The organism is Rhizobium sp. RM, assembly GCF_013390595.1.
In the GTDB taxonomy this organism is placed as follows: domain Bacteria; phylum Pseudomonadota; class Alphaproteobacteria; order Rhizobiales; family Rhizobiaceae; genus Agrobacterium.
Window position 1 is genome coordinate 115,343 of the sequence record NZ_JACAWV010000012.1, and the last position, 40,702, is coordinate 156,044.

General features: G+C 54.9%; 43 protein-coding genes (1 of these 43 only partly in view). 20 read left to right on the plus strand and 23 right to left on the minus strand.

Features of this window, described 5'->3' with window-relative positions; translation table 11 throughout:
- From HWX89_RS13815 to HWX89_RS13840, 5 genes are all read right to left on the minus strand, one after another.
- A protein-coding gene (locus HWX89_RS13815; RefSeq protein WP_138793970.1) for a thermonuclease family protein crosses the window boundary here: on the minus strand, positions 1-44 show its 5' end (the start). Its footprint begins 490 nt before the window's first position; only the first 44 of its 534 coding nucleotides appear in the window; its start codon is at positions 42-44; its stop codon lies beyond the left edge, outside the window.
- Positions 41-1,513, minus strand: coding sequence for a plasmid replication protein RepC (gene repC / locus HWX89_RS13820; protein WP_246705167.1), 1,473 nt, complete (start codon positions 1,511-1,513; stop codon positions 41-43). The genes HWX89_RS13815 and repC overlap by 4 nt, the downstream gene beginning before the upstream one ends.
- Positions 1,514-3,078: 1,565 nt before the next feature.
- Positions 3,079-3,360, minus strand: coding sequence for a hypothetical protein (locus HWX89_RS13830; protein ID WP_138793969.1), 282 nt, complete (start codon positions 3,358-3,360; stop codon positions 3,079-3,081).
- Between the two features lie 395 nt (positions 3,361-3,755).
- Positions 3,756-4,064: a hypothetical protein gene (locus HWX89_RS13835; RefSeq protein ID WP_138793968.1), complete on the minus strand. Its 309-nt coding sequence runs from the start codon at positions 4,062-4,064 to the stop codon at positions 3,756-3,758.
- Positions 4,064-4,918, minus strand: coding sequence for a DUF932 domain-containing protein (locus HWX89_RS13840; RefSeq protein ID WP_138793967.1), 855 nt, complete (start codon positions 4,916-4,918; stop codon positions 4,064-4,066). Before HWX89_RS13840 ends, HWX89_RS13835 begins: the two co-directional genes overlap by 1 nt.
- A 600-nt stretch (positions 4,919-5,518) precedes the next feature.
- Between HWX89_RS13840 and HWX89_RS13845 the strand changes: the two genes are divergently transcribed.
- A complete protein-coding gene (locus HWX89_RS13845) occupies positions 5,519-5,815 on the plus strand; it encodes a hypothetical protein (RefSeq protein WP_138793966.1) in 297 nt (98 codons plus the stop codon).
- Positions 5,816-5,867: 52 nt separating this feature from the next.
- On the opposite strand, the gene ligD is transcribed toward HWX89_RS13845, so the two are convergent.
- Positions 5,868-6,935 carry a non-homologous end-joining DNA ligase gene (gene ligD, locus HWX89_RS13850; protein ID WP_138793965.1) on the minus strand — a complete coding sequence of 356 codons (1,068 nt, stop codon included), beginning with the start codon at positions 6,933-6,935 and terminating at the stop codon, positions 5,868-5,870.
- Between the two features lie 79 nt (positions 6,936-7,014).
- Between ligD and HWX89_RS13855 the strand changes: the two genes are divergently transcribed.
- On the plus strand, positions 7,015-7,296 hold the full coding sequence (locus HWX89_RS13855; protein WP_138793964.1) for a hypothetical protein: 282 nt from the start codon (positions 7,015-7,017) through the stop codon (positions 7,294-7,296).
- Positions 7,297-7,417: 121 nt separating this feature from the next.
- Here HWX89_RS13855 and HWX89_RS13860 read toward each other — a convergent pair whose 3' ends face one another.
- From HWX89_RS13860 to HWX89_RS13870, 3 genes are all read right to left on the minus strand, one after another.
- Positions 7,418-7,801, minus strand: coding sequence for a hypothetical protein (locus HWX89_RS13860; RefSeq protein WP_138793963.1), 384 nt, complete (start codon positions 7,799-7,801; stop codon positions 7,418-7,420).
- Positions 7,802-7,893: 92 nt separating this feature from the next.
- Entirely contained in the window at positions 7,894-9,213 is a 1,320-nt protein-coding gene (locus HWX89_RS13865; protein WP_138793962.1) for a hypothetical protein, read from the minus strand.
- Positions 9,210-9,827, minus strand: coding sequence for a ParB/RepB/Spo0J family partition protein (locus tag HWX89_RS13870; RefSeq protein WP_138793961.1), 618 nt, complete (start codon positions 9,825-9,827; stop codon positions 9,210-9,212). The genes HWX89_RS13865 and HWX89_RS13870 overlap by 4 nt, the downstream gene beginning before the upstream one ends.
- A 593-nt stretch (positions 9,828-10,420) precedes the next feature.
- Between HWX89_RS13870 and HWX89_RS13875 the strand changes: the two genes are divergently transcribed.
- Positions 10,421-10,681 carry a hypothetical protein gene (locus HWX89_RS13875; protein WP_138793960.1) on the plus strand — a complete coding sequence of 87 codons (261 nt, stop codon included), beginning with the start codon at positions 10,421-10,423 and terminating at the stop codon, positions 10,679-10,681.
- 230 nt (positions 10,682-10,911) lie between these two features.
- Here HWX89_RS13875 and HWX89_RS13880 read toward each other — a convergent pair whose 3' ends face one another.
- Positions 10,912-11,334 (minus strand): hypothetical protein, encoded by a 423-nt coding sequence (locus tag HWX89_RS13880; RefSeq protein ID WP_138793959.1) that lies wholly within the window; start codon positions 11,332-11,334, stop codon positions 10,912-10,914.
- 186 nt (positions 11,335-11,520) lie between these two features.
- On the opposite strand from HWX89_RS13880, the gene HWX89_RS13885 reads away from it, so the two are divergent.
- Complete coding sequence (locus tag HWX89_RS13885; protein ID WP_138793958.1) at positions 11,521-12,183, plus strand: SOS response-associated peptidase; 663 nt, start codon at positions 11,521-11,523, stop codon at positions 12,181-12,183.
- Between the two features lie 327 nt (positions 12,184-12,510).
- On the opposite strand, the gene HWX89_RS13890 is transcribed toward HWX89_RS13885, so the two are convergent.
- Together HWX89_RS13890 and HWX89_RS13895 are read right to left on the minus strand one after the other, a co-directional pair.
- Positions 12,511-13,521 carry a porin gene (locus HWX89_RS13890; RefSeq protein WP_138793957.1) on the minus strand — a complete coding sequence of 337 codons (1,011 nt, stop codon included), beginning with the start codon at positions 13,519-13,521 and terminating at the stop codon, positions 12,511-12,513.
- A 991-nt stretch (positions 13,522-14,512) separates the two neighbouring features.
- The gene (locus tag HWX89_RS13895; protein ID WP_138793957.1) at positions 14,513-15,523 is read right to left on the minus strand and encodes a porin; all 1,011 of its coding nucleotides are present in this window, start codon (positions 15,521-15,523) and stop codon (positions 14,513-14,515) included.
- Positions 15,524-16,324: 801 nt separating this feature from the next.
- On the opposite strand from HWX89_RS13895, the gene HWX89_RS13900 reads away from it, so the two are divergent.
- From HWX89_RS13900 to HWX89_RS13910, 3 genes are all read left to right on the plus strand, one after another.
- Positions 16,325-17,353, plus strand: a complete 1,029-nt coding sequence (locus HWX89_RS13900) for a YadA-like family protein (RefSeq protein ID WP_353505680.1) — start codon at positions 16,325-16,327, stop codon at positions 17,351-17,353.
- 37 nt (positions 17,354-17,390) lie between these two features.
- Positions 17,391-18,191 carry an invasion associated locus B family protein gene (locus HWX89_RS13905; protein ID WP_138793954.1) on the plus strand — a complete coding sequence of 267 codons (801 nt, stop codon included), beginning with the start codon at positions 17,391-17,393 and terminating at the stop codon, positions 18,189-18,191.
- Between the two features lie 1,559 nt (positions 18,192-19,750).
- Positions 19,751-20,065 carry a hypothetical protein gene (locus HWX89_RS13910; protein ID WP_138793953.1) on the plus strand — a complete coding sequence of 105 codons (315 nt, stop codon included), beginning with the start codon at positions 19,751-19,753 and terminating at the stop codon, positions 20,063-20,065.
- Between the two features lie 34 nt (positions 20,066-20,099).
- Here the strand turns inward: HWX89_RS13910 and HWX89_RS13915 are convergent, their stop codons facing one another.
- From HWX89_RS13915 to HWX89_RS13955, 9 genes are read right to left on the minus strand one after another with little or no spacing between them, the layout of a single operon-like run.
- On the minus strand, positions 20,100-20,564 hold the full coding sequence (locus HWX89_RS13915; protein ID WP_246705168.1) for a hypothetical protein: 465 nt from the start codon (positions 20,562-20,564) through the stop codon (positions 20,100-20,102).
- Between the two features lie 19 nt (positions 20,565-20,583).
- Positions 20,584-21,264, minus strand: coding sequence for a thermonuclease family protein (locus HWX89_RS13920; protein WP_138794062.1), 681 nt, complete (start codon positions 21,262-21,264; stop codon positions 20,584-20,586).
- Positions 21,264-21,806 carry a thermonuclease family protein gene (locus HWX89_RS13925; protein ID WP_138793951.1) on the minus strand — a complete coding sequence of 181 codons (543 nt, stop codon included), beginning with the start codon at positions 21,804-21,806 and terminating at the stop codon, positions 21,264-21,266. The genes HWX89_RS13920 and HWX89_RS13925 overlap by 1 nt, the downstream gene beginning before the upstream one ends.
- A gap of 2 nt (positions 21,807-21,808) precedes the next feature.
- A complete protein-coding gene (locus HWX89_RS13930; protein ID WP_246705169.1) occupies positions 21,809-22,525 on the minus strand; it encodes a type IV secretion system protein in 717 nt (238 codons plus the stop codon).
- An 11-nt stretch (positions 22,526-22,536) separates the two neighbouring features.
- Complete coding sequence (locus HWX89_RS13935; protein WP_138793949.1) at positions 22,537-23,616, minus strand: lytic transglycosylase domain-containing protein; 1,080 nt, start codon at positions 23,614-23,616, stop codon at positions 22,537-22,539.
- Positions 23,613-26,021, minus strand: a complete 2,409-nt coding sequence (locus HWX89_RS13940; protein WP_138794061.1) for a VirB4 family type IV secretion/conjugal transfer ATPase — start codon at positions 26,019-26,021, stop codon at positions 23,613-23,615. Before HWX89_RS13940 ends, HWX89_RS13935 begins: the two co-directional genes overlap by 4 nt.
- A gap of 4 nt (positions 26,022-26,025) precedes the next feature.
- Positions 26,026-26,325, minus strand: coding sequence for a VirB3 family type IV secretion system protein (locus HWX89_RS13945; RefSeq protein WP_138793948.1), 300 nt, complete (start codon positions 26,323-26,325; stop codon positions 26,026-26,028).
- Positions 26,326-26,328: 3 nt separating this feature from the next.
- Positions 26,329-26,649, minus strand: coding sequence for a TrbC/VirB2 family type IV secretion system protein (locus HWX89_RS13950; RefSeq protein WP_138793947.1), 321 nt, complete (start codon positions 26,647-26,649; stop codon positions 26,329-26,331).
- Positions 26,650-26,666: 17 nt separating this feature from the next.
- Complete coding sequence (locus HWX89_RS13955; RefSeq protein WP_138793946.1) at positions 26,667-27,548, minus strand: lytic transglycosylase domain-containing protein; 882 nt, start codon at positions 27,546-27,548, stop codon at positions 26,667-26,669.
- A 162-nt stretch (positions 27,549-27,710) separates the two neighbouring features.
- Between HWX89_RS13955 and HWX89_RS13960 the strand changes: the two genes are divergently transcribed.
- The 12 genes from HWX89_RS13960 to HWX89_RS14015 all read left to right on the plus strand — a co-directional run bounded on the left by HWX89_RS13960 (position 27,711) and on the right by HWX89_RS14015 (position 37,885).
- Complete coding sequence (locus tag HWX89_RS13960) at positions 27,711-28,322, plus strand: hypothetical protein (RefSeq protein WP_138793945.1); 612 nt, start codon at positions 27,711-27,713, stop codon at positions 28,320-28,322.
- Positions 28,319-28,528: a hypothetical protein gene (locus HWX89_RS13965; RefSeq protein WP_138793944.1), complete on the plus strand. Its 210-nt coding sequence runs from the start codon at positions 28,319-28,321 to the stop codon at positions 28,526-28,528. Before HWX89_RS13960 ends, HWX89_RS13965 begins: the two co-directional genes overlap by 4 nt.
- 18 nt (positions 28,529-28,546) lie before the next feature.
- Positions 28,547-29,563: a TrbL/VirB6 family protein gene (locus HWX89_RS13970; RefSeq protein ID WP_138793943.1), complete on the plus strand. Its 1,017-nt coding sequence runs from the start codon at positions 28,547-28,549 to the stop codon at positions 29,561-29,563.
- A gap of 26 nt (positions 29,564-29,589) precedes the next feature.
- Positions 29,590-30,294, plus strand: coding sequence for a VirB8 family type IV secretion system protein (locus HWX89_RS13975; protein ID WP_138793942.1), 705 nt, complete (start codon positions 29,590-29,592; stop codon positions 30,292-30,294).
- On the plus strand, positions 30,294-31,103 hold the full coding sequence (virB9, locus tag HWX89_RS13980; RefSeq protein ID WP_138793941.1) for a P-type conjugative transfer protein VirB9: 810 nt from the start codon (positions 30,294-30,296) through the stop codon (positions 31,101-31,103). The genes HWX89_RS13975 and virB9 overlap by 1 nt, the downstream gene beginning before the upstream one ends.
- Before the next feature lie 23 nt (positions 31,104-31,126).
- Entirely contained in the window at positions 31,127-32,341 is a 1,215-nt protein-coding gene (gene virB10, locus HWX89_RS13985) for a type IV secretion system protein VirB10 (protein WP_138794060.1), read from the plus strand.
- The gene (gene virB11, locus HWX89_RS13990; protein ID WP_138793940.1) at positions 32,322-33,347 is read left to right on the plus strand and encodes a P-type DNA transfer ATPase VirB11; all 1,026 of its coding nucleotides are present in this window, start codon (positions 32,322-32,324) and stop codon (positions 33,345-33,347) included. Before virB10 ends, virB11 begins: the two co-directional genes overlap by 20 nt.
- Positions 33,344-35,503, plus strand: a complete 2,160-nt coding sequence (locus tag HWX89_RS13995; protein ID WP_138793939.1) for a type IV secretory system conjugative DNA transfer family protein — start codon at positions 33,344-33,346, stop codon at positions 35,501-35,503. Before virB11 ends, HWX89_RS13995 begins: the two co-directional genes overlap by 4 nt.
- 41 nt (positions 35,504-35,544) lie before the next feature.
- Positions 35,545-35,778 (plus strand): hypothetical protein, encoded by a 234-nt coding sequence (locus tag HWX89_RS14000; protein ID WP_138793938.1) that lies wholly within the window; start codon positions 35,545-35,547, stop codon positions 35,776-35,778.
- A 59-nt stretch (positions 35,779-35,837) separates the two neighbouring features.
- Positions 35,838-36,593: an ImuA family protein gene (locus HWX89_RS14005; protein ID WP_178340765.1), complete on the plus strand. Its 756-nt coding sequence runs from the start codon at positions 35,838-35,840 to the stop codon at positions 36,591-36,593.
- A 315-nt stretch (positions 36,594-36,908) separates the two neighbouring features.
- Positions 36,909-37,391 (plus strand): hypothetical protein, encoded by a 483-nt coding sequence (locus HWX89_RS14010; protein ID WP_138793937.1) that lies wholly within the window; start codon positions 36,909-36,911, stop codon positions 37,389-37,391.
- 158 nt (positions 37,392-37,549) lie between these two features.
- Positions 37,550-37,885 carry a response regulator gene (locus HWX89_RS14015; RefSeq protein WP_138793936.1) on the plus strand — a complete coding sequence of 112 codons (336 nt, stop codon included), beginning with the start codon at positions 37,550-37,552 and terminating at the stop codon, positions 37,883-37,885.
- Here the strand turns inward: HWX89_RS14015 and HWX89_RS14020 are convergent.
- Both HWX89_RS14020 and HWX89_RS14025 read right to left on the minus strand, forming a co-directional pair.
- Positions 37,882-38,148, minus strand: coding sequence for a hypothetical protein (locus tag HWX89_RS14020; RefSeq protein ID WP_138793935.1), 267 nt, complete (start codon positions 38,146-38,148; stop codon positions 37,882-37,884). The genes HWX89_RS14015 and HWX89_RS14020 overlap by 4 nt on opposite strands.
- Before the next feature lie 316 nt (positions 38,149-38,464).
- Complete coding sequence (locus HWX89_RS14025; RefSeq protein WP_138793934.1) at positions 38,465-38,920, minus strand: RidA family protein; 456 nt, start codon at positions 38,918-38,920, stop codon at positions 38,465-38,467.
- Positions 38,921-39,080: 160 nt separating this feature from the next.
- Between HWX89_RS14025 and HWX89_RS14030 the strand changes: the two genes are divergently transcribed.
- Positions 39,081-39,980, plus strand: a complete 900-nt coding sequence (locus tag HWX89_RS14030) for a LysR family transcriptional regulator (protein WP_138793933.1) — start codon at positions 39,081-39,083, stop codon at positions 39,978-39,980.
- The last annotated feature ends 722 nt before the right edge of the window (positions 39,981-40,702 follow it).

Consider the following 40,702-nt stretch of genomic DNA (forward strand, 5'->3'; position numbering starts at 1 on the left):
TGTGCTAGCAAGGCTGTTGCCAGCGCGATCAAAACTAGTCTCATGTCAGGCCGCCGCCCATGTTTCGAGTAACGAGCGCATGAACGGATCGAGAAAGATGCAGCGTACCTGCAGCAGCTCGCTCGGTCATGGCACGCAAATAACCGCCCGGTGATGTCACTTCCTGCATATCCTGTTTCTGAAGTGTGATGGCGATCGCCACGGCGGCCGCCTGTTTACCCATCTGATTGATGGCCCGATCGCGAGCATCCGGGGAGATGCCGGCAATCACAGCCATCTCAGGTACGGCCCGCATCAGATCTGACCAACACGTGACGCGCAGGCCCCAAGTTTGGGTAATTACTGGCGTGGCACGCAGCAAATCTTGAAGTGCGACATGGCCATCCGTGCTCTGCACCTGCCGCTTGCCTGGCTCGGCCTCGCTGCTCAGGCTTTCTTCCAAAGCCCATTTGCTGGCGGAGCCAGCCCTATGCAGGTTGGGTAGTTCGGCGGAAGCCGAACTCCGTTCCTCCTTACCGTGTACATTGGGATAGGGGTTTGTATTCTGTATGTGCTTATTGTTTTCGCGGTACACGCATCTTGTTTTTTCATCACTAAGGGCCTGTTTCTGGTGTTTCGCGAGGCCGCTGATTCGCTTTGCAATCCACTCCAAAAGAGCGGTCGCGCGCTTTAGGCGGATGCTTGGTGCACAAGTCGGCTTGCCCACACTTCCGATTATTCGCTGCAGGCGACGTTGGACTGAAGATGCTACTGTCGCCTCGGCACCTTCAGCTTCTTCAATGAGATTACGCACCATGCGCAAGCTCCCGCGATATCGACGCACTGCCGCGTTTGTCGCCGCTTCCTCAAGCTGCGCCGTTCTCACCAACTCTGTAAGTTCGCTGTAACGGGCAACCAGGATGCGAAGGTCAACACCGCATGCGTCAGTCGTGCCGCCGTCCAGGGAACGTTCAGAGTACCGCTTGTAATTACCGCTATCTTTCATCGTGATTAAACCGGCATCGAAAAGCCGCGACAGAATCGCGCTTACGCGGCTCTCGGAACGACCGATCTCGAAGGATAGTTGCCGGTTGGATTTGAACACCACGGGCTGGCCGTTTTTCTCAAACGCGATTTTAGGAGCCGTGTTGATGAGGCACCTCAGCAAAGCAGTCTCGGTCGTGTTGATAAGGCCTGTACATACGAGTTTCTCGACAAGTATCGTCAGCTCGGACCGTTGAACGGTTCCGAGTTCGGCTTGCTCGGCGATCGCGACGTAGCGCACACGATCAGGCGTGATCCTGCGACCGCTTGGCCGTGGTGAGTTGATAGGTGTCCCCATTGTCGTCCCGCTTTCTAAAAGCTGTGACAAGGCAAAGAAATACCGTTCGCCGAACCGGCGTTTTATGTTTGACTTAGGGGCGGAAGGATGCGAAAAAGACTTTGCTATTAGATTTTCTACATCCAGCCGCTTCCGGACTCGTTCGGGAGCGGTTTTTCTTTTGTGCCTGTCTGTGATCTCCATCGTGGTCATGATCAAGCATCGGACAGCGATTCCGCCCGAGCGCAGCGCACCATATTAAACCATAATAGCGTTATCAAATCTTTCTTCGATTTTGCCTGTAAAAACCGCGGTGAGGGCGAAAAGGCCCGCATTATCATGGATACCGCGGAAACATAGTCACTCCAGCGATCTCAAACGCCGTTCTCAATTGCCAACGTCAGTAAAAAGCAAATGTTTTTTAATCGCCTTTTATGTTTATTTCCGCATGTGACGCATGGTGGAGCATACTAGAAAGCCAAAAAAGGTTTCTGCGCGAGACGTTTGAAAGACTTGGAAAGGGAGATGAAACTGATTATATTGAGTTCAGGAGTGAAGCGCCGGGTTTCCCCGACGCTCCGTTTCCTAGGATATGAATTGAACCCGGATCGTGAGTGACCAGCTCTTCCGGGTTCTTTTCATTTCTAGGGTAACGCTAATGGGCATAAGCCACATTTTGCTACCTCCTTTTGAGAACGAGGCCATTGCCTCGGCCAGAGTGGCCAATCCTCTCTGGTTGCGCGGGCTGGCTCCGCGCTTGCTGCTTCCGCTCTCAAAACTCGTTGCCTAGGGCTATACCGCCCTTGCTCTCAAATCAATGCTCAACCTATCGCTTGAAACAGCGCCAAATGTTGGGCGCGCGCCATTACACGAACGAGTTCGACTGGCCGACATACTGACTCTCCTACAGGCGCCTCAAGCCTCGATAAATAGGAACGCGCGAGTTCCGTGGTGCTCGCTCCGAATTCCAAGATTCCGACCCATATGTGAGCGGAGGCAACCAGAGTCCAGCAGCGGAAGAGGGAACCATCCTTTTCCTTCTGGGAGGGGAGAGTAATGCATACGAATGGAACGCATTCCATGGGACGAGCATGAGACTTATTGCACCTCGTCAATTTAAGAAGAACCAGAATTAGCCAAGGCGGAACTAAACAAAGCACAGATGCTTTGTTATAGAACTGACCTATTAACTAGCGACACTACTTAGTTCGGATTCAGGTATTCATTTTTTAATTGAGGGTGGAGAAATCATTTGAGATACGCAGTCGTCAGGAAAGGCGCCGACAAAGAAGAAATCGTCTTTGAAGAAGACAACATCACTTTGTGCTTCGGCTGGATCAGGAAACAACTCAAAACACTAGATCAGGAAGCCGGCGACGACTTCATTGTGATAGACCGGGATTTCGAAAAAACCTGACGAAGCGCCCGCGCGGAAAGAAGCTTCCTCTTTGGCCGCTACTCTAGCCGGCTAGGTCGTCGATTTTGATGCCGAAAGGGTGCGAAGGAAAGAAAACTAGGAGCAGTTTGTGTAAGATTGCTACCTTTCGGGGGACGCTTTCGTTCCTTCGCAGCGCACTCGTAGCGCGCTTCTCCGCAGTCTACAAGAAATTCGCGTACCGCGAGCGGGGCTTTGCCCCGCCCCTTCAGTTCGGCCGCGGTCGCGTCCGGAGCCTCCGCCGTCACTTCGGCGCTTTGGTGAGCACGTTCTGGCTCCGGCTCAAACCAAGGGCATGGAGGGAAGACGATGATCAATGAAATTCAGATGCTCTCTGACAGAACTAGTCGACCACCAGGCCGATGAGTTTGCGGTCCACGGCGCACGCTTCGATGATGGTGAGCTCGCCGTTCAGAACCCCAACCATTTCCGCAGCCGTCAGCGCACGAAAATTATAGCGGTAAAGCGCCATAGCCGTCATTTCAGGTTGGTCGTCGGCCTCGAGCCGCTTGACCTCAGCACGCTGGTCCAAGGCAGCTTGCCGGCATGCTTCTTCCGTATATGCGAAATAGAGGCTTTCGTCAGAACCTGGCGTGATCTGATATGCCCAAAGCTCAAATTCCATTCAGCTGCCCTCCATGAATCGACGCATCAGATCGCGCTCATCATGCAAACTGAACATTATGGAAATTCAACAAAGCGGGCGGGTGGGGAGTTCGAGGGGCGGGGCTTCAGGGGAGCCCTTCGAAGGTGGCCGGGTTCCTCGTAAACCCGGCCGGTGGTCCCGCCGTATCTCCTGCAGTTCCACTGCCTCTCACCTAAGCGAAAATTTTCGCGGGGCAAGTGCCTGATGTTGCAGAACACGAGTAATTGGCGCACTGTAGAGCTAGAAGGGAACGTGGGTGCCAGCCCAAACGCCTTTTGGCGATTGCAGTCATCTGCAGACGCGTACCAAAGGCCGAACGCGACCCAAGTGTTTGTGAGACACGTCGCGTTCGGCCTTCGCTTTTCTAATGGTCTCTAGCAGTAGATTTCAGCGGTCAATCCGCTGAGTTGCGACAGATGCGCTCCAACCTTCCGCGCCAATTCTAGCGTGTCGCAATCGGTTATGGCCTCGCATCCGCCTGCGGTCAAATGGCCGTAAACCGTGAAAAACTCCGCCTCGTCACGTGACATGCCGCCAACAATCGATGTTTCGTTGGTGCCTTCTTCCGCGACGTTGACGCAATCGCTAATTTCGAGACCATTGAACAAGCGCCAATCCGGCTCCGCATAACCCGTACAGCAGTTGAAAAGCTCGGAAAGGGTGAATGGAGAGGTGGGGCGCATCAACGTGCGCCCTTCAATTCAGCCATCTTGGCTCCAAGATGCCACAGGGCTTTGTTCAGCTTGATATCCTGATCGATACCCGTCACGGCGCGAGACTTCACCTTGCGAGGCCGTCCAAGGTCATCGCGACCATAAGCCCTGATGCCGCCCTTAATGGCGTTTTCTTGGACAACATTCCATGTCGTCCAGAGGTCATCGCCAAGGTCTCCGGTGCGGCGCTGCGTCAAAAGCTGCGCTGGCTTGATCGGTGTTGTCGTGTCGCCACCGGCATCACCAAACCGGAGCATGTGGGCGCTCTGCGCGAGAATTTCTTTCTCTTCGCTGTTAAGACGCAGGCTAGACCAGTCTTGCGGGGCCACCAGCGCGGTTTCAGCGGCTTTTAGAACCGTGTAGGTCGCATCGATGACTTTACCCTGTACGTCGCCAGAATGACGGACTTTGGTCTCTTCAATCGTGCCGGTCTGCGTGACAAGCGAGTTGAGGCAACGGATGCGGAACAATCCGGCCATCAATTCATAGGCGCTGGTGCCGTCGTTGGCGTTCTTCAGGAGGATTTCGCAAACAGTATCGCCGACATGATAGGTTTTGCCATCATCGACGCGGCGAAGGCGGATGAGGTGCTTTGTGAAGTCTGCCTTGCCTTCAGTACGGGTGGCAGATTGCTTTGCGCCAACTGGTACGAAGCCTTCAGCCGTCAACGCCCGCAGGATCTCAATCGTCGGGATTGGCTGGAAGCGCTCGGAGCGGCTTTCATGTGCGGACGTCGCAAAGATAGACGGTGCGATGTTGCGCATTTCGTCCTCGGTCATAGCGCGGCCTGTGTCGAAACGTGCAGTGTGCGTGTAAACGGTCATAACAAATTCTCCAACGGTTCCCGAAATCCGAGAAGCAAGCCCCGCAGTGGGCGAAGCCTTCGCCCACCGTTCCGGTGGATGTGCCCCTCACATCCACCGGAACGAAGGGGGAAGGGCGAAGCCCGCTCCCCGTTGGTGCGCGGGGCTAGTCATGGGTCCGGCTGGCTGAAAAACGGAAGGTTCGCCGCCCTGGCGGTGAAAGCCGTTTTTCTGACAGACGGACAGGCGATAGCCTGCCTGCCCATTGGCGAGACCTGCGAACCATCGTAGAGCGGGAAATCAGACAGGGAGAAACGGCATTAAGCGCAGCGTATGCTCATTGCGAATGAGACCGCTCACGCGGTCGCTTTATTCCTTCGGGACAAGTGATCGTAACCGGAACGGCGGAGACGGCCGAACGGGCGGCTCCGGAGCGAAGCCATAGAGCGCGGTCGCGAAGCGATGGCCCCTCGCTGCCACAAGTCGTCGGTGTTAAGGCACAATTCCCATTCGTGTCAGAAAGTGGTACACAACAATCATTGGCACCAATCGATTGTGTAGGCGGTGGCAACTGAGGGTTAGTATGTGCTCCCGCCTGCTGAATGGAGGGGGCTGCGCTTCATGTCTAACCCATCAGAAATTGACGTTCCGCCGTTTCAGGACCCACTCGAAGATTGGGCTTCCCTGTTTTCATCGTCCCCAGAGATCCAGCGCAAACTGATCGACCTCACTATCGCGAAGACGATTGATGCTGTCCCAGAGATAATCGATGCGGACGACGTAGAGCGACCGGTATTCACGATCATGCGCTCAATTGCTCTGGAAGAGTTCGGTATTGACGCTGGAAATCATCACAATGGAGAAAGGAATGGGCATGAACGCCGAAACCATTCTCGTCGTGGTACTGGTTCTTCTTAACGTAATTGTTGTTTGTTTTGTTGGTGCTGTCGCATTCGAGTTTATCGGTCCGTTAGCCCGCTAGATCGTCCGGCGACAAATGATCGACACGGAATACGTCTGCATTGTCCTGGATTTCTCGGATACCCTTGAACGAGGCCTGACGCAGCTTACCTGCAGTCGTCCACCCTCGAAAATTGACCTCCGCGATGATGGTGGGTTCAGCCCATACCACGCTTGTCCGCGTGCCGGTGTAACGCACTGGCGACCGCTTTGCTTTCAGCCGGTCCAACATCTTACGCAGGTCGAGCGCCTGTTTTTGCTTGAAGCCCGTCCCGACTGAACCGACGTAGAAAAGCTCCTCACCTTTGTAAGCAGCCAGCAACAGCGCTCCAATACCTCCTAACCCGCTGGAAGCGGGTTCGTAGCCGACGACAAAGAAGCTTTCGCTTTGGACGCATTTGATTTTGAGCCAATCGCCATGTCGGCCGGATCGATAGGGGCTATCGCGATGCTTCGCGATAATCCCCTCGAGGCCAAAGTTGCAGGCGGATGCGAGAAGCTCAACGCCTTCCGCTTCGATGGTCTCAGAAAACATGATGCCAGGTGTCTCTGCGGGAATGAGATCCTCGAGCATGTGTCTACGTGAGGTTAGCTCAACATTCCGTAGATCGTGGCCGTCGAAATAGAGGAGGTCGAAGGCGACGAAAATTGCGTCTGACGACGACGCCTTACCCGAAGCCCCTCCGAGCGATTTTTGCAAAAGAGCGAAATCGGACCGTCCCTGTTCGTCCAGGACAACCGCCTCGCCATCGATGATAGCGCTGGCAATCGGCAGCCTCTCGACAGCAGCCTTGATAATCGGAAACCGGTGCGTCCAGTCGTGACCACTCTTGGTAAGAATACGGATGCCGGTGTGCTCGATGTGGACGGCGATCCGATAGCCGTCCCATTTCACCTCGAAATCCCACTCATCGCCCTTGGGCGGTTTTGATTTGAGCAGGGCAAGCGATGGCTCGATCCGCGCTGGCATCGGATCAAGATGAAGGTTCGGCTGCGCTGGATCGCGCTTACGCCGAGCCTTTGAGCGCAGCGGTTCGTCATGCCTCAGAAGAGGCTGTGCGGTTTTGGGCTTCTTCATAGGCCCATAATAGCACGAAGCTTTTACAACTCCTTTCCATCGTTCATACTTCTCGGGGAGCAGAGGGGAGTGCGACCGCTTGACCAAATTGCTTGAAAACGAACGAGAGTCGGCCGACACCTTTGCTCGCCTATCTGGCTACGCCACTTGGGAAAGGGCCGTCCATGCGGCAAAAGCAAACCTGTCCGTGAAAGCCTCAATACCCATCGGCGGAGATACAGGCTTTGGTATCGCGGTAATGTCCCTTCTTGCAAAAAGGGTGGGGTTGGAATTGGTTTGCCTTGGCAGCGAACTCACGCAGGCTGGCGAAAATGAACTTTGGCAACTTGTGAACCCACAGCAGCGCGGTACCGTGCAGTAGTACAATGTTCACGGCTTTCAGAGGTCGCGTAATGGCTAAGAACGTCTACAATTTCAGGCGCATAAAGTGGGGAGACCCAAGACCGAAACTCAAAGTGCTAGCTGAAGACCTGAAGCAAAAATCATGGATGGAGCGCCTGTCGAGCCTGTCGTTCGCCGCCCTCGTCCTCTCCCTCGCAACTCTGGCTTTCATTACAAGCGTCGTCATCGCCCACCTTCTGATCCGGTTCCCGTCCTGAATTGGTGAACTCAACCATTTGCGGATTACGCAGAAAAAAGGGGCCGTCACAGACGGTCCCTTCGTTCTCGCTCCAGGCAATCGCAAGCAATTGCTGTCGATTGGTCGCCTGAGCAGGTTCAACATGGGACAGGAGTTGAAAATGTGCCCAAGTAACCCATGGACCTGGAAGCAGGTCATCATCATCGTCCTGCAGATCATCATCGTGATCTTGCAATAGATGAGTTCGGCACGGTCTATTGCAGGAGACCGTGCCGAACAATTTCATGATTATCCTCTCCGTCTTGATCGTCAATCGATCTCGTCACGCGATGGGAAGCCGGTCGCAGCCGGGAGGAGCCTGCGACCGGCGCGACTGCACTAAGCAGCCACTTCGGAGAACTGGATGATATCTGCGGTCTCGATCATCTCATCGGTTGCGTCAGTCTGGATCGCCTCGGCAATCCCCTGCTTTTCGGACGAGGCATCGTCGAATAGGAGAGGGGCAGGGAGCCAACCTGTGCCTTTAAGGGCCTTGGCAGCGAATGCAGCCGCGTCGCTCTTCTTCATGTCGATAATGCCCTTGGCGAACTCTTCGCCCTTCGCCTTCGCCACTGACGCCTGAATGGTTGCGCGGTTCATATGGGCAAAGCAGTTATCGACGGTTGGCTCGAAATGATTGCGCATGTCGGTCCCGAGTGCTGCGGCCAGCTGCTTGGAATGGTTGAAGTGCTTGGCGTTACCATAGGTTGACTTGCCTTCGACAACATTGACTGTACCAGCGGCTGCAAAGGCAAGAAGCTCGAGCAACTCGTTCGGCTTTAAATCCATGCACCAGCCCCAGAGTGCGTCCGGATTGGACGGAAGGCGGCTCTTGATATCTTCAGATCCTGCATCCAGCTCGGTAAGCGCCTTGGAGTTCTGCGGCTCTTTCAAGCTGCCATCAAGGCCGAAACTTTTGGTCGAAATCTCGAGGCACGAATAATCAGTCGCGTGGCGGTAGAAGGCCGAAAGCAGCATTGAGTGAACAACGGTCACGAGCGCAACGCTATGGTTTTTGGCGAGTTCTGAACGGAGCGCTGCAGTCTTCTGCGCCGTGAGGTCTTCAACAAATGGTGCGGAAAGTTTTGCGCCCTTTTCCTCGGGTGCAGCCTCGCCTTGCGATGGAACAGCCTCCTGCTTCTCTCTCCGGACAAATCCCCTCTCGATGCGCAGTTGGCCGTTGTAGCTGAGAGCGATAAATACGCCGCCTTTCGCAATGACCTCCGGAGCGTAGGCTTCTTTTTCCAACGCATCGAGGCGTCCTGTGATAGCAGCCACTCGGCCTTCGGCTTTGTCGTCAGCAACACCGTCTTCAATCTGCGCGCATAGATCGTCCCGTTCACTTGTGAGCGCGTCATGCTGAGCCTGCTCGTCTTCTGAAAGCGCTACCGCCTCTGCATAGTGCCGGTCAAACTCCGCGACAGACGGATAGGACCATTCAGTCAGGCTTTCGACCCATGCCCATCCTTCCGCTTTCAGTGCGGAAATGGTTTCTTCCAGTTTTTGAGCAACTAAACTTTCGACTAGGGCCGGATCGTTTGCAAATCCACCATCGGCGGCAAAAAGGTCACGCGTCACCATGCCGCCCGCTTGCTCATATGCCGTCAGTCCACCAATGAAGACCAGCCGTTTGTCTGTGGCGGAAATACCATCCGTCACGAGCGCGCCTTTGATCTGCGACGCAGAACGATTATAATAGGGCAGTGTCTCCCAGACATGCTTTTGCGCGTCTTGGTCACGGTGATCGTGAAGGCAGAGAGCTGTTCGAAATTCATTTTGCCAGCGGAAAACTCCGCGTGGAGATCGGGGTGGACTTTGGAAAGCTTCAACCGGCGCTGAACGATGATTTCTGTCGTAGAGAAACGCGCTGCGATGTCCGCAATAGGCAAGCCAGCGTCGGCCAGGTGCGCGAAAGCATGATACTGCTCAATCGGGTCCATATCGTCGCGCATGACGTTTTCAGCGATGGAGAGGGCAATCGCTCCGGCCTCATTGATCTGCTTCACCATGCAGTCGAACTCAAAGGTTTTCGGCAGGCGACCGGCTTCGATCAGGAGATTTACGGCGCGGAAACGACGGCTACCTGCCGTGATTAAGTAGTGCCCCTTCTTTTCTGCAGGACGCACAACAATGTTCTGCAGGACGCCTTCACGCGCGATGTTCTCCGCCAGCTCCGCCAGCTTGGCAGCGTTGAAAGTCTTACGGGCATTCAAAGGGTCGATAGCAAGCTTAGATACAGCGACTTTCACGGTGGCAGCGATTTGAGCGGTCATAATGTGTTCTCCAACGGTTCCCGAAATCCGAGAAGCAAGCCCCGCAGTGGGCGAAGCCTTTCACCCACCGTTCCGGTGGATGTGCCCTCACATCCACCGGAACGAAGGGGGGAAGGGCGAAGCCCGCTCCCCGTTGGTGCGCGGGGCTAGTCATGGGTCCGGCTGCCTGAAAAACGGAAGGTTTGCCGAATTGGCGGTGAAAGCCGTTTTTCTGACAGACGCACAGGCGACAGCCTGCTTGCCCATTGGCGAGACGTGCGGACCATCGTAGAGCGGGAAATCAGACAGCAGAGAATGGCATTAAGCGCAGCGTATGCTCATTGCGAATGAGACCGCAAAGCGGTCGCGTTATTCCTTCAGGAAAAGTGAACGTAACCGGAACGGCGGAGACGGCCGAAAGGCGCGGCTCCGTGGCGCAGCCATAGAGCACGGTTGCGAGCGATGGCCGTGGACACGAGTTGTTACAGGTACGTAAATGGGCGTGATTAAATGGCCGTCCCTGATATAGTCTTGTTATTGGCACCAACCGAATGTGTAGGCGGTGGCAACTGAGGGTTACTACGTGCTCCCGCCTGCTAATGGAGGAGCACCTTATGGGTAACTCGCCATTCAATCATGAGAGCTTGCTTAGAAGTCTTTTGGAGGATTGGGCGCGGCGTTTTACGCCAGATCCAACGCTTCAACATGAGCTCGTCGAGACGACGATAGCCAGAACAATCGATCTTCTCCCACAAGTGGCGGAAGAGGTCGATATCGACAAGCACCTGTTCAAAACGATGCATTCCATTGCTCTCGAGAGTTTCGAACGGGCAGCCGCAGAAGAGACGCAGCCGCAATATCGGCAAATGTCATGAGCGCCGAAACGAAGCTCGTGATCTTTCTCATCGTGCTCAATGCCATCGTGATCGGAACTGTCACGGCGATAGCCTTCGGCTGGATTGGGCCGTTGGCCGCTTACAACGGCTGAATACTAACCCGCCTTCCCATTGGCGAGGCCTGCGGACCATCGTAGAGCGGGAAATCGAACAGTAGAGACGGGCATTAAGCGGAGCGTATGCTCAAGCGATCGAGACCGCAAAAGCGGTCACTGTTTTCCTTTCGAGGACGACAAAATTAGCTTTTGGAAACTCTGCGATAGTTCAACTTCTATTTGATTGCCAGAGCCGGGTGGTTCTGCACTCGTTGATGTGAAAGGTGTCATCTGCCATGAGCTGGCCACCCACGTTGTAGTGCAACGCGCCTCCCATTCCCAACCCAGCGGAATACCCCAGAAATCGTCGACGACAGATTCGGGCTGGTTACAGAAGATAACCTGAGGGGACTTTTCGGCCAGCTTATGTTTTCCCCAACGCTCCCAATAGGCTTGCTTTGCGGCATCAAGAACTTCATCGTCGCCAATGCGATTGAAGCAACCGTAAAACTTGAAGGCTCCAGCCATCATCACGGCTAATACGTAGATCATCACCATCGCGGCGATATTTTTCATCCACCTTTTAATTGTTTTCATCGTCGCGGACTTTCGTGTTCTGCAATCTCTGGTCTCGCCAGCGGAATCATGAGCTTAGCAACCGATCACGATTGCGGTCCAGATACCCGCGAAAGACGAGTGCCTCTACGAATTGGCCCCGTCCGCCTTGGGCGAACAATCGGCACTCTTAGGCGTTACGTAGTTTGACGAAATCGAGGGCCAGACATGTGCAATTTATACCGCGTCCAGACGAACCAACAGGCAATTCGCGAGATTGCGGGAGCAATGCAGGAAAGGCTCAACCTTGAACCTGACGTGGAGGTTTACCCGGATCGCGTTGCTCCTGTTGTGAGGAATAACGGACATGAACGCGAACTGGCGGCTTTGACGTGGGGAATGCCATCGCTGGCTTTCGTCACCAATGGCAACCCTGATACGGGCGTTACCAATATCCGCAACGTCGGATCGGCACATTGGCGTCGGTGGCTGCGGCCAGAAAACCGGTGTGTCGTGCCGTGGACGACGTTTTGCGAGTGGGAAGATACGAAACCCCGCAAGACGAAACGCTGGTTCGCCATCAACGAAGATCAGCCGCTGGCGTTTTTCGCGGGAATTTGGACGGCATGGTCCGGAAGTCGCGGTTCGCTGAAAAACCCACGCCCAGGCGAACACCAACTGTACGGTTTTCTGACTTGTGAACCAAACGACGTAGTGCGACCAATCCATCCAAAGGCTATGCCAGTCATCTTGAGGAACAAGGACGAGGTAGATCTGTGGATGAACGCACCTTGGACCGAAGCGAGCGCGCTTCAACGGCCTTTGCCCAATGACGGACTTATGTTGCTGCCCGCTGAAGAAGAAGCGGTGCAAAGAGATCTATTTGGTTAAATGAGACTCGCTCTACAAAGCAAAACTCCCCGGAACTGGAGGGTCCGGGGAGTGAAACCTAGGGTGGCCTAGGCCAACTTTGACTGGAGTCAAATTGCCCACACATGGGGGGGCCCATGGTTGGATACGGAGCTTTTTAACTCGCGTTACAGATTATAGAACGAATCGAATTCTGTCTAAGGGAAAATGGTTCTGACACCTTATTTTCTTCGCGCACAAAGTAGTGATCAGACACGAATCTTAACTTTGAAAACAAAGCGTTAGGCAATACCAAAAAACCCCGGCATTGCTGCCGGGGTTTCCATCACTGACAGATGTCAGATCAGATTAGAACGAACGCTGCAGACGGATGAAGCCGTTAACTTCGTCGTCTACGTCGTCTACGTCGAGGTAGTTAACAGCGATCTTCGTGGAGAGGCCCTGCGTGATTTTGTAATCAAGCGTCAGACCAGCCTGCCAAGCGTCGTTGTTCGAGAACTCGTTGCCGCCAACGTAGTAGTTACCGAACCACTGAGCACCGGGGGTGATCGTCAGCTTGTCGGTTGCCTTGATTGCGTATTCAGCAGCAACGGCCCACTCGGATTCAGAGTAGTAAGCGTTTGCGCCGGAAGCCCAAACACCAGCGAGGCCGAACGTGCCAGGACCGATGTCAGCAGTCATGATACCGCGAACAGCGCCTTCTTCACGGTCGATGTCGTAACCGCCGATGAGCTGGAAGGAAGCTACGCCGAGCTTCGCGCCAACGCCAGCAGAGATACCAACGTTGTTGTCCTGATCTTCGTAGCCGAGTTCGATGCCTTCGAGTTCGTCAGCCGAGATACCAGCCCAGAACGAGCCAGCGTCGTAGGTGTAACGAACCGAGTTGAACAGAGCGTTCGTGGACAGAACGTCAGACTCGCCAGAGAGACCATCGTCCCACCAGTTGTAGAACTTACCGACCTTCAGGCCGCCGATTTCGATGAACGCCTGGTCAACGAAAACGCCAGAATCGGCTGCAGAACCGTTGTCAGCGTTGCCGCGGAAGCCGATGAAGCCACGCAGAGCGCCGAGTTCGGTGTCGGTGCGGGTGTCAACTTCGAACTGAGCGCGTGTGAACGAATCCCAGTCAGACGTGCCGGAAGCGTCACGACCAACGTTGGTCTGGAAACGGATGTAACCGCCGAACTTCAGGCAGGTTTCGGTGCCCGGGATGTAGAAGAAGCCAGTGCCGAATGCGTCGCAAACGCGAACGTATTCCAGGGGCTCAGGCTCAGCAGCAACGATAGCGTCGGCAGCCTGTGCGCCAGAGACTGCTGCGAGAGCAGCAGCGGAGCCGATAAGAAGGCTCTTAATGTTCATGATTGACCTCCAGTCAATAATTGGATTTTTTTTAACGCAGTCCAGAAGGCCGGTTCCCCCGCCGCCATGCCCCGCGCTGATTCACAAAAGACAGAGATTTGTTGCCTAACGCAACGCTGCGTTTGGATTCTAGCGCCCAATTCATCTGCCTAAATTTCAATCTGTATCAAATTGGCCACACAAATTTGATGTGCGCCGCACACGCCTGAAAGACGTTAAAACATCGTTACCAGCGAAAGCGGCGCCGACGCCTCAAAGCAGGGAGTTGCAGAGACTGCGACTCTAGCGGCGTGCAACTTCTATTTGATTGCCAAAGCCTAGTGGTTTTGCACTCGCTGATAGGAAAGGTATCACCCGCCATGAACTGGCCACCTACTTTGTAGCTGCACCGCCTCCCATCCCAGCCCAGCAGAACACCCCAGAAATAGTGGACGACAGATTCGGGCTGGTTACAGAAGACCTGAGGGGACTTATCAGCCAGCTGATGTTTTGCAACACGACGCTCCCAAATAGGCTTTCTTTGCGGCATCAAGGCGAGGTCGATCTCTGTGGATGAACGCACCTTGGACCGAAGCGAGCGCGCTTCAACGGCCTTTGCCCAATGACGGACTTATGTTGCTGCCCGCTGAGGAAGAAGCGGTGCAAAGAGATCTATTTGGTTAAATGAGGCTCGCTCTACAAAGCAAAACTCCCCGGAACTGGAGGGTCCGGGGAGTGAAACCTAGGGTGGCCTAGGCCAACTTTGACTGGAGTCAAATTGCTCATTCTACGCAGGGACGCGAAGAGTGGATCAGAGCTTTCCAACTCGCATAGCAGGTTACAGAACGAATCAAATTTTGTCTAAGGGAAAATGGTTCTGACACCTTATTTTCTTTGCGCACAAAGTAGTGATCAGACGCGAATCTTAACTTTGAAAACAATGCGTTAGCCAGCAACGAAAAACCCCGGCATTGCTGCCGGGGTTTCCATCACTGACAGATGTCAGATCAGATTAGAACGAGCGCTGCAGACGGATGAAGCCGTTAACTTCGTCGTCTACGTCGTCTACGTCGAGGTAGTTAACAGCGATCTTCGTGGAGAGGCCCTGCGTGATTTTGTAATCAAGCGTCAGACCAGCCTGCCAAGCGTCGTTGTTCGAGAACTCGTTGCCGCCAACGTAGTAGTTACCGAACCACTGAGCACCGGGGGTGATCGTCAGCTTGTCGGTTGCCTTGATTGCGTATTCAGCAGCAACGGCCCACTCGGATTCAGAGTAGTAAGCGTTTGCGCCGGAAGCCCAAACACCAGCGAGGCCGAACGTGCCAGGACCGATGTCAGCAGTCATGATACCGCGAACAGCGCCTTCTTCACGGTCGATGTCGTAACCGCCGATGAGCTGGAAGGAAGCTACGCCGAGCTTCGCGCCAACGCCAGCAGAGATACCAACGTTGTTGTCCTGATCTTCGTAGCCGAGTTCGATGCCTTCGAGTTCGTCAGCCGAGATACCAGCCCAGAACGAGCCAGCGTCGTAGGTGTAACGAACCGAGTTGAACAGAGCGTTCGTGGACAGAACGTCAGACTCGCCAGAGAGACCATCGTCCCACCAGTTGTAGAACTTACCGACCTTCAGGCCGCCGATTTCGATGAACGCCTGGTCAACGAAAACGCCAGAATCGGCTGCAGAACCGTTGTCAGCGTTGCCGCGGAAGCCGATGAAGCCACGCAGAGCGCCGAGTTCGGTGTCGGTGCGGGTGTCAACTTCGAACTGAGCGCGTGTGAACGAATCCCAGTCAGACGTGCCGGAAGCGTCACGACCAACGTTGGTCTGGAAACGGATGTAACCGCCGAACTTCAGGCAGGTTTCGGTGCCCGGGATGTAGAAGAAGCCAGTGCCGAATGCGTCGCAAACGCGAACGTATTCCAGGGGCTCAGGCTCAGCAGCAACGATAGCGTCGGCAGCCTGTGCGCCAGATACTGCTGCGAGAGCAGCAGCGGAGCCGATAAGAAGGCTCTTAATGTTCATGATTGACCTCCAGTCAATAATTGGATTTTTTTTAACGCAGTCAAGAAGGCCGGTTCCCCCGCCGCCATGCCCCGCGCTGATTCACAAAAGACAGAGATTTTCTGCCTAACGCAACGCTGCGTTTGGAATCTAGCGCCCAATTCATCTGCCTAAATTTCAATCTGTATCAAATTGGCCACACAAATTTGATGTGCGCCGCACACGCCTGAAAGACGTTAAAACATCGTTACCGGGGGTGGTTGGGAAATTCCCGGAAGTGGACGTGTGAGCGCTGAGAATGGGCAGACTCGCAGCAATCTTAACGCTATCATGTTTACATTTTCCTAAATCAACTGTGATTTCCAAATTCTCGAAAATCTAGCGTTTCATTCGATTATCGTCGAAAATCTCTCATTTATCAAACCCAGTTGATGTTTGGTGCATTGCGTTCTCTGAGGAATTACGTCATTGGATTGCTCCTGCACTTCGCAAATAACGCAAAAAAGGTTTTAAAAAGAAGGCCAGCGTGCATGCTACACGCTAGCCGGTTTTCCTCGAACCCGATCGGACGAATTCAAAGGAAAGTGTATGGAGCTTCCATCTTTCAAGTTTGCCGGAAATACGCTTTTAAAGCTGTTTATTTCCACCACCATGATTTTGCATATGAACGCGGTGGTAGCATTGTCCGCCCCCGCTGTTTCTGGAACTCGCGGTTGTATCCTGAAGCCAGGAGATATCACTGTCAGATATACCGGAGGCCATGATAATAGCCAGCCCGAGTATGCATCGTGCGAGAGTGTCTACAAGAACTACGAGCTGAGCGTGGATAATTTCGTCACAACTGGCGAAATCAACAACGCGTTCCAGCAAATCCAGAACGAATACCAGAACTACGTCAACACCGTCGTAAACAATAACAACAACAACGCGGCCAATGATGTGAAGAATGGCGAACAGGACGGACGCTTGGACGCAATTGAAAATAAAAATGCGGAGCAGGATGGTCGGCTTGATGCGGTCGAGCAAAAGAATGCTGAGCAGGATTCCCGGCTGGACGGTCACGACAAGGACATCGCTGATATCAAGAACAACGGCGTGTTCTACAACACCGACGCACAAGGTAACAAGACTGGCGGCCTCACGCTGAATGATGGGACTGGCAATCCCGTTCAGATCAGCAATGTCGCTGCAGGCCAAAGTGCGACAGATGCCGTCAACGTCGCTCAGCTTGATTCGACAGTGGCTGCACTCGGTGGTGGCGCGAAGATCAACGCCGACGGCACTGTTCAAGCGCCGGTCTACGAGGTTGCGGGTCTTCAATATAACAATGTCGGCGACGCTCTGAAGGCGACGTACGAGTCCGGCGTGCAATATGTCACGGGTGCCAACGGCAAACGCACGAATGACATCGTCCTGACTGGTGACGGCACAGGCCCGGTGTCGATCCACAATGTTGCTGACGGCAAGGCTGACACTGACGCTGCCAACGTGCGTCAGGTCAAACAGGCAACGCAGGACGCCAAGACTTACACGGACCAGCGGCTTGTTGAGCTGCAGTCTCAGAGCAGCAATCAGTTTTCGGCTCTGAGCAGCCAGATTGAGCGCAACCTGCAGGAAACACGCGGCGGTATCGCATCGGCGATGGGAATGGCGGCGCTGCGTTTCGACAACAATCCCGGCAAGATTTCGTTCGCCTCGGGCTTGGGCAACTTCAAAGGCGCGACGTCTGTCGTCGCCGGCATGGGCTACACGTCCGAGGATGGCATGGTCCGCGTAAATGCATCCATGGGCTATAACTTCGGCGAGAACGACGTTTCCTGGAACGCCGGCGCTTCTTTCACCCTGAACTGACAATCGGGGTGTTCCCCATAATCGACTGGAGCCAATCATGAAACGCATGTTTTTGACGCTCGCGATCGCAAGCGCTGCTTCGTACGCCTGGGCCGAGGAGCCGACCTTACTCGAACTGCCTGCGACTGAACAAGTTGCGGCAGAAGTGCCTCCCGCACCGCAAGCCAACCCATTTGCCGTGCGAGCCCCCGTTGCGGATCCCGGCGAGCATGTTGAACTTGGAGACATCCTTTCTATCAACAGAGGTTTTGAAACCTGGAATCTCGCTTGTAGTGTCCGGATCTCATCCGGCCGGCGTTCTTGTTCGATTGAGCAGATCATTATTGATACGGGCGCAAAGGCTGCGACACGATCCTCCGTCAAATGGGGTATCGGGTCTAGCCTCGCAAAAAGGTCGATGCTTTTCGTTCATGTCACGAGCAACTTTGCACCCGAGAACGGCTTGCGGCTTTTCTTTGCCGGGGTTGAGAAAACAATCCCGCAACAAGAATGGTTCTGCTCAAGTGAAGGCTGCATCACCGCCTTTCCTTTCGAAGGGATTATTCAGTCCGCGGTCCAATCCTCACAAGAAATCGGCTTCGCCTATAAGGTGAAGACCCCGACCGGTGAGATAGGCGAGGTCGATCTTGCGGGGAACATGGCAGGTTTCGACAAAGCCCTGCAGGTCGCCGCGACCAATCCCTTCGCCAGTGTTGCACCGTCACAGAAATTAATCGATCTGAAGAAAGAAGAACCTGCTCCGAAAGCCGCTTTATCGGTTCCGAAGAAACCGGCAAAACCAGTGCGCCAGGGAGCTCGAAACGACGCTCCCAAGCAGAAGGCGTCAGAGCTTTACTGATGCGACATTAATGAGCATAAAAAGGACCAAAGATGGTCCTTTTTCTAGCCCTGTCTCGCGCTGGCGACCCGTCGCTTTAAGAGTAGTGAGAAGTCGCCTACCACTTTTCCCAGATGTACCGTCAAAACCGGACGACTATAGTTCTCTCCACTCAAATGGAGAGATTGACTATGTTTGATCTTCAAGCTCTTGTACCCCTTCTTTTAATAGGGGCCGCAGTCTTTGTATTCTTCAAATGGGTCGGCCGGGATATGAGCGGTCCACAAGACAAAAAGAAACGTGGCCGATAATCTCGCATGGGCTGCATCTCGTGTTGGCCGACAAGGGAATCACGAGGCAGAAACGAAATTGAATCATCGGTTACGCTGGCTCTTGCCTCCCGACACAGATTGCTGGGTCGGCTACCATGATGGCAGAGAGGTGGCTCAGGTCTGGCCGCATGGCTTAGTCGGAAACTCGGTTGCTGAATGGCGTTGGGAGCTATTGTTTCGCGAACTGGCGGGTTCAGTCCCTGGTACAACCGACGAGGATCACGATCGCTACCGAGCCCAGCGCCAAGCTTCAGACGCGTATTTCTCGTAACGCTCCCCGTTGCTGAATCTTCTAAACTCATAGACCGCACCAGACGGTGCGGGCCGCCAGCGACTTTGAACACCAGGCGGGTCCTCAAATTTTGCCTGCACTTGCCGTTGGTCGATAGAACGGCGGAGCAGGAGCCACAACGGACCCAAAGCATTATCGAAAATAAGAAATTTCGGTAGGAAATGGTAAACCAAGCCAATCTCTATATGACGAAATTGTGGCTGCGGTTTTCGAAAAAGGCAGACTTTCGTACGCATTTATACTATCAATAACTCGGGTCGCAGACGCGGCGATCTAGGGGTATTTACTCCTTTCAGCACCTGTTGTTGGTAACCCGGCATCATTCCTCACTGGACCTTCGCGGTCGGAGAGCCTTCGGACACGTCCAGGCTTTCCGAGCTAAAGCGATGCGCGTGTTTAATGGTTTCGAAGTCACTGATTGCAGCTTGGAGAGCTTCATGCGAGGGCGCTCGACGGCGAGGCTCTTTGGAACATGTAGGTTCCGGCCGTAGTCTCAAAATGCGGCTTAATGCCAAAACGTAGACATTATGTCTGCTGCTTCAAGGCAGCTCTCGCGGGCGACAGCATGCGAGTTAGGCTTTCGAGCCATGAATCCGAAAATTACGATGTGCCGCAATCGGCGCACATTGGGCAAACCCAGCCGTTGGCTGGGATTGGAGATGCGAGTGAGATCACTCACATTTTTAATTGCGGGTAAGGAAGAAAGCGCTCTGCCCTCTCTCCCCCGCAACAGCAAAAAAGCGGTTTCCCCGTCCTTCCTCACTGTGTTCATGCAGGATCGACGCGAAGCGCCAGGGCGTTCTAACGTCGACCTATCGGCGGGTGATCCCCCTCCGTTTTTTGCTATTGCCCCTCTCTCTCACGGTCCTCGCCGGACGGGCAGGAGGGCAGGTGGACCTGCCCTCTGCTCCCGACTGGAAAAGGATGGGAAAGGTGCCGATTGAAGGAGAGGTTTCATGAAAGAAGTCCTGAAAATCGTCAGGGAACATACGCTGAAAGAATTGATCGCAAAGCATTATGGCTGCTTGAAGCTTGGTGGAGAGATCGCAAGCCGGTGGAAGATCGTTGCCGAAGATGGAACGATTTTGACGCCTGAAGATCACGACGAGCTGGACCGCGCACTGAGTGCGGAAAGTGAGGCGCGTCAGTATCTGATGGACTACCAGCCGAAAGATGAGGCCGAACTTTTTGAGAAAGGCTTTTACATGTCGGCGTTCCTGCTTGCTCAACCGACCTTGGAGATTGAGCAGTTGGCAAAACAGCGTACCTAAAAATAAAGCCCGCGATCAGCGGGCTTTTCTCAGTTCAGTAGTTGAGATTGAACCAGTGCCGGTTTGACTGCCCCTCACTGTTCTTTATGTCGAAATAGTACGGGTCTTGTTTGAACGGCCGCTGGATGATTTCGCCGGTCTTGCAGATTGCGTCACTGCCCCTGCCGCTGCAGATATCGGGCTTTTTGCACCAGCCAGGTTTGCCTTTGCCATTGCCGTCCATGGGCGTGTAGATCTCGTAGCCAGTTGGGCAATCCTCATAAGGTTCATGACCAGGCGCGTCCGTTCCGGCCTGCGGGCACGTTGGCCAGCTGAAGCCGGGAACCTTCATGGCTGCAATCAACCGCGTCATGGGTGGAACGCAAGACGGCACGCCTTGCCAGGATGGCGCGGAAGACGCTGCGCACAAGAGGACATGGCAGCCCCACGGCGCGTCTTGCGCCGGGGCGGTGTTTGGCAGGCTCATCGTCAGGGCGGCAAGCAAGGCGAGCTTCTTCATTCCCATGTTCCTCATGTGATTATCGATCTGTCCGGACGGGTTTGTTTCGGGCATCTGCGAAGGGTGGCGAGATCTCGCTCTGACGCGTTGCAAGAAGATTGAAGTCAGCGATCGGCTGGCGCTCGTTGGTGCGATCGACGGCTCTGCGACGCCATTCGTTCATGTCGAGAACGTAGGTGGCCCACATGCCGTACAGAGCTGCCATAGCGCTCGTCTGGTAGCCGAGATATGCAGCGTGGCGCGGGTAGGGCGTGGCAACACGCGCCCAGCCGACACGCAGCATTTCGAGCGCGAGATCGCGGCCGGCAACGCTGCAAAAAGCTTCCGGCGTTCCGTCTGCGCCGACCGTCACGACTTTGCAGTCCACGGATGCCGCTCCCATCGTCCGCTTTAGCCATGCCTTTGCCAGTGGCCCGCATGGGACAGGATTAGGAGCTTTGACGGCTTTCCGGTCTTTCCAATCCGGATCAAGCGCCCATTGTGGCAGTTCACATGCATCGATGTCGGCCAGGCGCACCTTTTGCGCTGTCTGCGGAAACCAGAGAGTGCGGCCGTCGATAACCGATGCTCGGCCGGAGACGCCGGATAGTGGAGCGGCCTCATAGGCGGCGGGTGGCAACGGCGCGGATGATCTGACGAGATCGGCTGCGCTGACAGATGTCGTTGCTGCGCACAAAGCGATGATGGCGGCACGTTTCATCATTTCGATGCGTCCTTGCTCTGGGCCTTGGCCCGCGATGAAAGAAGAATGGAGGGATGCTGGACGTCACTGAATTGCCAGAGGCCAGCCTTGCGCGACCGCGCTTCCTGCTCTGCGACGGCATAAGCCGGAAACACTGGCATGCCGTTTTGATCGAGCGACGCGAAGGCAAAGCCCTGGCTGACGATGATGGTCGCGAGATCGAGGCGCTGATTGCCAACGGTCGCATAGCAGACAACATAAGTCAGATTGGGCGTTTCGGCCGTCGGCGCGCAAACCGGTTTCGTGTCTTTGATGAAGGCAGCGAGGACTGCGAGCGAAGCGTCGCCACAGTCCTGCTTCTGACCGCCATTGTCGGTGTAGGACGTTCCGCGAATGCAGGATTGAATGCCGTAGATGCGATAGCGCTTGGCTCCATCCGTCCATGTGTCGCCCGTCTCAAGGGTGATACTGGGGGCGAGATCGAAATAACCGGGAGGCGCCGCATGTGCGGCCTGCGTGGCGATCGACCCGGCAAGAAGCGCGGTCGTGACAAGTTTCATGGTCATTCTCCGAACTGCAGGATCTTGTTGGTGTTCGACATGTCGGTGATCTGCTTTTGCGTTTGCGCCTGAAGCGAAGACACCGCGCCGTTCATGACACCAACCAGCTCGTTGATTGTGAGGCCCGACTGCACCTGAAGCTGCGTGTTCTGGTCGATCGATCCCTTGATGTCCTGCGCCTGTCCGATGTTTTGACCGGCTGCTTCAAAGGCGCTCTTGCGCTGCGTGACCGCCTGCTGCGATCCATTGATGAGAGCCGAAACGGACAGCACGGTATTGACCATCTGCTCGTAGGACTTGTCGCCGGAGAAGCCACTGTTCGACTTTCCGGACAGGCTTTTGACGAGCTTCAGGCCATTGATGAAGGTCGATGCAAGTTTCGAGATATCGCCGCTCAGGCCACCGAAATTTGGAACGCCGCCCGACATGATGCTGTCGACCGACGGCATCGACGACACGCTGAAGCCATTGCCAACAGCAAGGTTCTGCATCTGGCCGGCTTCGCTGCCTCGGTTGCCGGTGAGCGCCTTCAGCGTCTCATCGACGGTTGTCAGGATTTCCTTGTTGGTGCCAAGGATCTTATCGGTGGTTTCGGCCGTCTCCTTGGCAATCTGATAGTTCTTCTGATCGATAACAGGCACGCCTTGGGCATGGACTGTCTCAGCTCCAATGAGCGAAACAACGGCAAAAGAAAGGGCGCATTTGGTTCGTCTGAGCATGTGCTGTCTCCTCATTGGGGATTGAGATCGAGGTTGATCTCGTTGGCGTTTTCTCGTTTTGCGACACAGGCTTTCTGCTCGTCGTTCCATTCGAGGTTCTGCTCTGGATCGCAATTGCCGGATGGATCGGCGGGTTGTTCAGGCTTGGCCGGGATTGCGGTCGATTGAGACGCGCCGGAGGTGCTGCTCAGATTGACGGCGTTGCGGCTATTCAGGAGTTCGGAGAGGCTGTTTCCAAGCTCGATGACTTTGTTGATCATTTGCAGGTTGGCGTTGCGCGCACCTGAATTCAGATCCCAACTATCCTGAATGGTACCGGTCTCGGTTTGGCCGAGCTGCTGGAACCATGAACCGACATCTGACGAGCTTTCGGAAACGCCTTGCGTGGTTGCCATGGCATTGATCGTTGCTTGACGCATGCCGGTGAAGCTCTCGCCGCTCCCGCCGTAGTTCAGGGGGATTTGATTGCCGCCGAGTGCAGGAACCCACTTTTGGGTGATGTTGTAGACATACCCCTGGGTTTCTTTGAACGGTGGGATTCCGCCATACTTATTCACATTGCCAGGGCCAGCATTGTAGGCGGCAAGCGCTTTATTGACGTCACCGCCGTAAGTCCTGAGTTGCTGGCGGAGATAACGCGCTCCTCCACGAAGGTTTTCTTCGATGTTATGCGGATTGACGCCGAGACCCTCTGCCGTGCGAGGCATGAGCTGCGCAAGGCCGATTGCGCCCGCATGCGACTTCGCGCAGGGATTAAATCGGCTTTCCTGATAGACCAGGCCCATGAACAGCGTTTCGTCGACGCCTTCCTCTCGCGCCACGCGCTTGATGAGGCCTGCAATCTCCGGATTGGCCTGAGCTGCCGCATTTGGGTCGCTACCCTTCGCCGGCCGGTACACCGAGCAGGTCACGCTCTTGTTCTGAACAAAACGGTTCTTGTCGGTCTCTTCGACCTTGCTGGTCAGGCTGTCGCGTGTTTGCCGCTCACCAGCGATCTTGTCGTCTTCGACCGGAACATCGGCATGTGCGATGGAGGCGAACAGCACGCCTGAAAGCAAGACTGTGAGAGGCCGTGTTTGGTGAGCATTCATGCGCCACCCTCCCAACCGCAGAAAATCGGAAGCCAGTCCTTCGGATCGTCGCCGTGTTCAGCACGGAGCGACGTGCATTCATCGACCGACGACTTTGTACCCGACAACACTTTGATGAGGTCCGGCATCGCGCCGAGATCGAGACGCGCAACAACGGAATCCGTGCCGTGCTTGATGAGGAAGGCGCGCTTTTCCGGCGTGGTGTTCTTGATGAAATCGAACTCTTTGCGGGTCAGGCTGAAGCGCTCGATGTAACTTAGTTCGTCTGCATTCGGGTTGGGGAAGTGAATGTGGGTTGGCGACTGTTCGATGAGCGTATGGGCGTCCTTCGCCTTCGCGATATCGGCTGCAGACTGTGTACCGAAACCAACAATGCCGTTTTTCTTTCGGATAGTTTTCATCTGGTCGACGATGAAGCCGCTGAACGTCTCGTCCTGCAGAAGCTGCCAGCCCTCATCCATGAAGATCATCACGGGATCGCCGGTCAAAAGCTCTTCGAGGCGGTGGTAGATATACATGAGCGCTGGCGCACGAATGTCGGGCAGAGACAGGATGTTCGTCATGTCAAAGCCCATGACGCGGGCGCGATCGAGGTCGAGCGTGTCGTTCTGGGCATTGAAGAGCCACGCCTTGTCGCCATCGATCCAGGGCCGCAGGCGGGCAGAGAGATCGTTGACGCCCGCTCTCGTCTGGCCGATCAACAGGCCCGAAAGATTGCGCAGATGCCGCTGCTCACGCGGCTCTTTCATCAAGCGAAGCAGAGCGCTTTCGAGCCGGTCTGTGTCTTCCTGGGTGAAGGGCGCGGCCTTGCTCTCCAGCATGACCTTGAACAGCCGGGACAAGTACTCCCGGTTTTTGGCCGTGTTCTCGATCTGCAGGGGATTGAAGCCAGTCGGTGCACCAGGTTCAAGGATCTCGTATGTGCCAGACATGGCGCGGACGAAGATCTCCGCACCACGGTCTTTGTCAAAGAACACTGCTCGTGGCGCTGGCGAGACACGAAACGCCTGTGCCAGCAGGAAAGTGAGCGCCACGGTTTTACCGGAGCCGCTAGGACCGGTTACCAGAAAGTGGCCCACGCCGCGCTCGTTGTGGAAATTGAACGTGTATGGGGTCTGCGATGCTGTCTCGAGGATCGTGATCGGCACGTTCCAATGCAGGCCGTCGCGACGGCCACTGGCAAAATTGTGCAGCGACGACAGGCCCGAAAAATTGCTGCTCGATAGCATCGCTTCGCGGGCAATATAGGAGTTGTTGCCCGGAAGCTGCGCCCAGAACGATGCTTCGAGATTGAGGTCTTCGCGCACCCACGGCATATTCATATCCGTGAGGCAGCTTCCAAGCTCGGAGACAACGGTTTTGAGCTTGTCATGATCTCGGGACAGGCACAGCAGCGAGAAATGATGGATGCCGAAAACCGCCTCCTGGCTCATGAGCTGCGCAAGCGCATCGTTGATATCCGTTTCAACGCTGGTGCCGCGTTCGTCCGAAGCGCTGATTTGCCGCTGCAAACGTGTGATACGCTCCTGCGCAATAGGCTTGTCAGACAGCGTGAATGATTGGGTGAGAATGAATTCGTGCGGCATCTGCAGCAGCCCATCGAGCATGCCGGGACCGGTCATGCCGGGATATTCCTTGATAGAGATCATTTCACCGAAACGGGTGTCTTGCCCTGCATCGGTCTGCATGGTGCGCGGGCCGAAGTGCAGCCGCGACATGCCGACGTAGTCTTTGATCGCCATGCGGGGCAGAGGCATCTGACGCTGAACACCACATGACAGGATCGACTGGAAAAATTCGCATGGCTCGGAAAAAGGCCGGTCGTCTCGCACAGCAATTCCAAGCGGGCGCGATCCGTATTTTTTGAGCTGCGATACAACATTGGTGATCAGCTGTTCGAAGTCGCTGATCTCCTCGCGATCGTCCTGCTCACGAACCTCGGCGCTCTGAACCTTGTTGAGGGCTTTGCGAAGGTGGTCGGAAATGCTGAGCGCGCCACGAAGTCCGGATTTAACGATCGTCAGATAGATGTCGTTCTGGAACATTCGCTTGCGGTCGAGCTGCTGCATGTAACGCTGGTCGAGAACCTTGCAAAAGTCGTCAGCAAACTCGCCCTCTATGTCGGGCTGTATTTGCCGACGAATGATTGTCGACCAGACGGAATAGCGGCTGGAACCAAGCGATCGAAGAACGGTGTTTCGCAACACAGTTTCCTGGTTCAGTCGGGATTGATCTTCAGTCTGGAAAAACAGGCCGTTCAGCTTGATGACACTGGCGAGAGCGCCGTTGTCGAGCCGGACCACGGTTTCAGAAACGTGGCGGCTGTAGGGAATATGAACCGACATTGGGCGCTCGTTGTGAGCGGTTTTTCCAAACCCCAATTCGTCCCGAATGAACTTGTGCAGCATATCAAGGTCCGTAAGAGTTTGCGCCCCAGAAGCTTTTGTTGCGTGTGCGTGGAGTTTTTCTCGTCGTGACCTGGAAGACCTCAAGAATCTTCGCGTCCCACGTACAGAGCGAAAACAGGAAGACATAGGCGGCCGGTGCGATCAGGAATGACCAGAAGGAATTGGTCGCCAGCCAGCCAATCATGGTGAGACCAATCACCAGAACGACGGCCATGTACGGCACTCCCCAAAGTGTTGGGGAACGCGTCAGACCGATGACTAGCGGCGTCATGTGGGGCTTATCGTCGGTGTATTGCGCCATGGCTCATTTCACACCGGCAACGAGCTGATCAACGATCGTGGGAGCGCCGAAGACAAGACCCATACCCAGGATGACAGCTCCGGCCGTGATCCACGACAGACGGCCTGCAAAGGCCATGAGGCCGAGCGCCATCACGGCAATGATGGCCGCAAGGCGACCGAACGAGCCGTTGATGAAATCAACGATCATCTGCATCGAGGATTGGAGCGGCGCAAAGGCCGACTGTGCGAACGCTGCCTCGGCACCTACCAACTGAGCGGCGACAATAAGCCCACTTATAACGAAGGCTTTGCGGTACTTCGCCTTGGGAAACTGGATGTTCATTTCATTCTCTCCTGTGATCAAAAATGCATGATGCCGGCGACGAACTTTCCGTTTTTCTGAACGGGAATGACGCCGTGCGATCCGCTTGCCTCGGGTGAGGGCAGCGGGGATTTCCGGGTTGAGTTGGCTTTCTTGGCGGGGAGCGTGACGCCAAGCTGATAGTTCGTGACCTTGGCGACGTATTCGATGGTCTCGGGAAACGGCGGTATTCCGCCGTGTTCGTAGATGCGGCCCTCACCACTGTTGTAGGCAGCGACAGCGAGAAGTGGGTTGGTGAATTCATCGAGAAGGAAGCGCAGGTACTTCACGCCACCTTCGATGTTCTGAGCAGGATCGCAGATATCGGCGACGTTGAACCTTACGGCAGTCGCGGGAATGAGCTGCATTGCGCCCCGTGCGCCGGCCGGTGAATTTCGCACTTGATCAAATCGGCTCTCAGTCCACGCAACAGCGACCGCAAGCTCCTCATCAACACCGAATTTGACGGCGGTCGCACGCACAAGCTTTTCGATCTGGTCGGGCGATAACGGAGACGCCCCGCATTCTCCTGGGATGTCCACACTGCGGGCAGTAACCGTTGGAGGTTTAGGCAACACCTTATAAGGACGCTTTACTTGGCTATCATTTACATCTTTTTTATTTGTCGCGACCGCTACCGCTTCTCCTTGAGATACGTCATCGCCCTCCGAAAGCAGGACATCGACAAAAGCATTGCCACCACCGCCCCACCTTTGCTCGAAGCCATAGGCCGTTGTCGCCGAAAAATCCGATATAGACGACGCTTTTTCATGTGCATTTCCATGCGTTTGCAGGCTTTCAACAGCCTTCGCCGCCTTGACGGCGAAGAAACAAAAGGCGCTCACAAGAAGCGAAACGAGCACCACATTCTCATTTTTCATTTTCGCCCCATTTGGCCGAGTACTGTTGACCTAGCTGTTGTCTTCAACCGACATACCCGCTAGGTTATCCTCACAAAATGTATCATATTATGGTTTCTGATATATGCTTTTAGATTTCCTGAAAAGACCCAATTTTGTTTGGGGCAGGAGGAAGGGGACGAAATGAAGGGATTGATCACAGCGGCAGGGACGGCGCTCTGCTTGTTGGCTGGAGCAGCCTCGGCAGCTCCCGTCATCGATAAAGACTATGTGCGCTCATTGGCGGCACCCGGAAAAACCGTGCTTGTTATCGAGTATTACAATGGCAAGGGAGAGGTAGCGGAACGCAAAGGCTTTTCATCGGCCAATGGCTACCGGGCGTTGTCTGGCATGGACATCCAGGTCAGCGACAAGATCACCGTACACCTTTACGGTGTCCAGCCCTGCGACGGATCGCTTGTAAATCGGGCTGAAGGCTTTTCCGGCACCTGTGCAGATTTTGCAAAAGAGCAACTGCAGATCATGGTTCAATCGCCAAAGGTTCTGTTTTGCCGCGCTTTCATTACCGAAATTGACGCGCCGAAACAGAACGTGACGTGCTGGGGCTACTACTATTACCCCAATGCGATGGACTCGGTGGACATGCTCGAGGAGCAACTCGTCTCTCTTGGCGCCGTAAAAATCGCGCGAAAGAAGGACGGATCACCGGAGCGCCCCGACCTGCTGGAAGCCGAGCGGATTGGCAAGAACGGTTCCTATGGAATGTGGGCCGACCCACGGATCAACACGCCATGAACAAAGCCGTCCTCCTGTTCATCGCAATCGCCGTTTCTGGATGTGGAACGATCAAGGAGAAAAGCGCGCCCTGCAAGCGGCCCGCCAATCTCACCTCATACGCCTCCAACAACGATCCTCGTCACGACTGCGGTCCGATGGCGCGAGTTAACACAGACCAAAGCGCGCTGGACGCGATTTTCGCCATTACGGAAGGCGCGACCTAACGTTTCGCGTGGGGGCCTATGAATAACTTCGTCACTGACTTGCTGATGCGCATAGACCAGATCGGACAGGGCTTTTCCGCCCGCGCTTACGGGATCGTGGGCGACGAGATCATGCCCGTCCTGAAAGTCGCCTTCGTTCTCTACGTTGCGCTCTACGGCGTTCAGCTCATCATGGGCACTGCAAAGATTTCGGTTGGCGAATTTATCAGCCGGACCGTTCGGCTCGTTCTCATCCTGACGCTCATCCAGAATTGGGACGTGTTCAACACATTGTTCTATCAGTGGCTGAGCAACACGCCGGAAAATGTCGGTCGCGCCATTCTTGCGGCATCCAGCACCGGCATAACCGAACCGACCAACGGCTTATCAATGATCGTCGATACAGCATTCAAAGCGGGCGCGGCGCTCGCTCGGCAATCCGGGTATCTCACCATTCTCCCTTCTGTACTCGGCGGCATCATCATGTTGCTGGCCTGTATCGTTGTCGCAATTGCGCTCGGCATTCTTATTCTGGCGAAGGTGGCGATGTGGCTCCTCATAGGAACAGCACCCATTTTCATTGGCTGCATGCTGTTTTCTCAATCTCGCGCCCTTGGAACGAGCTGGTTTGGTCAAGTTCTGCACTACGCGATTATCCCGCTGTTCGTTTATGTGGTTGTCGCATTCCTCATTGCGGCGCTTAACCCTGAACTGTCGAAGATCGAAGTCGCGATTGCATCGAGCGTCCTGAGCACAACGCATGTGGCATCATTCGTTCTGCTCTGCATCGCAGGAATGTTTATGCTCTCAAGTATATCGACAATCGCGCAAGCGATTACCGGCTCTTTCGGTGCGCATATCTCCCAAACCGCTAGCGCAAGCGTACGAAGGCCGGTCGCGGCCGCCGCTGGATGGGCTGCGTCTCGCGTCTTCGGCAGTAACAAAGGCAACAGCGACAGCTCTCCCTCGTCCCCCTCGGGCGGCAGCATCGCAAACCGAAGCAATACCGAAGCGGCCATGCAGGAGAAAATTAGCTCCTTCAGTCGGCCCTCCTAACTCCCCATTTTCTGAAAGGTTACCCAATGTCTCAGAGCACGGACTCTACCCTTGCCAGCTATTTCAAAGATGGTGCCGTTTGGGAGGCTGATGTCATTCGCAAGGAACGGCGGTCCAAGAGACTAGCTTGGGCCATTGCCATCGTCAGCATTATCATCTGCCTGATCTCCTTGTTGTCTTTGGCAAGTCTGGTGCCGCTGAAGTCCTTCGAACCGTATCTGGTGATGGTCGACAAAAACACCGGTTACATCGAGGTAAAATCCGGCCTCGACGCGAATATCGACAAACTAAGCGTAACTGAACGGCAGGCCGTCACCCAGGCGAATGTCGTTCGCTTTATGCGTATGCGGGAGGGTTACGACCCAATGAGCCTGCAGGAAAATTTCGGGATCGCCGCTCTGCTCTCTACTGGCGATGCGGCCCGCGATCTGCAGGAACTCTACAGCGCCACCAATCCCAAAAACCCGACAAAGGTTCTCGGCAAATCCAAACATGTCCGCGTTGATGTGAAGTCCGTCACCTTCCTGAACGACAGCACTGCATCTGTCCGGTTTTCGACCGAAGAAAAGAGCGATACCGAAACCACGGTTCGCCATTTCGTCGGCGTCGTCCGTTTCCGCTACACCTCTAAGCCGCAGGTCAACGAATGGATGTTCGAAAACCCGCTCGGCTTCCAGGTCTACAATTACCGTCGCGATCAGGAGACGGTAGGCAATGGGAGCAACGGCTGATGCGGCGTTTTCTGCTCTCAACGGCCCTCGTGCTGGCGTCCAGTTTCAGCGCATTGGCGCTCGAAACGCCGACCCCCGGCAAGCTCGATTCCCGCGTCACCTCTGTTGTTTATCAGCAGAACAATGTGGTCCGGATCGATGCCACCTACGGCATTTCCACCATGCTGATTTTCGATGAAGACGAGAAGTTCGAGACAATCTCGCTCGGCGATAGCGATAGCTGGCAGGTCGCCCCAACCGAGAAAGGCAACATCCTTTTCATCAAGCCAATTGCCCAGGATGTCGTGACCAACCTCAACATTGTCACGACAAAGCGGATCTACTTTCTGGAACTCCATGACTTTGCCCCCAACGCCAACAAGAAGATCTTTGGCGTGCGGTTCGTCTACCCGGAAAAGGATCTGAATGCGTCACTCAGGGCTGAGGCTGAAGCCCGCGCTGCGCATCCGAACGTTTCGGCGATCGACAAGGAAAACGTCAACATCGACTATTCGTTCTCGGGTGCTTCAGCGCTGAAACCGACTGTGATCTTCGATGACGGCAAAAAGACCTTCTTCAAGTTCAATGGTCGTACACCGGCAATCTTTGCGGTGAACTCGAACTTTTCCGAGACACTGCGCAACTTCCGCAAAGAGGGCGAATACATCGTCGTTGATGGCGTAGCCACGCAATACACGCTGCGCGACGGCGATCAGTGGACCTGCATTTTCAATCTCCGCAAACCCGACTTCGGCGCACCGGACCCAGACATCATGGCCCCGAAGCCTGAATTGCAGGCGCAAAAGCGATACAGGAGTGGCAATAAGTGACCGAGAACATTCATCTGAAGGCCATGAGCGGCGAGCATACTGCCCCTGTGGCCGACAAGCGCGCCAAGAAAAAGCAGCTTTTAGGCAGCGCCGCCTTTGTCCTGGTCGGCTTCGTTGCAATGGCGGCCGTGCTGTCGTCGGGAAACGACAAAAAGGTTGGAGCAGCGAACACCGCTGACGAGGAGTTTCAGTCGATGAACTTCAGGCCACCGTCCTTTGCCATGGGCAAGGAAACGGCTGAACCTGCACCAACAGAACCGGCGATCATTGAGCTTCCCGTTGCGGAGCCGGTTGAGGAAACGCCCGATACGACGACATTTCAGGTTCCTCCACCTCCGCCGCCACCCATTGCCGTTGTTGCAGCGCCTTCAGACGTGATTGCCGAACCAGAGGCGCCATATGTTTTCCCAGATCGTTTCAAGTCCAAGCTGATTGCTATCGATCAGGCGAGAGGCGGCGCATCTGGCGGCTTCGGGGATGGTGGATCATCCGCAGCTTCTGGAGCAGCCGTAGCGGGTGAAGATCAGAACAGCAAATATCTTGCTGCAGCCTCTGCTGCCGGCGATCGCTCGGCAAAGGCGACGAAGATCAATCGCATTGATGCCATGGTGCCGGAAGGGACATTGATCCCCGGCATTCTTGAGACGGCGATGGTAAGTGATCTGCCAGGACAGATCAGGGCCGTGACCTCGCAGGATGTTTATTCCTTCGATGGCCGACGCGTGCTCATCCCGACCGGAACGCGTCTCATTGGCGAATATCAGTCATCGATTATGCGCGGTCAGAAACGTATTTTCGTTGTCTGGACGCGCCTTATCCGTGATGACGGAATTGCTGTCAGGTTGAACTCCATCGGAACCGACAGCCTCGGCCGCTCCGGCCTCACGGGGATGGTCGACAACAAATGGCGTGAACGGTTTGGCTCCGCCATCATGCTGTCCATTGTCGGCGCGGGTGCAAGCTATGCGACCGGTTACGGCAGCAGCGGTGCCTCTAACGGCACATCAACCGATGCGCAGCGCGGTGAAGAACTGGCCCGCCAGACCATCGCGCAGACTTTCTCCGACATGGCGAATACCGCACTTGGCGAAAACCTGCGCATTCCGCCGACGATCAGCGTCAATCAGGGTGCGCGCATCTTCATTTTTGTGCGCCAGGATCTCGATTTCTCCGAGTTCTACGACGATCCCGTAACCGAAGCGATGAAGGAGATTAGCCGTGAACGTCGCATTCGATAAATCGGCCGTCACCACGGACGAACCATATTTCCTCAATCAGGCTCTTCTGCCCCTTAATGAGTTTCTGAGCGATCCCACTGTTGTTGAAATCTCGGTAAATGGACCTGGACGCGTGTTTGTTGAACGTCTTGGCGATGTTCACATGACTGAGCACAGTATCCTGGCACTGACCAAATCGGAAATTGAACTTCTCGCTTCCCAGGTCGCCGGAAGATCCAACCAGTTCATCAATAAGGCGAACCCAATCCTCAGCGCTTCCCTTCCAACAGGGGAGCGCATTCAGTTCGTGCTGGAACCGGTCGCCGTCGATGGCGGCGTTGTTTCGATCCGCAAGCAGGTCGTGAGCGACTACTCGCTCGAAGACTACCGCGACAATGGCGGCCTCGATCGCGTCGAGGTCATGACAGGCGGCATATCGGAAACCGATAGGCGGCTGATGGCCCGCCTGCGGGATGGACAAATTTTCGAGTTCTTGAAGGATGCCATTGAACACCGCGTCTCGATATTGATCAGCGGCGGCACGGCGTCCGGAAAGACAACCTTCTTGAATGCCTGCCTGAAAGCAGTTCATCCCGGCGAACGTATCATCACCCTCGAAGATACCCGCGAGTTGGCGCCGCCACAAAAAAATGTTGTGCACCTGGTTGCCTCCAAAGGATCTCAGGGAACGGCTGATGTCGATATGCTCAAGCTTCTTGAAGCATCATTGCGCATGCGTCCGGACCGACTTTTCGTCGGCGAAATTCGCGGCGCTGAAGCTTTCACGTTCCTCCGCGCCATCAATACCGGCCATCCCGGTTCCATGGCGACGATCCATGCTGACACGCCAAGTGGTGCCTACGAGCAGCTTTGTATGATGGTCATGCAGGCGGGACTTTCAGGCGGTTTCAGCAAAGCGGACCTGATGTCCTACATAAAATCGGTGATCCCCATCGTCGTGCAGCTCCGCAAGGTGGGTGGCAAGCGTGGGATTTCAGAGATAGCATTCTCGAAAGATATCGAATGAGCGTGAACTACCGGCTGTTCTATCTCGCATTCTGTTTCGTCATTGCATTTATGGTCTGGTCGCTGTCCTACGGAGCGTTGCTCGGGGTGATCTACAAAGACCCCCGCATCCTCAATCTGACGCTTGGCAGTCAACCGTTCGCGCCCGTCCTCCAGCTTTGGCATTTTGCGTCGAACGTCGTCCTGCAGCGTGTTGCACTGTTTTCCCTGTTTCCAGCAATCGTGATCGCAGCCATTGTTGCCTATGTCGGCCTGCGTCAAAGCTCGCAGCCTCTTGGACATGCAGCATTTCAGAGTGTCGCAGATTTGAGACGGGCAAAATGGTTCCGGAAAGACGGCCACATCTTCGGCCGTCATGGCAAAAACATCCTCCGGACAAAAGACGATCGTCATCACCTGGTCATTGGCCCGACACGCTCCGGTAAAGGTGCCGGTTACGTCATTCCGAACGCGCTGATGCATGTCGGATCGATGCTCGTCACCGATCTAAAAGGCGAGATCTACACCGCAACAGCCGCCTACCGTCGCAAGATGGGCAACCAGGTTTATCTCTTTTCTCCCGGCCAGGAGGAGACGCACCGTTGGAATCCGATGGATTTCATTCGCGGCGAACTCGGCAATCGCACCACCGACATCCAGAACATGGCCTCGATCCTCGTCCCCAAATCCTCGGCCGGCGACGGCGGTTTTTGGCAGTTGATGGCGCAGCGCGTTGCGGCCGGTTTGATCAGCTATGTTGAGGAAAGCGATTACTATGAGGGCCGCAGAAACCTCGGTGAAGTCAATTCGCTTCTCAATTCTGGCAAACCGCTTCAAATCCTGATGGCCCTCATCATGGAAAAAGAGCCATATCTCTCGAAGTTCACCAAAGAGAGTTTCAACGCCTATATTGCGCTGCCGGAAAAGACGGCCGGTTCAGCAATCACCGAACTGCAGAACGCACTGGCGCCATTCCAGAACGAGCGGATTGTTGCGGCGACCGAGACAACCGACATCGATCTGGCAATGATGAGCCGCAAGCCAATCTCTGTGTACCTGGCTCCCAACATCACAGACATTACCATCCTGCGCCCATTGCTCATGCTGTTCGTGCAGCAGCTCATGAACCTGCTGACGCTGGAGCACAATCCCAATGCAGTGCCGGTCTACTTCCTGCTCGATGAGTTCCGCCAGCTCAAGAAAATGGATGAGATCATGACCAAGCTGCCCTATGTGGCAGGTTACAACATCAAGCTCGCCTTCATCATCCAGGACATCAGCAACCTTGATGAGATCTATGGGGAGAAGTCGCGGCAATCGCTCCTCGGCAACTGCGGTTATCAGCTGATCCTCGGCGCCAACGATCAGACGACCGCGGAGTATGTTTCACGTGCTCTCGGGAAACAGACGATCCGCTACCAGTCGGAATCCCGCACCATTGAGTTGGTCGGCCTGCCACGACGGACCAAGGTCGAGCAGATCCGCGAACGTGATCTGATGATGCCGCAGGAAGTCCGCAAGATGGCCGCCAACAACTTCGTGCTGCTGATTGAGGGTCAAAGCCCGATATTCGGTGACAAGCTCCGCTTCTTCGAAACCGAGCCATTCCAGTCAGCTGAAGCATTTGCAAAAGAAAATCGTCCTGCGGTCGATAAGATCTCGATGCCCGTTCACAAACCGGTTCCGGCTCTCACAGAGGCCTACATCAAGAAAGGCGAAAAGGAAAAGGATGCTCCTGCAGAGGCGCAAACGTCAACGAACGCCACCGCGTCGCCCACTCCTTCCCAAGAGGAGCCGCAGGTCGATGGCGGGGTGAACATCGTAGCTTTGGCCACGGTGGAAACATCTGCCGAGATATCTGACGCGACCCCCGCGCCACCAAGCGATATTCCAGTCGCACCTTCTCTGCAGGATGAGCCACTCGTTGATGACGGCATGGTATTCACGGTTTTGAAGAGTGTCCCCGAAACACTGCCAGCCGTGGTCGAGGAACCTTCTCGCGAAGAGACGGTTGAACTCAAAGTCCTGGGAGCGAAGAAGAAATCTCTGGGACAGCAGGTCGATCTGTTCGCAGCAACATTGGACGAGGCCGAACGGCGTACGTCGGACCCGACGAAACAGAAATCATTGCAAGAAATCAGGCAGAAAGTTCTGCCTGAACTTTCCGAGACCGACTGAGCGGCTTGGTCAGGTTGCAAGGGAGGGAGGGGGAGGAAAGAATGTCCAAGGTAAAAGGCCCGCTTCGGCCGGACGAATATCCTGATCGTTTTATGGATTGCCAGGAAGCGCTGGCAGCGAAGTTTCATGATCTTCTGGACGGTGCCATCGAGGCAGGATGGAGTGAACACGAGGTTCTGGCTGCGGTCATTGAAATGGCCGACAATCGCGCCCTTGCCCATGATGCGAATAGCGAGCTGCAACAGCTCCTGGTATCGGTAAAGCGTTCTTCTTGACTCTCTAATTTAATGAGAACATTATAGGAACATAAGCCTAATAATGTGAGAGAACCAACGTGCCTGTTCGCGCGAACGCATCCACTTTCGCTGAGCTTCAAGAGGCCATCGACAACATCGAGGGCGGAAGACGACGTGCGCGCAAGGTGCTGCCCTTCGGCGTCCCCGCGATCGACAACCGCCTTCCATACGGGGGCCTCACCTATGGCGCCATCCACGAAATCGGGGGAGGCGGTAGCGATGCAGTATCGGGCGCTTCCTCGGCATTGTTCACAGCGGGCATTGCCGCCAGGACAACCGGAAAAGTTCTGTGGTGTCTGACACGGACAGATCTGTTCGTTCCAGGACTTGCCCAAGCTGGCCTCCATCCAGACCGGATCATTTTCGCGGAAGCTGACGACGAGATTGGAGTTTGCGAAGCGTTCGAGGAGGCTTTGCGCTTCGGTGGACTGGCGGCCGTGGTGGGAGAGATGGTGCGCTTGCCCATGGACATTTCGCGGCGCTTCCAACTGGCGGCGGAGAAAACGGGGAGTTTGGGTCTGGTCCTTAGACGTTGGCGCCGGCAGCAAGAGGCAACGGATTTCGGCAACCCGACTGCAGCGGCAACGCGGTGGCGCGTTAGCCCGCTTCCTTCCGAGCCTTTGCCCGTCGCTGGTGTCGGCCGGCCGCGCTGGATGCTGGAAATGATCAGGCAAAGGGCAGGGGAGTGTTTCGACGTTGAAGTAGCTGCTTGTGATGCAAAGGGTCGGATGGCTGAAGTTAGACATGATCGAGGTTTCGGAACCAGGCCATTTAAAAGAGCAATGGGCTGGTGATGAGACACAAACGCGGAATAGATCTCGCTGGGCCGAGCCGTGACGAGGTGGATTATATCGGCCCTCTGCCGGAAGCTCTTCACAAGACGTTCGACGATATCCGTGAGTGGCAAACTCTCGGCGCACACTGCGCCAAATGTGAGCGAGAAGGTTGGTTGCTTCGGTGGGAGCTTCAACAGAAATGGGGAGCGGGGACCTATATTGGCTCGCTTGCCGGACGGCTGAGGTGCCGAGCTTGCGGTAACAAGAAAGGGAACACTTGGATTTTGGGGCAGTTGCCGCGCTAGTGAACGAACTCTAACGATAGAGGGCACGATGTCCGTGAAACTTGAAGCTGCCTATCATGAAGCAGGTCACATCGTTTTGGCTTGGTTCTCGAAGTACCACACAATTGCCGGTGGGATAGATCTCACAAAAGGTAGCGGTCAAATCCCGGAAATTGCTGTGAGCAAAAGTAAGATGTCTGCAGCGAAGAAATTGCCGAGCAAGGACAGCGCATCAAACGACTACGACGTAGTTCGGGAAGCTGCGGTCATTTTCACGGCGGGCTACCAGGCCGAACTCGTTGCGGCCTCAATCAATCCATCTCTCGCACCGGATCGTGGTAGCGCGGCTCTCGACTACCAAGTTGTGGATGCGATTTTGATAAAGGCGGGCCTTCAGTGGGACACCAGGTTCGCAGAGGCCGCTGCTGAAGATTTGCTACGGCGGCACTGGGTATGGGTCGAAAAGATCGCTCAGCAAGCCTTCGAACACCGTCGGCTCAGTGTAGAAGATCTCATCGAGATATTCCCGTAGGCCTCTGTCCAACGCTGAGAGAATTCAATCGGCAGGTCGGCTGAAGATCGAAAGACCCTTCATAAACTTGATTTTTATCAGGAACAATGCGCTAACATTGGTGTTCGAGCAGCAAAGATCGAACCTAGGTCCTGTCCGTGTTGCGGAATTTTCAATCAATGCACATCCTCATCATCGAGCGTCAACCTCTTTTGACAGCCGCCACACGCGCGCGTTTAGAGAGCGCGGGCGCGACCATCGTCGGCCCCGTCAGAACACTGGCTGCGGCGCTTGAATGCTTGATCAGCGCTCGCCTCGACGCCGTGCTCATCGATATCACGGTGAAACAACTCGCGGCGATCGAACTGGCGCAGACGCTGACCGATCTCGATCTACCATTCTTATATGTCGGCAGTAACGCTGAAGCGGGCGGATACGCTCTCGTCGACAACACGGCTGAACTATCGAGAATCGGACTGGCACTGGCTCGGTTACCCACGCCTACAAAACACTAGCGGAACCGGCGAGCCATATCCGGTGTCCTCGGCCGGTTGCCCTTGGTGATGCCTAATTCTTGGAGAGCTATTCGGTGCATTATCTTAAACAGCTCGCGATCAATAGGACCGTCAAAGTCTAAGTCAGGCAAAGATCGGAGCGTTTCCTCAATGGTGTCTTCGACAAGTTTAATCTGCATAGCTTCATAGCTGGTGAAGCGTTTTGCCAAAGGAAGCAAAAGTGTCCGTAACGGGCAGGCTTCAGTATAGCTGGGTTTACCCATGGCGCACCCCTCCATAAAGCAGGCGTGAGCACATAGTAACTCGCAGTTGGCACCGCCTACGAATTCGGTTGATGCCAATAACAAAAGGTTAACACGCTGATGCTTGGAGTCGACCCCCTAAAAGCGACCGGTTATTTTAAGTCGCGCTTAAGTGACGCATTTAGGTGGGCGCGCCGCCCCCCTTTTGCTTTAGCTTCCTCGGTCGTCACCCTAGAGGGAGACAGTCGAGGAAGTAACAAGCTGCAGAATGAGGCACAGACTTGCGCAATCTTTTTTCGCAAACCGCGCTTTTCTATATGAGCATCCTGAGCGTCATTTAGCGGTCCACGACCGCTCGGAACGTGATCTCAACGAGCTGTTGGGGAAAGGCGAGGCGCGTAACCCCAATGATATTGCTCGCAAGCTGAGGGAGATCGGAACCGTAGACTTTTTTCCGGATTTCAGAGGCGGGGCCGAAGGCTGCATCGACGTCCAATACGTAAAGTGTTTCTTCAACCACGTCATCGAAGGTTGCGCCGAATTGTTGTAGGAGGACGCGGGCGTTCTCATAAGTTTGGCGAATTTGAGCTTCCATGGTGTCGAACGAAACTGGCTTTCCAGTGGCATCGATTTCGGCAGGTGCGACCAAATTCCCTTGGCTATCGTGGCTCAGCTGACCGGAAACATAGATCGTATCCTTAACCTTGACCGCTTGTGCGTAGCCAAATGCTTTTTCCCAGGCAACGCCGTGGTTTGCAGATTCAACGCGTGGTGTGTTTGCTTTGTTCGTCATCGTCGGTTCCTTCGAGAAATGTTTAGAACCCGAAACTGAACAAGTTCGACCTCACCGTAAATTGCAATAAATCTAATGAGTGTATTGCGCATTCCGCAATGCGTTGCTTTTAGAATTTTCACAACATAAGACGCGCTTATCGAAAGCATTAAGGGCATCCATGAACGACTACAAAGCACTCCAGACGTTCCTCATGGCTGCGGAGAAACGTAGCTTTGCGCAAGTAGCGCGAGAGCTCAGCATGACACCTGCTGCGGTCACCCGAACCATTGCGGCGCTAGAGGAAGACCTCGGAGTCCAACTGTTCGTCCGAACTACCCGCCAAGTCGCGCTAACAACTGACGGTGCTGTCTTTGCAGCACAGGTCCAGCCCGCATTTGATGCTCTGGAGAACGCGCGTCGAGAGCTGAAAAACGCCCATAAGGGTGATCAGGGCCGCCTGCGTATCAGCGCCCCCACCTGGTTGGGTAAAACGGTATTGCCGCCAATAATTACGGGCTTCAAGGAACTCTACCCTCTGATGTGCTTCGAGATCTCGCTGTCGGATGGATTGGTGAACATCGTTGACGATGATTACGACCTCGCGATCCGCATCTCCTCACAGCCATCCGATAAATTCACAATCTGGAGAAAGATCCGGGCGATCCCGCGAATTCTTGTTGCTGCTCCCGGCTCGAAATTCACTGAGATGAAGCATCCATGCGAGTTATCGCCTGACGAATGTCTCGCCTACAGCGGGGAAAGTCGGAGGGAGTCTTGGGTTTTATCAGAGGGTAACGCAACAGTTACTGTATCGGCAGGGAAGGCCTTCAGCGCCAATAGTGGCGAAGTACTGGCTGATATGGCGGCAGATGGGATGGGCGTTGCACTTCTGCCCGGTTTCAACATCGCGGAGCATATCCAAAGCGGCAGATTGGTTCATGTCCTGCAGGGATGGTCTCCGCCGATGCTTTGGTTGACGCTTTATTATCCACCCTATCAGTCTCTACCCCCTCGCATCGCATCTTTCTCGAAGTTTTTCGAGGAGCAGGTAACCGCACATATGGTGATGATCTCCTAAACACTCCGTAAAAGGCGGCATTGACCAGCGTCGCCAACTGTTGCGATGGTCGGCTTAGATGCCGTGTTTTCCAGTATGGATCTAGGGATTTTTCGAAGCCTGCAATCTGTTACATTCTCTAAATGAGCGGACTAATTATTACTCTAACAGCCTGGGCGTCTTTGGTTATCACAGCGTTTTTTATCTTCTGGCGTCCCAGGTGGTTTACAGGCGTTGTGAACGCCAATGCAACGAGTGTCGCATTGTTCGCAGTTACAGCAATGCTGTTCGTGATAGCCTATCCTGACAATCGCCGGGTCATCGCCATATGCGCTGTCCTTTTGGCAATTGCCTCTGAACTACTCGCTATTTTTACCTCTTCAAGACATGCTGAAATGAGGCGCGCGTCCGTAAAGGCGTTGAGCGCATTAATTGGCATCCTCATGGGGGCTATCGTCCTTCACGTCCTCTAATTCTGAATAAAACAATTTTTATTCTGGCAGGCGCTGTTTCGTCCGCCGTACGTTTAAAAGCGAACTCAAATTAATGACTATTGGACTGGCTGCAACTATCGTTCTCGGGCCGATCGGCGCTCCTCGCTTATGTATGTTATAACTGTCAAAGCTGGTTAGAGCTGCGACGCCGCTGGCCCGTTAGAAATGCGACACTGGCTCCGACAATCAGCCCCCGACCGGACCGGCTGGGCCGGGTTGCAAGGGTAGGGAGGGGGCGGGTGATGGAAC

Bases quoted from the DNA above. Each gene is read 5' to 3' on its own strand.
- HWX89_RS13880 (WP_138793959.1), bottom strand. From the start codon at position 11,334: ATGAAAACAATTAAAAGGTGGATGAAAAATATCGCCGCGATGGTGATG.
- HWX89_RS13960 (WP_138793945.1), top strand. From the start codon at position 27,711: ATGAAGGGATTGATCACAGCGGCAGGGACGGCGCTCTGCTTGTTGGCT.
- virB10 (WP_138794060.1), top strand. From the start codon at position 31,127: ATGAGCGGCGAGCATACTGCCCCTGTGGCCGACAAGCGCGCCAAGAAA.
- HWX89_RS13905 (WP_138793954.1), top strand. From the start codon at position 17,391: ATGAAACGCATGTTTTTGACGCTCGCGATCGCAAGCGCTGCTTCGTAC.
- repC (WP_246705167.1), bottom strand. From the start codon at position 1,513: ATGACCACGATGGAGATCACAGACAGGCACAAAAGAAAAACCGCTCCC.
- HWX89_RS13995 (WP_138793939.1), top strand. From the start codon at position 33,344: ATGAGCGTGAACTACCGGCTGTTCTATCTCGCATTCTGTTTCGTCATT.
- HWX89_RS13945 (WP_138793948.1), bottom strand. From the start codon at position 26,325: ATGGCGCAATACACCGACGATAAGCCCCACATGACGCCGCTAGTCATC.
- HWX89_RS14030 (WP_138793933.1), top strand. From the start codon at position 39,081: ATGAACGACTACAAAGCACTCCAGACGTTCCTCATGGCTGCGGAGAAA.
- HWX89_RS13920 (WP_138794062.1), bottom strand. From the start codon at position 21,264: ATGAAACGTGCCGCCATCATCGCTTTGTGCGCAGCAACGACATCTGTC.
- HWX89_RS13875 (WP_138793960.1), top strand. From the start codon at position 10,421: ATGGGTAACTCGCCATTCAATCATGAGAGCTTGCTTAGAAGTCTTTTG.
- HWX89_RS14010 (WP_138793937.1), top strand. From the start codon at position 36,909: ATGTCCGTGAAACTTGAAGCTGCCTATCATGAAGCAGGTCACATCGTT.
- HWX89_RS13870 (WP_138793961.1), bottom strand. From the start codon at position 9,827: ATGACCGCTCAAATCGCTGCCACCGTGAAAGTCGCTGTATCTAAGCTT.
- HWX89_RS13860 (WP_138793963.1), bottom strand. From the start codon at position 7,801: ATGAAATTGTTCGGCACGGTCTCCTGCAATAGACCGTGCCGAACTCAT.
- HWX89_RS13935 (WP_138793949.1), bottom strand. From the start codon at position 23,616: ATGAATGCTCACCAAACACGGCCTCTCACAGTCTTGCTTTCAGGCGTG.
- HWX89_RS13890 (WP_138793957.1), bottom strand. From the start codon at position 13,521: ATGAACATTAAGAGCCTTCTTATCGGCTCCGCTGCTGCTCTCGCAGCA.
- HWX89_RS13835 (WP_138793968.1), bottom strand. From the start codon at position 4,064: ATGCGCCCCACCTCTCCATTCACCCTTTCCGAGCTTTTCAACTGCTGT.
- HWX89_RS13955 (WP_138793946.1), bottom strand. From the start codon at position 27,548: ATGAAAAATGAGAATGTGGTGCTCGTTTCGCTTCTTGTGAGCGCCTTT.
- HWX89_RS13830 (WP_138793969.1), bottom strand. From the start codon at position 3,360: ATGGAATTTGAGCTTTGGGCATATCAGATCACGCCAGGTTCTGACGAA.
- HWX89_RS13910 (WP_138793953.1), top strand. From the start codon at position 19,751: ATGAAAGAAGTCCTGAAAATCGTCAGGGAACATACGCTGAAAGAATTG.
- HWX89_RS14000 (WP_138793938.1), top strand. From the start codon at position 35,545: ATGTCCAAGGTAAAAGGCCCGCTTCGGCCGGACGAATATCCTGATCGT.
- HWX89_RS14015 (WP_138793936.1), top strand. From the start codon at position 37,550: ATGCACATCCTCATCATCGAGCGTCAACCTCTTTTGACAGCCGCCACA.
- HWX89_RS13915 (WP_246705168.1), bottom strand. From the start codon at position 20,564: ATGAAGAAGCTCGCCTTGCTTGCCGCCCTGACGATGAGCCTGCCAAAC.
- HWX89_RS13885 (WP_138793958.1), top strand. From the start codon at position 11,521: ATGTGCAATTTATACCGCGTCCAGACGAACCAACAGGCAATTCGCGAG.
- HWX89_RS13975 (WP_138793942.1), top strand. From the start codon at position 29,590: ATGTCTCAGAGCACGGACTCTACCCTTGCCAGCTATTTCAAAGATGGT.
- HWX89_RS13965 (WP_138793944.1), top strand. From the start codon at position 28,319: ATGAACAAAGCCGTCCTCCTGTTCATCGCAATCGCCGTTTCTGGATGT.
- HWX89_RS13925 (WP_138793951.1), bottom strand. From the start codon at position 21,806: ATGAAACTTGTCACGACCGCGCTTCTTGCCGGGTCGATCGCCACGCAG.
- HWX89_RS13930 (WP_246705169.1), bottom strand. From the start codon at position 22,525: ATGCTCAGACGAACCAAATGCGCCCTTTCTTTTGCCGTTGTTTCGCTC.
- HWX89_RS13895 (WP_138793957.1), bottom strand. From the start codon at position 15,523: ATGAACATTAAGAGCCTTCTTATCGGCTCCGCTGCTGCTCTCGCAGCA.
- HWX89_RS13845 (WP_138793966.1), top strand. From the start codon at position 5,519: ATGTCTAACCCATCAGAAATTGACGTTCCGCCGTTTCAGGACCCACTC.
- ligD (WP_138793965.1), bottom strand. From the start codon at position 6,935: ATGAAGAAGCCCAAAACCGCACAGCCTCTTCTGAGGCATGACGAACCG.
- HWX89_RS14020 (WP_138793935.1), bottom strand. From the start codon at position 38,148: ATGGGTAAACCCAGCTATACTGAAGCCTGCCCGTTACGGACACTTTTG.
- HWX89_RS13950 (WP_138793947.1), bottom strand. From the start codon at position 26,649: ATGAACATCCAGTTTCCCAAGGCGAAGTACCGCAAAGCCTTCGTTATA.
- HWX89_RS13970 (WP_138793943.1), top strand. From the start codon at position 28,547: ATGAATAACTTCGTCACTGACTTGCTGATGCGCATAGACCAGATCGGA.
- HWX89_RS13840 (WP_138793967.1), bottom strand. From the start codon at position 4,918: ATGACCGTTTACACGCACACTGCACGTTTCGACACAGGCCGCGCTATG.
- HWX89_RS14025 (WP_138793934.1), bottom strand. From the start codon at position 38,920: ATGACGAACAAAGCAAACACACCACGCGTTGAATCTGCAAACCACGGC.
- virB9 (WP_138793941.1), top strand. From the start codon at position 30,294: ATGCGGCGTTTTCTGCTCTCAACGGCCCTCGTGCTGGCGTCCAGTTTC.